Origin of the sequence: Novosphingobium sp. SG754 (genome assembly GCF_013149315.1) — a bacterium.
In the GTDB taxonomy this organism is placed as follows: domain Bacteria; phylum Pseudomonadota; class Alphaproteobacteria; order Sphingomonadales; family Sphingomonadaceae; genus Novosphingobium; species Novosphingobium capsulatum.
Genome location: NZ_JABGCC010000008.1, coordinates 55559 through 112528 on the forward strand (window position 1 = coordinate 55559; position 56970 = coordinate 112528).

Below are 56970 nucleotides of genomic sequence, written 5' to 3' on the forward strand. Positions count from 1 at the left end.
GCCGGAATTCCAGGCGGCGCTTTCCGCCTGCGCGGCCAAGGATGGTGACGCGGCCAGCGATGGCAAGTGGCTGATCGCGGTGCACTGGTTCCAGCAGGAAATGCAGCCGCTGGGCGTGGACATGACCAAGGCGATGCTCGATGCGCTGCCCACGCGGCGGCCCGTGGCGGTGTTCTCCTCGTTCGGGCATTCTGCCCTGGTCAACAGCAAGGCGCTGGCCCTGGCCGGTATCGATGCCAAGACGCCCGATCCGGTTGGCGGTGCGATCCACCACGATGACAAGGGCGCGCCCACCGGCCTGCTGGAAGACGCCGCGCAAGACCTCGTGCGCAAGCTGGTGCCCACGCCAACGCCGGCCGACGATGTGGTCGCCGCGCGCGCTGCCCTTGCCGCGATGGCAGCGCAGGGCGTGACCACGTTCCTCGATGCCGATGCGCCGCGCGAATCAATCCATGCCTTTTCCGTACTGTCCAAGGCCGGGGAATTGACCGCGCGCGGCCATTTCGCGCCACACATCGCGCCCGAGGAAGGCCCGTCTCCCGAACCGGCCCTGGCGCGCATCGTCGAATGGCGGCGCGCCTATGACCAGGGCGCGGCGCAAGTGCAGCCCACGATCATGGTGCGCACGATCAAGCTCTACATGGATGGGGTGATCACCGCCCCGGCCTTTACCGGGGTGATGCTGCAACCCTATCTGGAAAACCACGGCACGCCGGAAAAGCCCGATTGGCAGCCCGGCATGAACAAGGGGCCGGCGCCCTATTTCCCGCCTGCCGTGCTGGCGCCACTGCTGGAGCGCATCACCGCACTGGGCTTTGACCCGCACATGCACGCCGATGGCGATGGCGCGGTGCGCATCGCGCTCGACGCCGTGGCGGCCCTGCGCAAGAGCCAGCCGACGCGCGACGTGCGCCCGGCGATCGCCCATGACGAGATCGTCGATCCCACTGATTTCCCGCGCTACAAGGCACTGGGCGTCACCCCGGTGCTATCGTTGCAATGGGGCAAGCAGGCCGCTGATACCGTGGCCGGCGCCAAGGATTACCTCGGCCCCAAGCGCTATGCCTTCATGGAGCCTTCGGGCCTGCTGGCCAAGGCCGGCGCGCGCATCACCTTTGGCAGCGACTGGCCGGTCGATCCGCTGAACGAATGGTTTGCCCTGAAAGTGGGGGTAACCCGGCGCAACGATCCCTCGGCGGGGCCGGAATACAGCCAGCCGCTATCGGGCGGACCGCCGCTGTCGGTGATGCAGGCAGTGCGCGCGGCCACGATCAACGCGGCCTGGTCGCTACGCGCCGAGCATCAGGTGGGCAGCCTGGAACGCGGCAAGTTTGCCGATCTGATCTGGATCGATCGCGATATCTTTGCCGGCAACCCCGATGCCATTGCGCAAACCCGGGTGCTGCTGACCATGGTGGGCGGCAAAGTGGTCTATCGCGCCCCCTGACAACCTCGAACCGGCAACGCGGGGGCGTGAACCGCCCCCGCGTTGCCCCTCGTTCAATCTGCCGCGCGGTAGATCACCGGGGCGATGTCGGTGAAATTGGCCACATCGCCCAGCACTTGCGGCGTATCCGGGCTGGCCAGCGCGGCATCGATCGCCGCCTGGCTGGAAAAGCGCAGCAGGACCGACGCTTTCCACGGCTGGTCGCCCGCCGGAAACAGCACTTCGGCGCCGGTAAAGCCGTGCGGGGTCCACAGCCGCTCTACCAGCGGGATATGCGTGGCGGTATAGTAGGCGGCATCGAACCGCGCGCCTTCTTGCGCGGGATAGCTGACGATCAACGTGGCCATGGCATTTCTCCTGTCGGTGGTTCTGATTGTGGTTCTGGTTTCAACGCATCACTTGTCGGGCACCGGCACGGGGGTTGCCGGCACCAGGTTGCCGCCGGCATCGTGCCATCCCTCGATCCCTTCGGCCAGCCAGCGCACGCCCGCAACGCCGCCCAGCGCCAGGCGCCGCGCGGCGTTCCAGCTCATCCAGCAATCAGCGCGGCAGAACAGCACGATCGGCGCAGCCGGATGCTGCTGACGGAATTGCACCACGCGTGCGGCCATGGCCTGCCATAATACCGGATCGGGCGGCGCGCGGCCGGTTTCGGGATACCACAGGGCGCCGGGGATCGTGTCATGCGGGGTGGCCAGCGTCCAGGCGCCGCTGGCGCCATCGCGATGCGCGCCTTCGGCTGGCAAGACATCGATGAACAGCGCCGCGCCTGGCGCCAGGCGGCGCGCCTGCGTCAGGGAAATCGCCGTGGCCGGCGCGGGATCGCGATCGACCGGCGCCCGAAACGCCGCGTTGCGATAGCCCTGGACATCGAACGGCGCAGCCTGTTGCGCCCAGGCTGGCGAAAGGACCGGCGCGGCCGTCATGGCCAGCACCATCCCTGCCCACGGGATGCGACGCAGTGCTGCGATCATTCTCTCCCATCCCTTGCCCAAGCTGGCCGTCGATCTTGGCCTATGGTGCAATTGTAGAATGCTGTCCGATCAAGGCAAATGGTGCCTTGGTATGAAGCGCCCTGCCCTCCTCGTGCCGATCATGGCTTTGCTGGCAAGCGCTGCGCCGGTTGCCGCCGCCCCTGCGCCTGGATTAGTGGCCGATCCGCTCGCCTCGCCAATGTGGGCCAACCATGCTGCCTGGCTGCTGGGCAAGGCGCCGGTGCGGTTTGATCCGGCGGTAATCGTCACCATGCCCGATGTGACGGAAAACCAGCATGTTTTCCCCGTTACCGTCGATGCACGCGCACTGGGCAAGGTGCAGCGGATCGTCGTGCTGATGGATCTGAACCCCCTGCCTGTGGCGATCGACTACCAGCCCCAAGGCGCGCTTCCCTATGTCAGCCTGCGCATCAAGCTGGACCAGCGCACGCCGGTGCGGGCGCTGGTGCTGACCGCCGATGGCGTGTGGCACGTGGGCGGGCGCTGGATCGATGCGGCGGGCGGTGGCTGCTCGGCACCGCCGGTCAGCCGGGTCAAAGGCGATTGGGCGCAGCATCTGGGCGAAATGCGCGGGAAGCTGTGGCACGAGGCCGCCGATACCCGCCTGCGCGTGAGCGTGCGCCATCCGATGGACACCGGCTATGTCGACAATATCGCCGCCTACAACATCGAGTCGATGCAGGTGCGTGGCGCCGATGGCGCGGCGCTGGGCACGATGACGATCAACGGCTCGGTATCCGAAGACCCGGCATTCACCCTGCTCTTGCCGCCAACACAGGCCGGGCCGGTCAGCATCCATATGGCCGACAGCAACGGTCGCACGTTTGACGGCAGGCTGACACCATGACGCTATCGCGCCGCGCGACCCTGGGCCTGCTTGCCGCCGCACCCGTGGCATTGCCGGCGCGCATGGCCCGGGCGGAAACCTTTGCCGGTCGCTATGCCTATGATCCCCAGCCGATCGGGCCGGGCATCTGGCTGGTGCGCGGCGCGGACGAGGCCATCGTGTTTGGCAATGGCGGGGCTATCGCCAATGCAGTGATCATGGCCTGCCCGCAAGGCGGTGCCGTGCTGTTCGACTGCGGCCCGTCGCTGCGCTATGCCCAAGGGCTGGCGGCGGTGGCGGAAAAGCTGTGCCACGGCCCGGTGCGGCGTGTGTTTCTCAGCCATCTGCATCCCGATCATGCCCTGGGTACGGCGGCGTTCGATCCGGCGATCGTGGCCGCGCTGCCCGCCACCCGCACCGAACTGGAGCGGGACGGCAATGGCTTTGCCGATGCGATGTACCGCATCCTGGCCGACTGGATGCGCGGCACTGCCGTAGCCCTGCCCGGCGCGACGGTCGTTCCTGGGCCAATCGAGATTGCGGGCCGGCGGCTTCAGGCCATGGCGCTGAAGGGGCATTCCGATGGCGACCTGGTCCTGGTCGACGAGGCGAGCGGCACGATCCTGGCCGGTGACCTGGTGTTTTACGATCGCGCCCCGGCCACGCCCGATGCCAACCTCGCGGCCTGGCGCGAGAGCCTGGCGACGCTGGCCGCCCTGCCCCATCACCAACTCGTGCCCGGCCATGGCCCGCTCGATCCCAGCGGGACGGCGGCCATCGCCCAGACCCGCGACTGGCTCGATTGGCTGGAGCAGGCGCTGAACCAGGCGGTCGCGCAAGGCCTCGACATGACCGAGGCGGGATCGCTGCCAATTCCCGACCGCTTCGCCGCGGTGAAGCTGGCGCGCTATGAACTGCAGCGGTCCGTCGCGCATTTCTATGCGGGGATCGAGGCGCAACGCCTGCCGCGCATCGACGCCGGCAGTGGCAACGGAAACGGCTGACAATCGACGCTTTTGCAGGAATAGTGCGGCCCTGACCAATTCGGGTGGGGGCACCATCATGAAACGCATCGCACGTCATCGTCTTCTGGCGCAGGCACTGGGGCTGAGCTTGGGCATCGGGCTTGGCCTCGCCAGCGTGCCGGCCCAGGCCGAGGATTTCCGCGTCACGCTGCCGGCAACGGCCAAGAATGCGCCGGTCGATGGGCGGGTGCTGGTGATCCTGGCGGCCAAGCCCGATCCGCAGCCGCGCGAACAGGTCAAGGCCGACTATGATTCCGCGCAGGTCTTCGGCGTGACGGTCGATAGCCTCAAGCCCGGTGACAGCACCACGGTGGGCAGTGGGGTGCTGGGTTTTCCCACGCTCGATCTCAAAAGCGTGCCAGCCGGGCGCTATACCGTGCAGGCCGTGCTGCACCGCTATGACACCTATCACCTGGGCAATGGCAAGACGGTGAAGCTGCCCGCGCCGCGCGGCGCCGGGCAGAATTGGCGGGCAGAGCCGGGCAACCTGTTCAGCACGCCGCAGACGGTCGATTTCGACCCGGCCAGGCCGGGCACGATCGCCCTCACGCTCGACAACGTGAATCCGCCGATCACCCCACCGGCTGACACGCCCTTCGTGCGCCATTTCAAGATGCGCAGCGCACTGCTGTCAAAGTTCTGGGGCCGCGACATCTATCTGACCGCGCACGTCCTGGTGCCGCGCGATTTCGACAAGCATCCCGAGGCGCACTTTCCGCTGATGATTTTCCATGGCCACTTCCCGGCCGATTTCGGCGGCTTTCGCACCACCCCGCCCGATCCCAACCTGAAATGCGAACGCAGCGAGCGCTTCAACCTGCCCTGCTACAACCGCACCGAACAGGAAGAGGCCTATGCGTTCTACCAGCAGTGGATCGGTGATGCCTTCCCCCGCTTCCTGGCGGTGGAGATCGACCATTCCAATCCGTATTATGATGATTCCTATGCAGTTAATTCGGCCAACCTTGGGCCCTATGGCGATGCCATTACCCACGAACTGGTGCCGGCGATCGAGAAGAAGTTCCGCGGCCTTGGCCAGGGCTGGGCGCGGTTCCTTTATGGCGGGTCGACCGGCGGGTGGGAATCGCTGGGCGTGCAGATCAAGTACCCGGATGATTACAACGGCGCCTTCGCCGCCTGCCCCGATCCGATCGATTTCCGCCAGTTCATGCTGACCGACATCTATGCCGACAAGAACGCCTATGCCTATGAAGGGCCGTTCGGGCGGGTGGAGCACCCCGGCAAGCGCGACTGGCTGGACCACGTTCCCTACACCATGGAGATGGAAAACCGCCTGGAACTGGTGCTGGGCGACAAGAACCGCTCGGGCGGACAATGGGATATCTGGGAAGCGGTGTTCTCACCCATGGCCGCCGATGGCTATCCGCAGCGCTTGTGGGACAAGCGCACCGGCGTGATCGATCCCAAGGTGGCCGCCTATTGGCGCGACAACTATGACCTGCGCCATATCCTGGAGCGCGACTGGCCAACCCTGGCGCCCAAGCTGCAGGGGAAGCTGCATATCTATGTGGGCACGATGGACAATTACTTCCTCAACAACGCCGTCTATCTGATGGACGATTTCCTCAAGAAGAGCGATCCGCCCTATCGCGGCGTGGTCGATTATGGCGACCGGGCCGAGCATTGCTGGAGCGGTGACCATACCCAGCCCAACGCGATTTCGCGGCTGCGCTATCACACGTTCTACCTGCCCCAGATCCTCAAGCGGATCGCGGAGACCGCCCCCGCCGGGGCCGATCTCAAGAGCTGGCGCTATTGAACCAAACCGGACGGGCGCGACGCAAAAGCGCGGGCCCGTCCAGCTCGATCAGCCCGGCTCGATCAGTTGATAGTGATCACGCCGTTGACCGCGCGGTATTCCTGCGGACCGATCAGATGCCGATGGGCGATGCGGATGGAATGCAGCGCGGCATCGATTTCGCGCCGCCAGTGATCGAGAAAACCACCCAGGCGCGGGAAGCGCGGGGCAAGATCATATTGCTGAAACGCAAACATCTGGAGCAGCGCGGGGTGATCGGGCATGTAATAATGCACCTCGATCGTGGTCAGGCCATAGCCGGCAAGTTGCCCCAAGAAACCACTGTCAATTTGCCCAGTATTCGCTCCACCACGTGCCATGCCTTCCCTCCGCCAAAGCAAGGGGCCCGGCCAGCCGCAACGCGGTCAGGCCCCGTGACAGCCTGAAGATCCAAGGTGGTGAGCTTGTCATGTTGCGCGCCGCAGTCAAGACGCGGGCTTAACCGCTGCGGCGTTTACGGCTGGGTCAGGATTGCCTTCTCGCAGCGTTCCATCGCGGCGTTCTTGGCTCCGCCGCCGCCCAGCAAGGTTGCAGCTGCGAAGCCGGCCACGACCAGCACGACGAAGCCGGCCGTGACCAGGCCGAGGTACTTGTCGATGAAACGCTTGATCGGCGCCCCGAACAGGCGGAACAGCACGCCCACGATCATGAAGCTGATCGAGCGCGACACCACGCTGGCCAGGAAGAAGGGCAGCAGCGGCATGCCGATGAACCCGGCGGTGATCGTCAGGAGCTTGAACGGGATCGGGGTCGCGCCCTTGAGCACGATGATCTCCACGCCATACTCGCGTAGATAGCAGGCCGCCTTGGGGAAGCTTTGCGTCAGGTGAAGCAACGCAAGCAGTTGTGTGCCAACGCTATCGTAGAGGAAATGCCCGATGGCATAGCCGAGCAACCCTCCCATGACGGAGCCGGCCGTGGCAAACGCGGCATAGCGCACGGCCTTGCGCGGCTGCGCCAGGCACATCAGGCCCAGCAGCGGGTGTGGCGGGATCGGGAAGAAGCTGGCTTCCATGAACGCGAACAGGAACAGCCACCATGCCGCATGGCGATGGGCGGCCTTGGCCATGGTCCATTCGTAGAGGCGGCGCAGCATGGTCTTGTCGTTTCCCCGGTCCATGGCGCCACCGCGCCCTATGAGCCACACGTACCTAGTGCAGTGCACAAGATTGCGCCAGCCATGGCAGCAGGCCGCTGAAAGGCCAGCGGCAAGCCTGGGCAAGCCAGATTGGCACCCGGTTCGCCGTACTGGTTGCATCAATTTGCACCGGCCATCGCAATGAAAATTCGCCTCATCTCAAATTTTTTTGATGGTCGATCGGGAACCGGCTTCGGGCTTCCGCATTGGAGGGGGCACATGAGGGTGGTTTCAACCGGGAAATTGCTGCAAGGGCAACTGATACAGTGGCTTTTAGGCAACAGTTCACGCGTGTGTCCGCTTGCATGAACATAACAGAACCGGTAGACAACCGCCACGACGTGGCATGATCTCGCAAAAAAGGGGAAACGTAATGCGGAAACTGATCCTGGGCCTGGCCTTGGCATCAAGCGCAATGGCGACGCCCGCGCTTGCCAAGAGCAAGAGCTGGTATGTGGAAGGTGATGGCGGCGTCATGCTGCTGGAAGACGCCGACCACAATGTGAACGGTACGGCCAATGCCGCCACCGTCAGCTCCAAGACCGGCTACGACTTCGGTGGCGTGGTAGGTTACGATTTCGGCGGCTTCCGCCTCGAAACCGAAGCCAGCTACCGTCGTGCTCGCAACAGCAACGTGCGTAACAACGTCACCGGCGCTGTGTACTCGCGCGACAACGGCCAGATCGGCGGCAGCACCAGCGCGCTGAGCTTCATGGTCAACGGCCTGCTCGACTTCGGTCCCGACGATGGCCTGCAGGGCTTCATCGGCGGTGGTGCCGGCGTCGCCAAGGCGAAGTACTATGTCGCCACGCCCGAAGGTCTGCTCGACGACTCGAAGACCAAGTTCGCTTGGCAGGTTCTGGCCGGTGTTCGCGCGCCGCTCAGCAAGCACGTCGACGTGGGTCTGAAGTACCGCTTCTTCAACGTTCAGGACGTGAACCTGGTTGGCACCTCGGGTGCTTATGCCGGCGCCAACTTCTCGACGCGTCTGCGCTCGCACTCGATCCTGGGCACGCTGACCTACAACTTCGGTGGCGAAGAGCAGGCTCCCCCGCCGCCCCCGCCGCCCCCGCCGCCGCCCCCGCCGCCTCCGCCCCCCCCGCCTCCGCCGCCGCCGCCGCCGCCGCCGGTGTGCAACAAGGGCCCGTACATCGTGTTCTTCGACTGGAACAAGTCGGACATCACGCCTGAAGCGGCGACCATTCTCGACAACGCGATCACCCAGTATGGCAACTGCCAGACTGTTCCGATCATGCTGGCCGGCTACACCGACCGTTCGGGCTCGCCCAAGTACAACCTTGGCCTGTCCGCACGTCGTAACTCCTCGGTCCAGGCTTACCTGACGTCGCACGGCATCCCGGCCTCGACGATCACCAGCCAGGCCTTTGGTGAAGCCAACCCGCGCGTTCCGACCGCCGACGGCGTGCGTGAACTGCAGAACCGTCGCGTGGAAATCACGTACGGTCCGGGTTCGGGCAACTAAGTGGCACGGCCCCGGTCAAACGGGGCCGGTCATGAAGACCCAAAACGAACGAGGGGCCGGAGCAATCCGGCCCCTTTTTCGTTGTTGCGACATACGATGCGCCGCGTATCGGCCCCAGCCTTGATGGCGGCATAAGCCACGGAGATCCCACCATGCCTTCCCCGCTTCTGTCCTCTCGCCTGCGCCGTACCGTAACCACCTTCGCGCCGCGCGCGATCGTCGCGCTTGCCCTGCCGATTGCGCTGTCTGCCTGTGGCGATGGCAGCATGGCGGGCATGCACAGCGCCCCCACGCCCAAGGCACAAGTCGTGGCCAATGCCACGCTGATGCTGGCCAGCGGCGCCAGCGCGGGCACCGCCGAACTGCTCCAAGGCCCTGACGGGTTCCGTGTCCACGTCGATGCCAAGGGTCTGCCGCCCGGCGTCCACGGCATTCACCTGCACACCGTTGGCAAGTGTGATGCCCCCGGCTTCACCACTGCAGGTGGGCATCTCAATCCCGATGGCCACCAGCATGGCGCGGAAAACCCCGCCGGGGCGCACCTGGGTGACCTTACCAACCTGACCGTGGGAGCCGACGGAACCGGGGCACTGGACTTTGCCCTGCGCGGCGGCGCCGACATGACCGGCCCGGCGCTGTTCGATGCCGATGGCACGGCGCTGGTCATCCATGCCGCACCCGACGATTACAAGACCGATCCAAGCGGCAACAGCGGCGCGCGCCTCGCCTGCGGCGTGTTCGTTCGCCAGTAATACAGCACCTGAATGAACGAAGGGGACGAGCAGGGCCTGCCTGCTCGTCCCCTTGTCGTGTCGGTCCAACTAGGCCGGGCGCTCAGGCGCCGTAGCGCGTTCCATCGGTCAGGCCCGCTTCGGCGAAGCCCGCCTTGCGCAAACGGCAGCTATCGCATTCCCCACAAGCGCGGCCATCGGGCAGCGGATCATAGCACGACCAGCTTTCCCCGGCATCGAGGCCCAGCCGGGCCGCTTCCTGGGCAATTTCTGACTTCTTGAGGTGTTGCAGCGGCGCGTGCACGGTTACCGTGCCACCCTGGCTGCCGACCTTGGTGGCAACGCGGGCCAGCCCTTCGAACCCATGGATGAATTCCGGGCGGCAGTCGGGGTAGCCGGAATAATCCAGCGCGTTGACGCCGATAAACAGCGCGTTCGCCCCTGCCGCCTCTGCCCAGGCAAGTGCGAGGGAGAGGAACACCAGGTTGCGCGCCGGCACATAGGTGATCGGGATATCGTCGGTCAGCCCATCCTTGGGCACATCGATCGCGTCGGTCAGCGCCGATCCACCGAACTGGCGCAGATCGAGCGGCAGGATGACATGACGCTCAACCTGCAGGCGCGCCGCGATCACCCGCGCGGCATCCAGTTCCACGCGATGGCGCTGGTTGTAATCGATGGTGAGGGCCAGGACACGGAAGCCCTGCTCTTGCGCAAGCGCAGCGCAGACCATTGAATCGAGCCCGCCGGAAAGCAGCACAACCGCCAGCGGCGCCGATTCCGCGCCGGACGAAGAAGACAATTGGGTATCAGTCATGCTACGGGGCTAGCCCCCTCGCCCGGCACAGGCAACCCCCAGCCGGGCGTTCGCAGCGTGATCAGCGCGCGGTGCAGTCGCCCAGGCGCCGCGCTTCGGCGTTGAAGGAAAAAGGCAGTCCCTTGGCGATGCCCTGCGCCTCGATCTGCAGCAGCTGATCGTTTTCATAGCGGATACGTGTCAAGCCCGAGCCGGCCTGTCCGCAGACATAGCTGACGGAAATGGCGTTGGCTTCGTCCTGCACCACGAACTGGCGGCAAGCCTGCCCCGGATGGCGTAGCTGGATCAGCGGGCGCCCTTCAGCGAGGCACAGCCGGCCCTCAAATCCGCCAGCCTCGCGCGCGTGGACCTGCCATTGGCCCGGCGCGATGCGATCGAGCATCGCGAGAGTGGCCGGCGCCCTTTCGGCATCGGCGGGGGCGACCCAAGCCAATGCCGGCAGGACGATCACCGCAGCGAGGGCGCGGCGCAGCGCGTTACGATACGTCATCAACCACCCTCCAACCCTGCCGCACAGGCTGCGGCAGCCCTTGGCAATATAGCTGCGATGCTGGTGCGATTGAAGACCTCCGGTCGGCAACGGCCGTCAATCGAAACGAAGCGGAAACTCTTTCGAGCAGAACGCGCAGTCGACGACGATAAGACCATCGTCGTTGGCCATTTCCGCGCGCTGTTCCGCACCAAAGCGGGCCAGCAGATCGCGATAATGCTCGGCCGTGCAACGGCACCCCCGCGTGAGCGGATGGCCCTGGGCAACGCGTACTTCGCTTTCCTCGTGAAACAGGCGCCACACCAGGCTTTCCAGCCCAAGTTGCGGATCGGTAAGTTCTGCTTCGGTCAGCGAGCCGGCCAGTGCCGCGACATGTTCCCATTCCGGGTGATCGAGCCGCGCGTGCAGGCGCTCGCGCCCCTCCTCGCCATCGGGCAGATGCTGCACCAGCAAGGCGCCCGCCACGGTGCGGCCATTTTCCGCATGCACCCCCACCCGGATCAGCGTTGGCACCTGTTCCGATTGGAAGAAATAGCTTTCGCAGGCGCGCGCCAGACAATCACCCTCGAGCGGGACAATGCCCTGATAGCGCTGATCACTGCTGGCCAGATCAAACGTGATCGCCAGGTAACCATCGCCGAACAGCGCATGCAGCGAGGGATGCGGCCCCAGCTCGTCCAGCCGCGCACGATCGTGGCGGACATAGCCGCGCAATTCGCCGCCGCGATAATCGCATACCAGCAGATCGACCACCCCATCCTGGGTCTGCGCCTGCATGGTCAACTGGCCATCGTCGTCCTTGAGCAGCGCGCCGAGCAGCGCGGTCAGGGTCAGCGCTTCGGCCAGCAGGTTGCGGATCGGCGCCGGATAGGCGTGGGCCGACAGCACGGTGTCGAGCACCGGCCCCAGGCGCACCACCCGCCCCCGGGCATCGCGCCCGGGAACGGTGAACTGCAATACCTGGTCAAATCCGGTTTCGGCTTGGTCGGTCATGAAAGCTTTCGTCGTGTGAGAATAATGGTCAGATCTGGCCAAAGGCCCAGCGCAGAACGGATTTCTGGGCATGAATGCGGTTTTCCGCTTCGTCCCACACCACCGAACGCGGCCCATCGATCACGGCATCCGTGACCTCTTCGTTGCGGTGGGCCGGCAGGCAGTGCAGGAACAGCGCATCGCCCTTCGCGCGGGCCATCAGCGCTTCATCCACCTGGAACGGCGCCATGGCCGCCAGCTTGGCTTCGGCGTGAGCCTGGCCCATCGAAATCCACGTATCGGTGACCACCACATCGGCCCCGGCCACGGCCTCGGCCGCGTCGCGATGCACGGTGATGGCTGCGCCTTGTGCCTGGGCGCGGGTGATAAAGCCGGCGTCGCAATCATAGCCCTCGGGCACGCCGATGCACACGTTGAACTTCATCAGCCCGGCCGCCTCAACGATCGAGTTGAGCACGTTGTTGCCGTCGCCCAGCCAGGCCACGGTAAGGCCGGGCAGCGCCTTGCCATGTTCGATCACGGTCAACAGATCGGCCATGATCTGGCAGGGGTGGGAAAGATCGGTGAGCCCATTGATTACCGGAACGCTGGCATAGTGGGCCAGTTCCTCGACCTTGGCGTGATCGTCGGTGCGCAGCATGATGGCATCGGCCATGCGGCTGAGCACGCGCGCGGTATCGGCGATGGTTTCGCCCCGGCCCAGTTGGGTATTGCCGGCATCGAGAATCAGCGCCGAGCCGCCGAGTTGGCGCATCGCCACGTCGAACGACACGCGCGTGCGGGTGGAATTCTTTTCGAACACCATCGCCAGGATATGACCGGCCAGGGGAGCATCGGCATCGACGCGGCCCTTGGGCCAGACCGCGCGGGCAGCCTTGCGATCGAGCGCGTCGGCCAGCATCGCGGCGACCGCATCACCGCCGGCATCGGAAAGATTGAGGAAATGCCTGATCATTACCGCTGTCTCACGCCGCAGGAGCCGGAGGAACATAGCTGGCCGCGGCGGCCGAAAGCTTGTCCATGAATTCATCGATGTGGCTGTCGTCGATCACCAGCGGCGGCAGGACGCGGAACGTCATGTCGCCAGCGGCCACGGCCAGGAGCTGATGATTGTCGCGCATGTGGGCCACGAACGGGCGCGGCTCGACCTTGCACTTCACCCCCAGCATCAGCCCCTTGCCGCGGACCATTTCGAACAGGTCGGGATAGTTGCCGATGAACTGTTCGAGCCGCGCCTTGAGGCGATCGCCGGTGGCGCGCACCTGGGCAAGAAATTCGGGAGTGGCGACGACATCGAGCACGGCATTACCGGCCGCCATGGCCAGCGGATTGCCGCCATAGGTGCTGCCGTGGGTGCCAAACACCATGCCGCGTGCCGCCGTTTCGGTAGCGAGGCAGGCGCCAAGCGGGAAGCCGCCGCCAATGCCCTTGGCAATCGCCATGACATCGGGCGCTACGCCATACTGTTCATAGGCGAACATGGTGCCGCTGCGCGCCACGCCGCACTGCACCTCGTCAAAGATCAGCAGCAGGCCATGCTCGTCACACAGCGCGCGCAGGCCCTTGATGAACTCTTCGCTGCCTTCGCGAATCCCGCCTTCGCCCTGGATCGGCTCGACCAGGATGCCGGCGGTATGCGGGCCGATCAGCGCCTTGGTCGCTTCCAGATCGTTGAAATCGACATAATGGAAACCGGGCAGGATGGGCAGGAAGCCCTTGTGCATCTTTTCCTGATCGGACGCGCTGATCGTGCCCATCGTGCGGCCGTGAAAGGCATTGCGATAGGTGATGATCTCGAACCGTTCCGGGGCCTGGCCGTGATACTGGTGATAGGCGCGCGCGGTCTTGATCGCGCATTCCACCGCCTCGGCCCCGGAATTGGTGAAGAACACCGTAGCGGCAAAGGTCATGTCGACCAGGCGCTGCGCCAGCGCCTCGCCCTGGGGGCTGCCATAGAGATTGGACACGTGCATCAGCGTTTCGGCCTGGCGCTGGATCGCGCCGATCAGGTGCGGGTGCGAATGGCCCAGCAGATTGACCGCGATGCCGCTGGCGAAATCGAGATAGCGCGTGCCGTCCTCGGAAATCAGGTGGCAGTGTTCGCCGCGCACCGGACGCACGCCACACCGGGGATAGACGGGCATGAGCGGGGTGATGGACATGGGCAATGCTCCTGTAGTTTCCAAGGATAAAGGTGTTTGGAACGGGGATGGCTGCAAAACGACAAATGGCGGCCCAGCGGACCGCCATTTGCACGCGTATGTGGTGATGCAAGGCCCCTGGGTCTCACAGACCCGAGGGGCAATGCGGCCGGGATCAATCCTGGCGCGGCACCAGGTTGACCGCCGAGTACTTGCCTCGTCGATCAACTTCGAGGTCGAACTCCAGCTTGTCGCCTTCGTTGAGCTCGCGCATGCCGGAACGTTCAACGGCACTGATGTGCACGAACGCGTCGGGCTGGCCGTCATCACGGGTGATGAAGCCGAAGCCCTTCATGCCGTTGAAGAACTTGACCGTGCCAGTGGCCTTTTCACCGGTCAGCTGGCGCTGCGGGGCTGCGGGCTTGGCCGCCACGGGGATGACATCGCCAACAACCTGAAGGTCAGCGGCAGAAACCTTGCCACCACGATCAACCAGGTTGAATTCCAGCGTCTGGCCTTCGGCCAGGCCTTCGAGGCCGGCACGTTCCACGGCGCTGATGTGGACGAACACGTCTTCACCGCCGTCTTCGCGCTGAATGAAGCCGAAGCCCTTCTGGCCGTTGAAGAACTTGACGACGCCCTTGCCGGTGCCGACAACCTGTGCAGGCATGCCGCCGCCGCGCGGGCCGCCGAAGCCGCCACCACCGCCGCCGCCGCGATTGCCGCCGCCGAAGCCGCCGCGATCACCGCCGCCGAAGCCACCACGGTCGCCGCCGCCGAAGCCGCCGCCGCGATTGCCGCCGCCAAAGCCACCACGGTCACCGCCGCCGAAGCCGCCGCGATCGTAGCCACCGCCAAAACCGCCACCGCCGCCGTAGGGATCGAAACCGTCGTCGCCGAAACCGTCGCGCTTGTCGCGTCCGCGACCACGCCGCCCTCTGTCAAAACCCATAAAACCCAATAAACCTTACAATCCGCCCCAAATTTCCTGGCGCCACTGGCCGGACGCGGAGACCAGGGGCGCGACAAGGACAACGTGCCGGGCTTTAGGGCCGGCCCTCTCCATTGCGCCAAGGACTATAACGAAGAAAAAGCCGATGCGCGAACGGAATCGACGGGCGCAGGTGATTCCACCGCAAAATATCGTTCGCAGCCACAATTCGTGACAAAAGTGCCGCGCTTTGCTGCCCCCTGACGCCTTGCCGGGGGCTGAACGATACGGCACAAGCGCGCCATGGACCTTGTCGCTCTTCTTTCCGACCCGCAAGCCTGGGTTGCGTTTCTCACCCTGGTGCTGCTCGAAATCGTCTTGGGCATCGACAACCTGGTGTTCATCGCGATTCTCTCGAACAAGTTGCCCGCCCACCAGCAGGCGCGGGCGCGGCGCATCGGCCTGGCGCTGGCGCTGGTTCTGCGGCTGGCGCTGCTGTCGCTGATCGGCTGGATCGTGACCTTGCAGACCCCACTGTTCGACCTGGGCCTGCGCGGCGCACCCGGCGCCCATGGCGAGCCCACGTTCGAAACGGCATTTTCGGGCCGCGACCTGATTCTGGTAGCGGGCGGGCTGTTCCTGCTGTGGAAGGCAACCAAGGAAATCCACCACACGCTCGATCCCGAACCCAGTGGCGAAATGCTCGACCACAAGGGCCATGAAGCCAAAGGCGCCGGGCAAGCCGTGGTGGCGAATTTCGGGGCGACGATTGCGCAGATCATCGCGCTCGATCTGGTATTTTCGATCGATTCGATCCTCACCGCCGTGGGCATGACCGATCAGATCGCGATCATGATCGCCGCCGTGGTTACCACCGTATCGCTGATGATGCTGGCCGCCGATCCGCTGGCCCGCTTCATCGAGCGCAATCCCTCGCTCGTCATGCTGGCCCTGGCGTTCCTGGTGATGATCGGGCTCGTGCTGCTGGCCGATGGCTTTGGCGTGCACATTCCCAAGGGCTATATCTATGCCGCGATGGGCTTTTCGGTCTTTGTAGAACTGCTCAACATCGCCGGCCGGCGCAAGCGCAGCGTAGCGCTCGCCAAGGCCTGATCCGCGACATCTGCTCCTTCACTCTCGCCAATTCACTCCCGTCAACAAGGGTTTGTCATGTCCCAGTTTCGCCAGATCGACGGCCAGTTCCTGGCCAGCCCGCAGATTACCGTGGAAGACGTGGCCCTGGCCAAGGAACTGGGCGTGACACTGATCATCAACAACCGGCCCGAGGGCGAATCCGACGACCAGACGCCGGGCGCGGAAATCGCCGCCGCGGCGCAGGATGCCGGCATTGCCTACGTCGCCATTCCGGTAACCCATGCCGGCTTTTCGATGCCCCAGGTAGACGCCTTTCAGCAGGCACTGCGCCAGGCGGGCGATGCGCCGGTGCTGGCCTATTGCCGGTCGGGCACGCGATCGACGCTGCTGTGGGCGCTGGCCCAGGCCGCCAATGGCGCCAACCCGTTCGAGATCGCTGCCAAGGCAGCAGCGGGCGGGTATGACATCGGCCCGATCCGTGCCCAGGTCGATATCCTGAGCGCACGCGCATCGGGTTAACCGTGGATCCGCGCTGAAGGCGGGCGATCGCTCCGCCCGGGCGCCTCCAAGCCCGTTCGATCGTTAACGATTGTCAAATCATTGTGCCACAAGGGCACGATGGGCAAATCGCGGTTGCGTTACGGCGCAAAGCGGGCAGGAGGAACGCGCGCGTCTATGCCGGCGCGCATTCCACAGGAAATCGATTCGTCATGCCCGCCCGCCCCCGGATGACCGCTGCCCTTGCCACTCTGGCCGCGCTGGCCCTGCCTTGCAATGCCATGGCCGCGTCCACCCCGGTGGGGATCGACGCGCTCAAGGTCTACAACCTGATCGTGCTGGGCAACCTGACGTCCTCATCCGAAGTGGAAGGGCGCACGTTCGTTGGTGGCAACCTCACCGGCAATTCATCGAACTACCTGATCTCCACGCTGCCGGCATCGAGCTATACCGGGCCGGGCCTGGTCGTGGTGGGTGACGTGAACGGCGGGATCAAGAACCTCAACAACGGTTCGGGCGCAATCGTGGGCGGCAGCGTGTCGAGCGGGTTCAACCTCAATGGCGGCACGCAGACGGTGCAGGTGGGCGGATCGATCGACAACACCAACGTCAATTCCAACATCGTGCAATCCAACCTGGGCACGACCAATCCGGCATTTGTCAGCAATCTGCAGCAGGACGGCAGCCTGATGTCGACCAGCATGACCGGGCTGTCGTATCAGTTGTCGCAGCAGACCGCGAACAGCACCCTGGCGATCAGCGGCAACCGCGGCACGTTCAATGCCCAGCCCAATGCCAGCGGCGTGGCGGTGTTCTCGATCACCGCGGCCGATCTCAATTCTATCGGCGAAATCCAGTTCAACACCAATGGCGCCGATACGGTGATCGTCAACGTTTCGGGCAGCACGATCAACCTGAACGACAACTTCCTGGGCGGCACGGCAAACCTGGGCCAGCACGTGATCTGGAACTTTGCCGATGCCACGGACCTGACGCTGACCACCGCCTGGGGCGGATCGGTGCTGGCGCCCAAGGCCGCCGCCCACACCTACAACTATATCCAGGGTTCGGCGGTGTTCGGCAGCCTGACCCAGGATGGGGAAATGCACATCGGCACCTATAGCGGTGGCTATGTCGTGCCGAGCGATCCGCAGGTTCCCTCGTCGTCCACGTCGAGCAGCAGCAGCACGGGTGGCACCGATGTGCCCGAACCGGGCATGCTGGCCCTGCTCGCCCTGGGCCTGGGCGGCCTGATCCTGGGCCGCAAGCGCCGCGAGCCGAGCGAGCGCCCAGCCAAGGGCGAGTCCGCCGAAGCCGCCTGAACCCCACGATAGGGACACAAAAAAGGGGCCGCGCGGCAGATCCGCGCGGCCCCTTTATTACTGAGCTGGATCAGGTGCGCGCTCAGTCGCTGCCAACGCGCTCCACATCGGCGCCGAGCAGGGCGAGCTTTTCCTCAAGCCGCTCGTACCCGCGATCAAGGTGGTAGAGGCGGTGCACCTGGGTTTCGCCCTCGGCGGCGAGCCCGGCGATCACCAGGCTCATCGATGCGCGCAGGTCGGTGGCCATGACTTCGGCGCCCGACAGCTTGTCCACGCCATGGACCACGGCCGTGCGGCCCGAGGTTTCGATACGCGCACCCATGCGGTTCAACTCGGGCACGTGCATGTAGCGGTTTTCGAAGATGGTTTCGGTCAGCATGCTGGAGCCCTTGGCGAGGCAGAGCATGGCCATCAGCTGGGCCTGCATGTCGGTGGCAAAGCCGGGATAGGGCGCGGTGGAAATGGTCACGGGCCGCAGATCACCATCAGCGGCGATGTGCAGGCCGCCGCGCACCGGCTCCACCGATACACCAGCATCGCGCAGCGCCTGGACGGTGGTTTCCATGTCCTCGATCCGCGCGCCCTGCAGCGTCACTTCGCCGCCGGTGATCGCCGCCGCACAGGCATAGGAGCCGGCCTCGATACGATCGGGCATGACCATGTAGGTGGCGCCGTGCAGGCGCGCGACGCCGTGGATCGTCAGGTCTGACGTGCCGATGCCCTCGATCTCGGCGCCCATGGCGACCAGCAGGTTGCACAGGTCAACGATTTCAGGTTCGCGCGCAGCATTGTGCAGCGTCGATTTACCCTTGGCCAGAACCGCCGCCATCAGCGCGTTTTCCGTGGCGCCGACTGACACCACCGGGAAGCTGTAGCGCCCGCCCGGCAGCCCGCCATCGGGCGCGATCGCGCGGACATAGCCCGCGGCCAGTTCGATATGGGCACCAAACGCCTCGAGCGCCTTGAGATGCAGATCGATCGGCCGGTTGCCGATGGCGCAACCACCAGGCAGTGACACGGTGGCTTCGCCAGCGCGGGCCAGCAGCGGCCCCAGCACCAGGATCGAGGCGCGCATCTTGCGCACCAGGTCATAGGGCGCGACGGTCGACGTGAGGCGGGTGGCCTGCAGCGTCATCACCCGGCCGAAATCCTCGGGCCGGCCGCCGGCAATGGCGGTAGACGCACCGAACTGGTTCATCAGGTGCTGGAAGCCGTCGATATCCGCCAGGCGGGGCAGATTGCGCAGCGTTACCGCTTCATCGGTGAGCAGCGCGCAGGGCAGCAGCGTGAGCGCCGCATTCTTCGCCCCGGAAACAGGAACCGTGCCAGAAAGACGCTTGCCGCCGCGAATGATGATCTTGTCCATCGCGGCGGTTTAGCCGGTTTGCCGGACAGGGCAAGGGGCAAGGTTGCGGGCTGGCTGGAGGGCAGCAAAGAGACGGCACGGCGCCAATATTGCATTGCAGCATTTTTTGCACGTTCCGGCCTGCGGAGAACTTGTCATCACAAAAGGAGGCTGCTTAACTATCGTGTAACCGGACAATGGGACAAACACCGACATGAGCGAAACCACCGCAAGCCGCCACAAGCCGATCCGCAAGGCCGTCTTTCCCGTTGCCGGTCTCGGCACCCGCTTCCTGCCCGCCACCAAGGCCATTCCCAAGGAGATGCTGCCGATCGTCGATCGCCCGCTGATCCAGTATGCCGTGGACGAAGCGCGCGAAGCGGGCATCGAAGAGCTGATCTTCGTGACCGGGCGCGGTAAGACCGCAATTGTCGAGCATTTCGACACCGCATTCGAGCTGGAAACCACCATGACCAGCCGGGGCAAGGACCTGTCGGTGCTGGACGATACCCGCATCAAGCCGGGCAATCTGGTCACCGTGCGCCAGCAGGTGGCGATGGGCCTGGGCCACGCCGTGTGGTGCGCCCGCGAAGTGGTGGGCGATGAACCCTTTGCCATCTTCCTGCCCGACGAACTGATGGTGGGCGCACCCGGCTGCATGAAGCAGATGGTCGAAGCCTACAACGAAGTGGGCGGCAACCTGATTTCGGTGCTGGAAGTGCCGGAAGAGGAAGTATCGAGCTATGGCGTGATTGCGCCGGGCGCGCGCAAGTCTGACTCGCTGACCGAAGTGACCGGCCTGGTTGAAAAGCCAAAGCGTGAAGAAGCCCCGTCGAACCTCATCATCTCGGGCCGCTATATCCTGCAACCCGAAGTGATGCGCACGCTGGAAAACCAAGAAAAGGGCGCTGGCGGCGAAATCCAGCTGACCGATGCGATGGCCCGCATGATCGGCACGCAACCGTTCCACGCGGTGACCTTTGCCGGGCGCCGCTTCGACTGCGGCAGCAAGGCCGGGTTTGTCGAGGCGACGATCGCCCTGGCCCTGGAACGCCCCGATCTGGCCGACGATGTGCGCGCCGTGATCAAGAAGCTGGTGGGCTGACCGCCACACGACAGGCTTAAGCAAAAAGGGCCGCGCAGCATAGCCATGCTGCGCGGCCCTTTTTGCAGGCCCCAGCCGCGATCTGCCCGCCGGCGCCGATAGAAAAAGGCGGCCGTTGCGGGCCGCCTTTTTCCGCATCCTCTCCGATGCGTTATTCCAGAAACTGGCGCCTTATTCGTCGCCTTCACCCTCGGCGTCGGTGGCGTTGAAAGCGCGGATCTGCGAGGAATCAGCGGCGCTGGCCAGCTGGGCCAGGTTGGCATCGCGCTGCATGTAGGGCAGCGGATTGACCGCGTTACCAGCCACGCGCACTTCATAGTGCAGGTGCGGGCCAGTCGAATGGCCGGTGGAACCGACATAGCCGATCACGTCACCCTTGTGCACATGCTGCCCTTCGGCAACGGCGATGCGCGACATGTGGCCATAGCGGGTTTCGAGATTGCCGCCGTGCTCAAGCTGAACATAGAGGCCGTAGCCGCCGAAGCGTTCGGCCTTGCCCACCACGCCATCGGCGCTGGCGCGGATCGGCGTGCCGGTCGGCGCGGGCAGATCGACGCCCTTGTGCGCACGCAGGCCGCCGTAGATGGGGTGATTGCGCAGACCAAAGCCGCTGCTCATCGGGCGGCTGCTGGTGATCGGCATCAGAGTGGGGATGGAAACCGAAGCGGTGCGTACCAGCGGCGCCTGGGCCGAGCTACCCTTGCCGCCATCGAGTGCTTCCCAGCTGGCGAAAAGCTTGGAGAATTCTTCATCGCCGGCCGGCGCGGTCATCCCGGCCTTGGCGGCTTCGGCATTACGCAGCGGGGCGGTGATATCGGCAGAAGCGGCGCTGTTGGCGAGAACCGGCGTGGCGAGGCCCAAGGCGAGCATGGTGCCAATGGCAGCCAGACCGGTAGAAAAAGCTTTTTTCATTGCGACCCGTACAACCTCTTTTCGGCAGACACACACCGACGTTGGGCCAATCGGGCCCTGCGCCAGCGGCATCCGTTCCGTGCTGACCCCCAGCGAACGCGACTTTGTCAGACTGCGGCAGGAACCACATCGCTGGCCAAGCTTTGTTCAGAGATTGGTGGATACCCCCCGCCGATCTCGTGCCGGAGGGGTAGCGGCGGCTGCCCCCATCACGCAAGAGCCGCCATCATTTCGCACGACAGACCGGCTGAACGACGCGCCGAGTCGTTGAACGGTGGCTTAACGCTGCCACGGAAGTGCTGCGCGACCAGGGTTTTCCAAAGTTGCGGTGCCGGTTTACCACGCTCTTCGCACAGTTTGGCGAAATGGCTTGTGCCGAAGCGAACGTGGCGCACTTCGTCGTCAACGATTCGCTGCAGGATGCGCGCGGTGGTGTGGTCATCTGCCGCCACGAACCGCGCAATGGTTTGCGGCGTGACATCGAGACCGCGCGCCTCCAGCACCATGGGCACCACGGCGAGGCGGGCGGCAACATCGTGCGCGGTTTCGCGCGCGGCATCCCACAGCCCGTCGTGCGCCGGCATCGCGCCGTAATGGCTACCCAGGGCGCGCAGGCGCCGGGCCAGCAGGCTGAAATGCATCGCCTCGTCCGCCGCCACGCCCAGCCAGTCGCTGACGAAATCCGGCCCGCGCTCGGCACCGAACCGCCCCGCAGCGTCGAGCGCCAAGTCGATCGCGACAAATTCGATGTGGCACAGCGCATGGATCAGCGCGAGGCGCCCGCGCTCGGAACCGCCGCGCCCGCGCTTGGGCATGCGGTTGGGCGGCAGCAGTTCCGGCTCGGCCGGACGCGCCGGGCTATCGGGCATGGCCACGTCGAAGGCGAAAGCAAGGCGGCCGGCCGCCCAATCGCGCGCCACGGCGCGGGTGGCCATGGCCTTGTCACGCGGATCGGCCGTCAACATGGCGGCGCGAATCGCGGCCGCCACGGTGGGAAGCGATGCAGTCATGCCGCGCGCGTTACAGCGCCTGGGCGGCGGCGAGAACCTGCGCTGCGTGATCCTTGACCTTTACCTTGTTCCACACCTGGGCGATGCGGCCATCGGCACCGACTAGATAGGTCGTGCGCTCCATGCCCATGTAGGTGCGGCCATACATCGACTTTTCCGTCCAGATGCCGAGTGCATCGGACAGGCCACCTTCTTCGGCATCGCTGGCGAGCGGGGCTGCCAGGCCATGCTTGGCAATGAACTTCTCGTGCTTCTTGGGCGGGTCCTTGCTCACGCCCAGCAGCGCGGTGCCGGCGGCGGCAAATTCCTCGGCCAGCGCGGAAAAGTCCTTGTTCTCGGTGGTGCAGCCGGGCGTATCGTCCTTGGGATAGAAGAACACAACCAGCTTGCGACCGGCAAAATCGGATGGCTTCACCACGCTGCCATCAGGGGCAGTTAGCGGCAGATCGGGCAGCGGATCGCCCACGCCGGGGAAAGTACTCATGCGTCATGTCTCCAATGCTTGCCCGAAGACCTGGCCCCAGGCAGCGGCAATGCGGTGTCTTGCCCCGGCCACCGCGTCAAGCAGGGCGTCCCAGCTTTCCTGGCCACAGGCAGCGGCCACGATGGCACGGCTGGCCGGTGGCGGGAACATGCCATCAGGGGCAACCAGGCGCACCACCACCAGCAGGCCGGCAAGAAGATCATGCGCCGCGCGCAGGCCCGCCGGCAGCAGGCCGGCATCCTCCAGCGCGGAAACCGCCGCGCCCAGATCGGGTTCGAGCGCAACATGATCGCGCAGTTGCAGGTAGTGTGCGAGGAATTCGAGATCGACGAGGCCACCACGCGCCAGTTTCACATCAAGCGGGCCCTTGGCCGGCTTGTGCCGCGCCATTTCGGCGCGCATCGCCAGAACGTCTTCGCGCAGGGCAACCGGATCGCGCGCATGGCGCAGCACGCGCCCCACGATATCGGCAAGCGCGGCGCGATCGGCAGCCTGCCCGAACAGAGGCCGGGCCCGGCACAGCGCCATGTGCTCCCAGGTCCACGCGTCTTCGCGCTGATAGCGTTCGAAACTGTCGAGGCTGACCGCGATCGGTCCCTGCGCGCCAGACGGGCGCAGCCGGGTATCCACTTCGTACAGCGCGCCCGCAGCGGTGGGCACCGATAGCGCCGCGATCATGCGCTGGGCCAGGCGGTTGAAGTAGAGCGTGCCGCCGATCGGCCGGCCGCCGTCGGATTCGCGGGCATAGGCATCACCTGGCCCGCCAAACAGGAACACCAGATCGAGATCGGAGGCATGGGTGAGCGCGCCGCCGCCTAGCCGCCCCAGGCCGAGCACGACCATGCGCGCATCGGGCACCTGGCCATGGACACGGATGAACTCTGCCTCAGTCGCTGTGCCGAGCACGCTGATGGCGGCTTCGGCGACACGGCTGAGCGCAGCGGCCACGGCCAGCGGCGGGTGCAGCCCTTCCACCAGTTGCACGCCCAAGGCAAAGCGCAGCTCGCCCACCTTGCGGCGCACGGCATCAAGCAGGCGCTGGTAATCATCCCCCACCTCGCCCCGCGCCAGAGTGGCGACGATCTCATCGACGCTGCCCGGCAGAGCGAAGGCGGAATGATCGATCAGCGTATCGAGCAGGTCTGCCCGCCGCGCCAGATCTTCGGCCAGCGTCGGAGCATGGGCGAGCACGCGCATGACCACCGCCATCAGGCCGGGGCGCGCCTCGAGCAGGCGGAACACGTTGATCGCCGAGGGCAGCGCCGCCAGCAGCCGTTCCCACCGGGCCAGCGCATGATCGGGATCGGGCGCCTCGGCCAGGGCCTGCAGCAATTGCGGCCGCACGCGTGCAAAGGCGGCGCGGGCCTCGTCGCTGCGCAGCGCGCGAAATGCGCCGCTGTCCCAGGCTTCCACCCGCCCGGCCAGCCCTTCGGCATCGGCAAAACCCATCTCCGCCAGGTCTTGCGCCAGGCTGCGGTTGTCCACCGCCACCGCGCCGGTGGGCGAAATGATCGCCAGCAGGGCATCGAACCGCTGCGCCACTGCCTGCGAGATATCCTGCACCTCGGCAATCAGCGCGGCGCCATCGTCGTGGCCGGCCAGCTGGGCCACGCTGTCGAGCGCGGCCTGCTGCGGCGGCAGGGCATGGGTCTGCTGATCGGCGACCATCTGCAAGCGATGTTCGAGCACGCGCAGCCGGTCATAGCTTTCGCCCATGACTATCGCGTCATCCGCAGAGATGATACCGGCTTCTGCCAGGGCATCGAGCGCCGGGCGCGTGCCGCGCAGGCGCAGGGCGGGATTGCGCCCGCCATGGATCAGCTGGTGGGTCTGAGCGAAGAATTCCACTTCGCGGATACCCCCGCGCCCGCGCTTGAGATCATAGCCCGGCCCCACCACCTGTCCGGCGGCATAGTGATCGCGGATGCGGGCGGTGAGCCGGCCGATTTCGGCGATCGCACCGAAATCGAGGCTGCGCCGCCACACAAAGGGGCGGATCGTATCGAGGAAAGCCTGGCCGCGCGTGACATCGCCAGCGGCGGCACGGGCGCGGATATAGGCCGCGCGTTCCCAGGCGAGCGCGCTCGATTCGTAATGGGTGATCGCCCCTTCGAACGGGATGGCCAGCGGGCTGACTTCCGAGGCTGGGCGCAGCCGCAAATCGATGCGGAAGACATAGCCTTCCTCGGTAATCGTGGAGAGCAGTTCGACTACCCCACGCGCCACGCGCTGCGCCGCCTCGCCCGGCTCGTCGCGCGGGCGGCGCGGCAGCATGTCGGGATCGTAGAGCAGGATGGGATCGATATCCGACGAGTAGTTCAACTCTTGCGCGCCGTGCTTGCCCAGGCCGATGGCGGAAAAGCCCACTGGCGCAGCATCGGGCGCGCGCCGGGCAATGGCGGCGGCGATGGCGGCATCGAGCGCGCGATCGGCAAAGTCTGACAGCGCCTGCACCACACGCATGAGCGGCAGCGCGCCGGCGATATCGCCCACCGCCAGGGCCAGCGCCAGGGCCAAGCGTTCGCGCCGCAAGGCAATCCCGACATCGTCCACGCCCTGCCCAGCCAGGCGCGCATGCGCCAGTGCCGCTTCGATCTCACCCTGCGCGAGCAGCGTGGCCACCTCGGGCTGGCGATCGAGCGCGCGGGCCAGGAACGTGGTGTGCCGGCGGGCAAGGACAAACGCATGGTCCCAATCGATTCCTTGCCGCACGCAGGCTCCCTCTCTCGTTGCCGCACCGTGGGTCGTCTTGCCCCAGCCGGCCGGCTCTGCCAAGTAGCCGGCATGAGCTGCGCCTTCCCCCTTGGCGCGGCGTTATCCCATAGCAAGGATCTGACCATGCATGTTTCCCTTGGCCGCCGCATGGCCACCGCGTTGCTGGCCTCTGCCCTGGCTGTTCCCGCGTTTGCCGCCCCGGCCGCCCGCGTGCCGGCCGTGCCGGTGCCGATGATGCGTGAGGCGATCAAGACGCTGGCGTCAGACGAACTGGAAGGCCGCGCGCCCAGCGGGCCCAAGGAACAGGCCGTGCTCGACGCGATCATCACCCGCTTCAAGGCCGCCGGCCTCAAGCCCGGCAACAAGGGTGAGTGGTTGCAGCCCGTGCCGATGGTGACGATCGCGGCCAAGAACATCAGCCCGCTGACCGTGGGCAGCCTGTCGTTCAAGCCGGGCGCCGATTTCGTGGTGGGTTCCTATCGCGAGGCAGACCACACCGCGATCGATGCCAGCGAACTGGTCTTCGTCGGCTACGGCATCACCGCGCCCGAACTGGGCTGGGACGATTATGCCGGCGTGGACATGAAGGGCAAGATCGCGGTGATCCTGGTCAACGACCCGGATTATGAAAACGCCGACGAACAGGGCTTGTTCAAGGGCCGCCGCATGACCTGGTATGGCCGCTGGCCCTACAAGTATGCCGAAGCCGCGCGCCATGGCGCCAAGGCCGCGCTGATCGTGCACGATACCTTCCCCGCCGCCTATGGCTGGAACGTGCTGGAATCGAGCGGCGGCACCGGCAATTTCGTGGCCAGCGCCAACAAGGGCATGGACCAGACCGAGGCCAACGGCTGGATCCGCCGCCCCGTGGCTGAAGCGATCTTCCAGACCGCTGGCAAGGACTTTGCCGCGCTTTCGGCCGCAGCCAAGCAGAAGGGCTTTCACGCGGTGTCGCTGGGGGCCAAGGCCAGCCTGTCGTTCGACAACACCGTCACGCACAGCACTTCGCACAACGTGATCGGCGTGATCCCGGGCACCACCCGCGCCAACGAATACGTGCTCTATTCCGGCCACTGGGACCATCTGGGCCACTGCAAGCCCGACGCCAAGGGCGATGACATCTGCAACGGCGCGATCGACAACGCCAGCGGCGTGGGCGCGCTGGTCGCGCTGGCCGACATGAACCGCCGCGCCGGCCCCACCCTGCGCACCCAGGTCTTTGCCGCCTGGACGCTGGAGGAATCGGGCCTGCTCGGCTCGGAATACTATGCCCAGCATCCGGTCTATCCGCTGGCCCGCACCGTGGGCGGCGTGAACATGGATGCGCTGTCGCTAATCGGCCCGACGCGCGACGTGCAGGTGACCGGGGGCGACAAGTCTGACCTCACCGCGATCCTGCGCCAGGTGGAAGCGCAGATGCACCTGACCGAAACGCCCGAGGATCATCCCGAGCGTGGCCACTATTACCGGTCGGATCACTTCAGCCTGGCCAAGCGCGGCGTGCCGATGTTTGCCGTCGGCCGGGGCACCGACCTGATCAACGGCGGCAAAAAGGCCGGTGAGGCTGCCACCGAAGACTATGTCGAGCATCGCTATCACCAGCCGTCGGACGAATATTCCGACAGCTGGGACATGACCGGCATGGCGCAGGAGGTGGAGCTCTATTACCGCCTCGGCCGTGCGCTGGCCACTGGCACGACCTGGCCCAACTGGCACCAGGGCGACGAATTCCGCGCTATCCGCGATGCCAGCCGCGCAACCGTAACCGGCGCCAAGTAAGCCGTGGCCATGAACGACGAGAACCCGACGGGCGGCATGATGCCCCCCGAATTCGCCCCGCAGGACTGGCTCTGGGTGGGTTTCCCCCACCTGGCCGAAGAATGGTCGGGCGTGATCGACCGCGCGCAGGAGCAGATCGCCGCGTTTGCCAGCGCCGTGGCCGAAAGCGGCCAGGAAGTGCGCCTGGTAGTGCGCGATGCAGCCAACCGCATGCGCGCCGAGCGGCTGGCCAGCGCCTGCGTCAAGATCGAACAGCGCGTCTATGGCGACGTATGGCTGCGCGATACCGGGCCGCTGGTGGTGGCCGATGGTGCCGGTGGGCGCCGCGCGCAGCTATTTGGCTTCAACGGCTGGGGCGGCAAGTACCTGATGCCTGGAGACCAGGAGATCGGTGCCACCCTGGCCGCCGATGCCGGGCTGCCGGCCAGCAAGGCCGACTGGGTGCTCGAAGGCGGCGCGCTCGATGGCGATGGCACTGGCCTGGTTGCCACGACCGAGCAGTGCCTGCTCAACCCCAATCGCAACCCGCACCTGTCGCGCGCCGACCTGGAAATGCGCCTCAAGCGCGACCTGGGCTATGATCGCGTGCTGTGGCTGGGCGATGGGCTGATCAACGACCACACCGACGGGCACGTCGACAACCTGGCCCGCTTTGTCGGCGCCAATCGCCTGGCCCTGCCCCGTGCCACCGGCCCGGACGATCCCAATGCCGCGATCTATGCCGATGCCGCCGCGCGCGCCCGCGATGCTGGGGTGGAGGTGATCGAGGTGCCCTCACCGGGCCGCATCGAATGGGGCGGCATGATCCAGCCGGCCAGCTACATGAACTTCGTGATCACCAGCCATGCGGTGATCGTGCCGATCTTCGGCTCGGTCCACGACGAAGCTGGCGTGGAGGCCATCGGCGCGCTGTTTCCCGGCCGCGCCACGCTGGGCGTGATGGGCGATGCCGTGCTGGTGGGTGGCGGTGGCTTCCACTGCGCCAGCCAGCAGATGCCCTCGGCCTGACGAAGCATCGCCCTGTCCCGCCCGTGACATAATCGGGCGGGACAGGGGGTTGCCGGCATATTGGGCCGGGTTACTGCGTCTCGCGTGCCAGGCGTTCGGCCAACTCGGCGATTTCCGGTGGATCGAGCAGCCAGGTGCGGGTCTTGCGGCCTTCGCGGTGGATCGGCACGGTCAGCAGCACACGGGCGTTGTCACGGGCGTGCGGCTTGTAGAGCGAGAAGTGCAGCGCACATTCGCGGATCGTGCCGATGATCGGCGTGCGGCCTTCCAGATCGATCATCGTGGCGGCCTGGTCCCAGGGGATGGTTGCAGTGCTCATGCCGATCAAACGTCCAGATTGGCCACGTTGAGGGCGTTTTCCTGAATGAAATCGCGGCGCGGCTCGACCACGTCGCCCATCAGGCGGGTAAAGATCTCGTCGGTCACGTCGGCGTCTTCCACCTTGACCTGGAGCAGCGAACGGACTTCCGGATCGAGCGTGGTTTCCCACAGCTGTTCGGCGTTCATTTCACCCAGGCCCTTGTAGCGCTGGATCGACAGGCCCTTGCGGCCATTGGCCATGACCGCTTCGAGCAGTTGCGAAGGCCGGGTAATGCCGGCGTCCTTGCTGTCGGCCCGGGCCGCGGCGGCGGGGACTTCCTCGCCATCGGTGGCGCCCGTGCTTTCCGGCTCGGCCGGCGCGGCGCCAGCGCGCACCAGGCGGGCAACACCGGCATAGACATCGGCGTGTTCGGCCGCGAGGCGGGCCAGCTTGCGCGCTTCGGCGCTGGTCAGGAAGCCGGCCTCGATCATGTGATGGTCGGTCACCCCGCGCCAGGCGCGCTGGATGTGATAGCCGCCGTCTTCGCTCATCTGCGCCGCCCACTGCGCCTCGGGATCGCCACGATCCAGCCAGCTTGCGGCATTGGCAAGCGCGGCGATGCGGGCATCGGCCGAGAGATCGGGATCGAGCGCACCGGCCAGCGCCAGCGCTTCCACGATATCCGGGTTGTAGCGGCGCGGCACGAAGGCCATCAGGTTGCGCAGGCGCAGCGCATGGTCGACCAGTTCGGCCAGTTCCTGGCTGCCGCGCGCGCCACCCTGGGTTTCCAGGATGCGGCCCGTCGTGCCGGCCTCGACCAGGTAGCGATCGAGCGCGGCGTTGTCCTTGAGATAGACTTCGCTGCGCCCCTTGGCGACCTTGTAGAGCGGCGGCTGGGCGATGAAGAGGTGCCCGGCCCGGATGATGTCGGGCATCTGGCGGTGGAAGAAGGTGAGCAGCAGCGTGCGGATGTGCGCGCCGTCGACGTCGGCGTCGGTCATGATCACGATCTTGTGATAGCGCAGCTTTTCCAGGTTGAATTCATCGCGGATGCCGGTGCCCATCGCCTGGATCAGCGTGCCCACTTCGCGCGAGGAAATGATGCGGTCGAACCGCGCGCGCTCCACGTTGAGGATCTTGCCGCGCAAGGGCAGGATCGCCTGCGTCTTGCGGTCACGGCCCTGCTTGGCGCTGCCACCGGCCGAGTCCCCTTCGACCAGGAACAGTTCGCACTTGCTGGCGTCGCGCTCCTGGCAATCGGCAAGCTTGCCGGGCAGGCTGGCGATGTCCATCGCGCCCTTGCGGCGGGTCAGTTCGCGGGCACGGCGCGCGGCCTCACGCGCGGCGGCCGCATCGATTACCTTGAGGATCACGGCCTTGGCGTGGGCCGGGTTTTCCTCCAGCCATTCGCTCATCTTGTCGGCCATCAGGCTTTCAAGCGGCTGGCGCACTTCGGAGGAGACCAGCTTGTCCTTGGTCTGGCTGGAAAACTTCGGATCGGGCAGCTTGACCGAGACGATCGCGGTCAGCCCTTCGCGCATGTCGTCACCCGACAGCGAAACCTTTTCCTTCTTGAGCAGGCCCGAGCGATCGGCATAGCCGTTGAGCGTGCGGGTCAGCGCGGCGCGGAACGCGGCCAGGTGGGTACCGCCATCGCGCTGCGGGATGTTGTTGGTGAAGCACAGCACGTTTTCGTAATAGCTGTCGTTCCATTCCAGCGACACGTCGATGCCGATGCCGTCGCGCATCGCCGAAATCGCGATCGGTTCGGGGATCAGCGCCTGCTTGTTGCGATCGAGGTATTTCACGAAGGCCGCAATGCCGCCCTCGTAATAGAGATCGTGTTCCTTGACCTCTTCATGGCGCTTGTCACGCAGCAGGATGCGCACGCCCGAATTGAGGAAGGCAAGCTCGCGATAGCGGTGCTCGAGCTTGTCGAAATCGAACTCGGTCACGTTCTTGAACGTGTCGTGGCTGGCCGAAAAGGTCACGCGCGTGCCCTTCTTGGGCTTGCCGTTGTCCGCCATCGGCGCCGGGCCGGTAACCTTGAGCGGCGCCACGGCATCGCCATGGGCAAACTTCATCCAGTGTTCCTGGCCTTCGCGCCAGATCGTCAGCTCCAGCCATTCCGACAGGGCATTGACCACCGAGACGCCCACGCCGTGCAGGCCGCCCGAAACCTTGTAGGCGTTGTCGTCAGACGTGTTCTCGAACTTCCCGCCCGCATGGAGCTGGGTCATGATCACTTCGGCGGCGGAAACGCCTTCCTCGGCATGGATGCCGGTGGGAATGCCGCGTCCGTTATCCTCGACCGAGACCGAACCATCGGGGTTCAGCTCGATCAGGACAAGATCGCAATGACCGGCCAATGCCTCGTCGATGGCGTTGTCCGACACTTCGAAGACCATGTGATGCAGGCCCGAGCCATCGTCGGTATCGCCGATGTACATGCCGGGACGCTTGCGAACCGCATCCAGGCCCTTGAGGACCTTGATCGAGTCGGCGCCGTAGGAGTTGGTGTTCGGGGTATTTTCGTTGGTGCTGGCCATAGTTTTGCACATAGGCACTTTACCCGCAAAACCCAAGCGAATTGGCCCTGTTTTACACAGGCCCAAGGCGGGCTGCGCCAAGTCTCTTGCATGCGCGGCGCCATGCGGCATGGTGCGCGCAACGAACAGGAAAAGGGGGCAATCCTTTGATCACGCGCAGCGCCATCTCGACCATCGCCCTGGCAGCGATGGCCACCGCCACTGCGGCCCAGGCCGCGCCCACCGCGCCAGACGCCGGGGAGGCGCAATTTCGTGGCATCTACAAGGAACTGGTCGAAACCAATACCACGGTCAGCAGCGGATCATGCACCCTGGCGGCCGAGCGCATGGCCGCGCACCTGAAAGCGGCTGGTTATGCCGACAGCCAGCTCACGCTGTTTTCCACGCCCGAACATCCCAAGGATGGCGGGCTGGTTGCTGTGCTGCCGGGCACGTTGAAAACCGCCAAACCGATCCTGCTGCTCGCCCATCTCGACGTGGTGGAGGCCAAGCGCGCCGATTGGGAGCGTGATCCTTTCACCCTGATCGAGGAAGGTGGCTATTTCTATGGCCGCGGCACCGCCGACGACAAATCGATGGCGGCGATCTGGGTCGATACGATGGTGCGCCTCAAGGCGGGCAAACCGCTCAAGCGCACGGTCAAGATGGCGCTGACCTGCGGCGAGGAAACCACCTGGGCGTTCAACGGTGCGCAGTGGCTGGCGCAGAACAAGCGCGACCTGATCGATGCCGAGTTTGCCCTTAACGAGGGCGGCGGCGGCGATACCGATGGCAAGGGCCTGTCGGAAGGCGGCAAGCTGGTCAACCAATCGATCCAGGTGGGCGAAAAGGCGGTGCAGAACTATCGCCTGGAAACCCGCAATCCTGGCGGCCACAGCTCTATCCCTGTGCGCGAGAACGCCATTTACGAGCTGGCCGATGCGCTCGCCCGGCTGCGCGACCATGAATTTCCCACCGAGATGAGCGACACCACCCGCGCCTTCTTTGCCAAGGCCGGGGCGGCGCGCGGCGATGCCATGGGCAAGGCGATGCAGGTCTTGGCCAGCAACCCGATCGGCAGCCCAGCCTTTGCCGAGGCGGAAAAGCTGGTGAACACCGACCGCACCTATCATTCCAAGCTGCGCACCACCTGTGTGGCCACGCTGCTCGATGGCGGCCACGCCAACAATGCCCTGCCCCAGCGCGCCGGGGCCAACGTGAACTGCCGCATCTTCCCCGGCCATTCGGTAGAAGAAATCCAGACCGCGCTGCAAAAGGTCGTAGCCGATCTTGGCGTGACGGTGAGCCTGGTGCCGCCCCAGCGTCCGCTGGCCAAGGCGCCCGCGCTAGATCCCAAGATCATCGGCCCGATGGAAAAGCTTTCCGCGCAGTATTTCCCCGCCGTGCCGGTGGTGCCCGACATGTCCACCGGGGCCACCGACGGCATCTTCCTGGAGGCCGTGGGCATCCCGACCTATGGCGTGCCTGGCCCCTGGGGCAACCCCGATGGCAATGGCGTGCATGGCCTGAACGAGCGGATCGAGGTCAAGTCGCTGCTGACCGGACGCGCCTATCTCTATGACCTTGTGAACGCCTACGCACGGTGATCGGCGGGGTGTTGACAAGCTGTGGATAAAGTCCGGCTGCCCTTTTGGTGCGGCAGCCGGGCCTTGACCGGAACAGCACAAAGGTGTTCGTTATGCCCATGCGTCATGAAGCGGTCATGCCTGTCCTTCATGCCTCGCCCCGAGCGAGGCGGAAGCCGATTTGGCACAGGAGCGCGAGCGGAGCATGCTTCACCAGGCGCTGATCGAGCGGGCGGCTGCGGCCAGGCCCCATAGCGGCGATAGCGCCGCGACGCCGCGTTTGCTGGCATCCAACCGTCATCTCGACAATTGCCCGGCGCTGGTGCTCAACGCAGATTACACGCCGCTCAGCTATTACCCGCTCAGCCTGTGGCCGTGGCAAACCGCGATCAAGGCGGTGTTCCTGGAACGGGTGGATATCATCGCCACCTATGACCGCGCGGTGCACAGCCCGTCGCTGGACATGAAGATTCCCTCGGTGATCGCGCTGCGGCAATATGTGAAGCCCAGCGAGTTTCCCGCCTTCACCCGCTTCAACCTGTTCCTGCGCGATCGCTTCGTGTGCCAGTATTGCGGTAGCGGGGAAAATCTCACGTTCGACCACGTGATCCCGCGCCGGCTGGGCGGGCGCACCACCTGGGAAAACGTCACCACCGCCTGCGCACCCTGCAACATGACCAAGGGCGGCCGCACCCCGGCCCAGGCGCACATGCGCTTGATGGAAGAACCGATCCGGCCCACGACATGGCAATTGCAGGAAAAGGGCCGCGCCTTTCCGCCTGGGCATTTGCACGAAAGCTGGCGGGATTGGCTCTACTGGGACGTCGAGCTGGAAAGCTGACGCTTAGACCGCCCGTCGCAACGGCCCTTAGGCGGTACGCCGGGCGCCTTTCAGGAACAGCACCAACGCCGCCAGCGCGATGACCGAGGCGACCAGCATCGGCATGGTGGGCAGATCGATCAGCGCGCCCGGGCCGCTGAACCGTGCCAGGGTCTGCGCATAGAGCGGCGGGCCGATGATCTGGGCGATCGAGCCGATCGACTGCACCGCGCCTTGCAGTTCGCCCTGGCTGCGCGCATCGACCGCGCGGCTGTTCATGGCCGAGATCGAAGGCTGCACCGCGCCTTGGAACGCGCCGACCGCAATGGCGAGATAAACCTGCCAGACCTGGTGCGCGAGGCAATAGAGCACTGCAGAAGTGGCGAGCGAGGCCACGCCCATGATCACCGCGCGCCGCTCCCCCAGCCGGGGCAAGAGATAGCGCATGCCCAGCCCCTGGAACAGCGCGGCGCTCAATCCGACGACGGCGAGAGCGAGGCCAACCGCCTTTGTCGAAAACCCATAGGCAGCAATCGCCATGTAGGTCCAGATCGCAGGATAGACCACGTTTGCCAGTTGCCATGCGCCCAGCGCCGCCACGAACCACAGCACTTGCGCGCTTTGCCCTTTCAGCGCGCGCAGGCTGGAAAGGGCATTGGCACGGCGCCAGTCGAATGGCCGGCGATGATCGGCGTCGAGCGATTCCCGCAAGGTGAACAGCCCGAACAGGAAATTGGCAAAGCTGAGCCCGGCCGCCGCCATGAACGGCACGCGTGGCCCCAGCGTGCCGAGCAACCCGCCCAGCGCCGGCCCGGCAACGAAGCCGATGCCAAAGGCCATGCCCATCAGGCCAAAGCTGGCCGCGCGCTTTTCCGGCGGGGTGACATCGGCGATATAGGCATAGGCGGCCGAGAAGCTGGCACCGGTGATGCCGGCAATGATGCGCCCGGCCACCAGCCAGCTCATCGCCGGAGCAAAGGCCTGGAGCAGATAGTCGAGGCCCAGGGCAAAGACCGCCGCCAGCAGCACCGGCCGCCGGCCAAAGCGATCGGACAGGTTGCCGATCACCGGGGCGAACACGAACTGCATTACCGCATAGCCCGCGCCCAGCCAGCCAGCATATTCGGCCGCCTGGGTTATCGACACGCGGGCCAAGTGCATGATCAGCCCGGGAAACACCGGAATGACGATGCCAAAGCCAAGCATATCGATCAGCACGATGGCAAAGACAAAGCTCAGCGAAGCGCGATGCGTCATGAAATCCCCCCGGCCCCAGCCATCTGCCCTCAGCCGCGACGCATCAGCGCAGCTTCGCTTTCTTCCAGCAGCTGGGCCATGATCGTGGCCACCGGCTCTTCCTTGGTGACCATGCCCACCGACTGGCCGGCCATGACCGAGCCGCGTTCCACATCGCCATCGATTACCGCGCGGCGCAGCGCGCCGGCCCAGAAATGTTCGATTTCAAGCTGCGCGGCGGCCATGTCGAGTTCGCCGGCGTCCAGCTTGTGCGCCACTTCGATCTGCTTGGCGGTGAATTCCTCGGTGCCCTTGTTCTTGAGCGCGCGCACCGGAATGACCGGCAGGCGCGGATCGACCTGGACCGAGGCCACCGCATCGCGCGCGTTGCCGCGGAAGAACGCCGCCTTGAACGCGGGATGAGCGATCGATTCGCTGGCACAGGCAAAGCGGGTGCCCAATTGCACGCCGGCCGCACCCATTTCGAGGTAGGAGGCAATCGCCTCGCCACGGCCGATGCCGCCCGCCACGAAGACGAGGTGATCGGCAGCCAGGGCGGGCAGGAATTCCTGCGCCAGCACCGAGGTGGACACCGGGCCGATATGGCCGCCTGCTTCGCTGCCCTCGATCACCAGCGCATCGGCGCCCGAACGGAACAGCTTCTTGGCGAGCGCAATCGTGGGGGCAAAGACGATGACCTTGGCGCCGAACGCCTTGATCGCCTCGACACTGCCCTTGGGCGGGATGCCGCCGGCCAGCACGACATGGCCCACGCCGTGCTTTGCACACACCGCGATCAGATCGAATAGCAGGGGGTGCATGGTGATCAGGTTCACGCCGAACGGCTTGGCCGTAAGCGCCTTGGTGCCGGTGATTTCGGCATCGAGCAGATCAGGCGTCATCGCGCCGCAGGCTATCACGCCAAAACCGCCGGCATTGCTGATCGCGGCCACCAGGTTCCGTTCCGAAACCCAGCTCATCGCACCGCACAGGATCGCGTGCTCGGTGCCCAGAAAGGCAGCGCCGCGCGCCATTAGCGCGGAAGTCTTGGGAGTGGCCGTCATGTGTGAAAAATCGCCCCGTCTGCGATGAAGAAAGTGCCCGCGCTTTACGGTGCCGGAACCGGCCGGGCAAGGGGGAAGCGGAACCATAAATCGTCATTTCAACTTACTCTGGGCGCTTTAATCCATTTAGACGATCAAAACATGCTCGTTATGGCTGCGGACAACGAATTTCCCCCTGACGGAGAGCCAAGCCATGTCCGCCCCCTCGAAGTGCCCGTTCCATGAAGGCGCCAGCGCCGCAGCGATCGCGCAGAGCCAGACCAACCAGACCTGGTGGCCCAACCGGCTGGACCTGGGCATCTTGCGCCAGCACTCGCGCCTGAGCGATCCGATGCCCCATGGGCATGACTATCGCGCGGCGTTTGGCCGGCTCGACCTCGATGCGGTAAAGGCCGATATCGCCGCGCTGATGACCACGTCGCAAGAGTGGTGGCCGGCCGATTATGGCCACTATGGCCCGCTGTTCATCCGCATGGCTTGGCACAGTGCGGGCACCTATCGCACGTTTGACGGGCGCGGTGGCGCGTCTTCGGGCACGCAGCGCTTTGCCCCGCTCAATTCCTGGCCCGACAACGTCAATCTCGACAAGGCGCGCCTGCTGCTGTGGCCGGTGAAGCAGAAGTATGGCGCCAGCCTGAGCTGGGCCGACCTGATGGTGCTGGCCGGCAATTGCGCGCTCGAAGCGATGGGCCTGCCCACGGTCGGCTTTGGCGGTGGCCGTGAAGACGTGTGGGAAAGCGAGGCCGATATCTATTGGGGTTCGGAAAGCCAGTGGCTGGCCGATGCCCGCTATAGCGGCGATCGCGAACTGGAAGAGCCGCTGGCCGCCGTCCAGATGGGCCTGATCTATGTGAACCCGGAAGGCCCCGATGGCGAACCCGATCCGCTCGGTTCGGCGCGCGACATTCGCGAAACCTTTGCCCGCATGGCGATGAACGACGAGGAAACCGTGGCGCTGATCGCCGGCGGCCACACCTTTGGCAAGGCCCATGGCGCAGGTGACGCGGCCGCGATCGGCGCCGCCCCGGAAGGCGCGGATATTCTGGCCCAGGGGCTGGGCTGGATCAGCACGCACGGCAGCGGCGCGGGCGTGGATGCGATCACCAGCGGCCTTGAAGGCGCCTGGACGACCAATCCGATCGCCTGGGACAACGGCTATTTCGATGCGCTGTTCGGCTATGACTGGGAATTGACCGTCAGCCCGGCGGGCGCACACCAGTGGAAGCCCAAGGGCGACGCTGGCGCGGGCACGGTGCCGGATGCGCATGATGCCACGCGCCGGCACCAGCCGATGATGTTCACCAGCGATATCGCGTTGATCACCGATCCGGCCTACCTCGCCATTTCCAGGGACTTCCACGCCAACCCGGACAAGTTTGCCCGCGCCTTTACCGAGGCGTGGTTCAAGCTGACCCATCGCGACATGGGGCCACAGGCGCGCTATCTGGGCAAGGACGTGCCGGAAGCACCGCGCATCTGGATGGACCCGGTGCCGGCGGTGGATCATCCCCTGGTGACGGCAGCCGATATCGACACGCTCAAGGCACGGGTGCTCAACAGCGGTCTCTCGGTGACGGACCTGGTCAAGACGGCGTGGGCCAGCGCCTCCACCTTCCGCCAGTCCGACAAGCGCGGCGGCGCCAATGGCGCGCGCATCGCCCTGGCACCGCAAAAGGATTGGGCAGCGAACGAGCCGGCTGACCTCGCCCGCGTGCTCGACGTGCTGCGCACGATCAAGGCATCGTTCGATGGCGAAGCCCGCGATGGCCGCAAGGTGAGCCTGTCAGATCTGATCGTGCTGGCCGGCAATGCCGGCGTGGAAGCGGCGGCGCGGGCGGCGGGGCACTATGTCGTGGTGCCGTTCACCCCGGGCCGCACCGATGCCAGCGATGCCCAGACCGATGCGGCCAGCTTTGCCGTGCTGGAACCCCGGCATGACGGCTTTCGCAACTATGCCGCAGGCAAGCATCGTCGCAGCCAGGAAGAACTGCTGGTAGATCGCGCGCAACTGCTGGGCCTGACCGCGCCCGAGATGACCGTCCTGGTCGGCGGGCTGCGCGTGCTGGGCGCCAACCATGGCGGCAGCAAGCTGGGCCAGTTCACCGATCGCGTGGGGCTGCTGACCAATGACTTCTTCCGCAACCTGCTGGCGGCCACCACGGCCATGCGCTGGCAGGAAACCGGGGATGGCGTGTTCACTGCGTTCGACCGCAAGACCGGCGAACCCCGGCATAGCGCCACGCGGGTGGACCTGATCTTTGGGGCCAACTCAGAACTGCGCGCCCTGGCCGAAGCCTATGCCACGGATGATGCGGAAAAGCCGTTCGTTGACGCGTTTGTGGCGGCCTGGGCCAAGGTGATGGACGCCGATCGTTTCGACCTGATGGCCTGACAAGGTTGGCAAGAAAGCGGCACCATCCCCTTTACCTGCCGCTTTCAAGCTTACCGCCCCGCCTTTTTCCGGTATCCCCAGCCGGAAGGAGGCGGGGTTTTTGATGTTCGCGTGGCAGTTTCAGGTTTGTTGGGCACAGTCTGCGCCCTTCCCCCGTTGCCACGGGATGCAGCATCGCTTGCCCCGCCCATGTTGAAAGCCACACTGGAAATCGTGCTGTTCCTACTTTCGGGAATTGCCCTGGCCGCCGCCAAGGTTGCCGCGCTGGCCGCTGCCGCCCTGGCCGTGCCGGCGGCCGGCGTGCTGCTGTGGCGCAAGCGGCGGAAATAGGGGTAGATATTAAACATCACAGCCCGCGAGCGTTGCGACCAACACTATATCTTTGGCGGCCCCGACCCCGCCAGCAACGCCGTAATGCGCACGGCGGCGTGGCCGTCGCCAAAGGGGCTGTGGGCGCGGGCCATCGCGGCGTAGGCGGCGGGATCGTCGAGTAGGGCGCTGGCCTCGGCCACGATGCGCGCAGCATCGATGCCCACCAGGCGGGCAGTGCCAGCAGCGACGCCTTCGGGCCGCTCGGTGGTTTCGCGCATCACCAGCACGGGCTTGCCCAGCGCCGGGGCTTCTTCCTGCACGCCGCCGCTGTCGGTCAGCATGATCTCGCTGATCGCCAGGAGGCGGGCGAAATGGGGATAATCGAGCGGCTCGATAAGGGCGACATTGGGCAAGCCGGCGAGCGCTGCATCCATCACCGCGCGCACGTTGGGGTTGGGGTGCACGGGAAAAATCAGGGCAACGTCGGGCCGGGCCGCCAGGGTGCGGATCGCCTGGGCAATTGCCTCGAGCCCGCCGCCGAAGTTTTCGCGGCGGTGGCTGGTCACGCCGATCAGGCGCTTGCCGGCAAAGCGGCTTTCGAGGGCAGCGAGGCCGCCGGCCAGTTCCGGCTCTGCCGCGATCCTGGCGGTGACCCAGTGCAGCGCATCGATCACGGTGTTGCCGGTGACGTGGATCGTGGCGGAGTCGACATTTTCGGCGCGCAGCGCGTCGGCGGCCGTGGGCGTGGGCGCAAAATGCAGCGCGGCGATGGTGCCGATGATCTTGCGGTTCACCTCTTCGGGCCAGGGGTGATAGATATTGTGACTGCGCAGGCCAGCCTCGACATGGGCCACCGCGATCTTGCGATAATAGGCCGCCAGGGCCCCCGCCATAGCCGTGGCCGTATCGCCCTGAACCACGACCCAATCGGGCTTTTCCGCGTCCATTACCTTGCCGATTTCGGTCAATAGCGCGGCGGTGAGCCCGTCGAGCGTCTGGTTGGGGCGCATCAGATCGAGATCGTGATCGGGGGTGATGCCGGCAATCGCCAGCACCTGGTCCAGCATGCCGCGATGCTGCGCGGTGACGCAGGTGACCACGCGAAAGCGCGGATCGGCGCGCAGGGCGTGCACCACGGGAAACATCTTGATGGCCTCGGGCCGGGTGCCGAACACGAGGAGGATGGTTTTGAGCGCGCGCTGGGTCATGACGGAGCGCTTTATAGGGCGAATCTTAAGCGCCGGATAAGGGGCCGCGCTTAAGGAATATATCAGAATTGGAGCCGCTTGGACCGAACCGCGCACCGATGATAGGGCAAGCCCGCCCCGACGCGCAGCCAGGGCGGGCTGAACAGGCCGCTGTGGCTCAGGCCTTGAGCAGGTCTGGCAGCTTGCCACTCATGCCGCGCGCCTCATCCATGAACCAGCGCTTGAGCGTGGGCAGGCGCTGCACGCCGGCCATACCGAAGCGGCGTACCATGCTGGGCAGGCGCCCGCGCAGGCCGAACAGGCGGGTGAGCACGTCCGTGGCAGCCGCAACCATGAAGGTATCGGCGGCGCGCCAGCGTTCATAGCGTGCGAGCAACTGCGCGTCGCCCGGCTCCAGACCCAGCCGCGCACCGTCGGCCAAGACCTCTACCAGCGCGGCAACATCGCGCAGCCCCACGTTGAGGCCCTGGCCGGCGATCGGATGCATGCCGTGCGCGGCATCGCCCACCAGCGCGAGGCGATGATCGACGATTTTGGCGGTGTGGTGGAAATTGAGCGGATAGGACGAGCGCGGGCCGTTGAGCGCGATCTTGCCGAACACGCCGCCCATGCGCTTGTCCACCTCGGCCAGGAAGGCAGCTTCGCCCAGGGCGAGAACCCCGGCCGCGTCCTTTTCCGCCACGGTCCACACCAGCGCGCTGCGGTGCGTGCCATCGGCTTCGTCCAACAGCGGCAGCAGGGCAAAGGGGCCGGCGGGATAGAAGATTTCCCAGGCAGTGTTCTCGTGGCTGCGTTCGTGGGTCAGCCCGGCGATGATGGCGCGATGGCCATAGTCCCAGCGTGCCGGGGTAAAGCCTGCTTCATCGCGCGTGGGGCTGCGGCGCCCTTCGGCGGCGACCAGCAGGCTGCCCTTGAGCAGGCGGCCATCGGCGAGGGTAACGGCCACGCCATGATCGCCGCGTTCGCGCGTGGCAACCTGGGCATTGGGCAGGAACGTGATCAGGCTTTCCCGCGCGGCAGCATCGTACATCGCCATGCGCAGATCGCGGTTGGCATACATGCGGCCCAGCGAGCCCTCTTCCGCGCCGGGGCGGAAATCGATGCGGCCGGGCTTCATGCTGTCGGTCACGGCGATGGCATCGATCGGGCAGCCCTTGGGAGCCAGCGCGTCGGCCATGCCGAGGTTGGTATAGAGGTTCCAGCTGGCGGTAGAGATGGCCGAGGCGCGCCCGTCGAACCCGGCGGCGGTTTGCGCCGCCGGATCGGAGGAATCGACCACCAGGCTGGACAGGCCCTGCTTGGCGAGGCCGATCGCCAGCGTCATGCCGACAAGGCCGCCGCCCAGGATCACCACGTCGCCCGAAAGGGCCTGCTCTGCCGCCACGTCGTTCATCACTTCACTCCACAGGTACTGCCCGGCCCCGGATCGAGATCAAGGCAGCGACCGTCATAGGCGCCTTGCGGCGCCGGCAAATTGATCCATGCCGAAAGGGTGGGGGCAATGTCCACTGTTTCAACGGGCGAAGGCTGTTCAAAGCCAGTCATGCCCTTGCGCCAGAACAGGATCGGCACGCGGCGGTCATAATCCCACGGCGAACCATGGGTGGCGACATAGCCCGGCCCCGGTTGCGGCAGCGCCATGACACCGCGCTTGAGCATCACCACGAAATCGCCCGAGCGCGGGCCATAGAACGAGGCGCGGGCGCGCTGAATCAGGCTCCAGGTTTCGGGCGAGCCCGATGGCATCGGCGTGGCGGCGATTTCGGGGGCGGTGAACACGGCGGCGACCTGCGGGTGGGCCAGCAGGATGGCACGGGCAGTTTCCACCACGGTGGTCTTTTCCGCATCGGGCAGCGCGGCATCGACCCAGAAATCGCCGGCGGTGCCATCGCCCAGGATCAGGCCCTTGGCCGGCAGGCCGAGCTTGGCCGCCACCTTTTCGCTCAAGGCCTTGGGCGAAAGCGCCATTTCTTCGCGGGCCACTTGGGGCATCGCCTCGCGGTTCTGCCGCTCGGGCAGGTCAAAGCCGCCATGGTCGGCCGAGAGCACCACGCCATAATCGATGCCGCGTGCATCGAGTGCGGCAAAGAACGCGCCCAGCGCCTGGTCGACAGTGGCCAGTTGGATGCACATTTCCGGCCCTTGCGTGCCGGTGCCGTGGCCCACGTAATCGGTTGCCGAGAGGCTGACGGCGAGCATGTCGGGCGCCGGGCCCTTGCCCAGCTTCATCGCGTCCACCAGCTTGAGCGCGAGATCGAGCGTCGCCTGATCGAGGCGGGGCGAGGCGCGGAAGGCCATGGTATCACCCGCCGCCAGGGCGAAATGCCCAGTGCCGACCGTTGCGCTGCCAGCCTGCACCGCGCCTTCGCGCGCCGCGCAGAACGCCGGCAGCGGCAGCGCCGGGGCGCCCTTGGCGAGGAGCTTGGCCACGGTGGCATTTTCCTGCGCGGCGGCAGGAATGCCGGCCCGGCCATCGAGCGTGACGAAGCCGTTGTTCTTCCACCACCACACCTGGTCAATCACATGGCCGCCCATCATCAGGGCGGCACGGTCCTTGCCCGAAACCGCCACGTTGCGCGCGGCCGGCCACTGCTGCTTCATCCGCTCGCCCAGGGTGGGCACCAGAAGATGGCCGACGCTGGCGACATAATCCTTGGAATCGGCGGCAGCGCGGGTTTCATCCTCGGCGCAATAGACCTCTTTCTTGGCCCGCGCGGCGGATTGATCGATCCAGGTGTTGGCGATGATGCCGGTGTGGGCCGGGCGATTGCCGGTGAGCAGGGTGGAATGGCCCGGGCAGGTTTCGGTGGCGGCATGGCTTTGATAGCCGGCCGGGAACACCGCCCCGCTGGCCAGCCGCGCCAGGCCGCCGGTGAAGTGGCTACGATATTCGGCAAACAGATCGGCCGAGAACTGGTCCATCGCCAGCGCGATCACCAGGCGCGGCGGCGTGGTGACGGCGGAACTGGGTGCCGGCGCAGCGGCAACAGGCTGCGGCGCGGCTGGCGCGGCGATGGACGTGGCGGGCGCCATCGCCAGGGTTGCCGCAAGGGTGATCAGGGCGGAAGTCAGGACCGGTTTGTTTCGCATGAAGTTACCTCAACGGAATGCCGCCTGCCTTGTCCATCCCGCCCTTGGGGTATTCACCAAGAGGCGTTCTGGACGACGCCGACCATGTGCCTTACATCGCGCGGGCGTTAGACTGATCTTTCGCGCCGGAAACGGAGAGCGTGTGCCCCTGTTGCAGCGATTCTGGAAGAGCATGACGGGCGCCCTGGCGCAACTGACCCCGCTCTCGCGCGCATTTGTTGCAGTCTTGTGGCTCTTGCCGATGGCCCTGCTCGTCGCCCAGCCGCTCCAGGCCCAGGACCAGAGCGGCGGCGCCCCGCATATCCGCGCCACGCTCCTGGCGGAGGGGCCCGCCCAGCCGGGCCAGACCGTGACCATGGCCGTTCTGATGCAGCCAGAGGCGGGTTGGCACGGCTATTGGACCAATCCGGGCGACGCTGGCCTGCCGCTGTCGCTCGACTGGAGCCTGCCGACCGGGACCAAGGCCGGCGACCTGCAGTTTCCCGTGCCGCAGACCCTGATCCTGCAGGGGCTGATGAACCACGTCTATGAACAGGCCTATGCCGTGCTGGTGCCGGTGACGGTGCCGGCCGATGCGCGGCCGGGCAGCACCCTGCCGATCAGCGCCAAGGCGCAATGGCTCGCTTGCACCAACCAGATCTGCGTGCCCGAACGCGCCAGCCTGATGGGCACGATCGCCGTGGGCGATGGCCCCAAGGACGCCCGCTTTGCCGCGTGGCGCGCCGCCCTGCCGGCGCGGCTCGACCAGCAGGGAAAGTTCGAGGCAACGCCCACTGGCCTCGCGCTCGCCATCCCCTTCCCCGCCACCGCGCGCATTGCCGATCCGCACTACTTCATCGCTGGCCAGGGCGTGATCGATTATGCCGCGCCTCAGGCCTTTGCCCGGCAAGGCGATTGGCTGATCGTCACCCTGGCGCGGGCCAAGGGCGCCATGGCCGAGCATCCGCAAAGCATTTCTGGCGTGCTGGCGCTGGGCCCCGGCGCTGGCGGGCTGGCGATCACGGCCGTGCCCGGCGCGGTGCCCAAGGGCGGCACGCCGATCGGGGGCAGCGCGCAGACACCGTTTTCCTGGCGCACGCTGGTGCTGGCCATGCTGGGCGCGCTGGCCGGCGGCCTGATCCTCAACATCATGCCCTGCGTATTCCCGATCCTCAGCCTCAAGGCCATGGCGCTGGCCCGTGGCAACAGCCGGCATGCCCAGGCCGAAGGGCTGGCCTATAGCGCCGGGGTGATCCTGGCATGCCTCGCGCTGGGCGCCGCCCTACTGGCCTTGCGCGCCGGCGGGGCACAGGTGGGCTGGGCATTCCAGTTGCAGAATCCTGGCGTTGTGGCCTTGCTGGTCTTGCTGGCGACGGCGATCACGGCAAACTTTGCCGGGCTCTATGAACTGCCAGGTCTGTCCGTTTCGCGCAGCGGCGCCAGTGCCGGCACGGTGGGCGGCGCCTTTGGCACCGGGCTGCTGGCGGCCTTCGTGGCGACGCCGTGCACGGGCCCGTTCATGGCCGCCGCCATGGGCGTGGCGCTGGTTCTGCCGCCAGTGGCGGGGCTGGCCGTGTTTGCCGCGCTGGGCCTGGGCCTGGCGCTGCCGTTCCTGCTGATCGGCTTCGTGCCGCCGCTGCGCCGCATCCTGCCACGCCCCGGCCCGTGGATGGACCGTTTCCGCCGCGCCATGGCCGTGCCCATGGGGCTGACGGTGGCGGCATTGCTGTGGTTGGCCTGGCGCCAGGGCGGCCTTGGCCTCATGGGCGCGGCGCTGGCGCTGGCCGTGGCGCTGCTTATCGTGCTGGTCATGGCCGAACGGCAGCGCCGCCAGGGCCGCACCGTCCTCGCCTGGCTGGCCCCGATGGCGATCGCGCTTGTCGCCGCGGCCCTGCTCGGCGCCCCGCGGCTTGCCGCAAAGCCTGCGGCACAAAGCGAAGGCCTGCCCGGCACGCAACCGTTCAGCCAGGCCGCGCTCGATCGCGCGCGCGCCAGCGGCAAGCCGGTGTTCCTCTATTTCACCGCAGACTGGTGCCTGTCGTGCAAGGTCAACGAAAGCGTCGCGATCAATCGCGACACCACCGCCAAGGCCTTTGCCAAGGCCGGCGTGCAAGTGATCGTGGGCGATTGGACGCGGGCCGACCCGGCGATCACCACGTTCCTGACGGCACAGGGCGCGGCGGGTGTGCCGCTCTATCTGTGGTACGCGCCAGGTGCCGCAACCCCCACCAAACTGCCCCAGGTGCTCACCCCGCAAACCCTGCCCGACCTTGCCGCAGGCGCCAAACAAGACGGTTGACCGCCCCGCCCCCCTGTGGCAATCGCGCCGCACCCGAGCGGGTGTAGCTCAATGGTAGAGCAGCAGCTTCCCAAGCTGAATACGAGGGTTCGATTCCCTTCACCCGCTCCAGAGCCTCCTCTCAGGGGGTGCCAAAACGCCTCATAAGTGGCTGTTTTCTGCGGTTTTTCAGTGGTATAATTTCCGGGCAGTTCCGGACATGTTCCACTCAATCTCAGTCGAATGATGGATCACTTGATGGACCTGCGGCCAATTTGCGCTGTCGGAGGTCCATCAACATGGCCGAAAAAGCAGGAAAATCAGGACTTACGGCGGCATCTGTCGCGCGCGCCAAGCCCAAGGACAAGCCGTACAAGCTGTGTGACCGGGACGGACTGTACCTCCTCGTGAAGCCGAGTGGAACCCGCTACTGGCGGATGAACTATCGCTTCCACGACTTCCAGCGAACGATCACCTTCGGCCGCTATCCCGAGGTGCTGCTGGCAGATGCGCGGGAGCGTTTGCTTCAAGCTCGCCGCCTGCTAGCCGACGGCATCGACCCGGTCGATCAGGCCAAGCTCAACAAGATTGCAGATTCGGTAGCGGCGTCGAACACCTTCAAGGCGGTGTCCGACGAATGGCTGGAGAAGGTCCGGCTCGAGGAGCGCGCCGCTGCTTCGATCAAGAAGTACGAATGGCAGCTAGGGTTGGTCATGCCGGTGATCGGCAGGCGGCCGATTTCCAAGATCTCAGCGCACGAGGTGTTGCTGGCGCTCAAGAAGATCGAACGCACCAAAAAGTTCTACACCGCCACCAGCGTGCGCACGACGTGCAGCCAGGTGTTCCGCTTTGCCATCGCGACCGCGCGCGCCGAGCGCGACGTCTGCGCGGACCTGCGCGGCGCGCTGGTGACGCCCAAGGTTGTTCACCGTGCTGCCATTACGACGCCGAAGGAAGTCGGCGAGCTCTTGCGCTCCATTGAGGACTATGAAGGCGACATGCAGACGCGCATCGCGATGCGCCTGTTGCCGCATGTCTTTGTTCGCCCCGGCGAGCTTCGTCATGCCGAATGGAAGGAGTTCGATTTCGACCGCAAGGTTTGGATGATACCCGAGCACAAGATGAAAATGCGCCGGCCGCACGCCGTGCCGCTTTCCAGACAGGCCATCGCGATTATTCGCGAGATCGAACACGACGCCGCTTACAGCCCCTACCTCTTCCCCTCATTGCGCTCAGCCAATCGGCCGATGTCGGACAACACTATCAATGCCGCACTACGGCGCATGGGATACGGCAAGGACGAGATGACCGCCCATGGCTTTCGCGCCATGGCCGCGACACTGCTCAATGAGATGGGGCTTTGGATTGCTGATGCCATTGAGCGTCAGCTTGCCCACGTCGAAGCCAATGCTGTGCGCCGCGCCTACACGCGCGGGCAATATTGGGAAGAGCGCGTGCGCATGATGCAGCACTGGTCGGATTATCTCGATGGTTTGCGCGACGGCGCCAAGGTGCTGCGGCCGAACTTTGGGCAAACAGCGCTCGGCTGACAGCAATCAGTCGAGCCACGGTGGTATTCGAACCCGCTCTGCGGGAGGGTGGCTTGGGGTGATGTAGCGTAGCATTTGCGAGGCTTTCTGCGAGGTGGCTTTGCCCCAGAGGTGGAGTTTCTTCAACGGAGGGGAACTTTCCATGGATGCTATCACGACCGCTGCCCCGGCCCATTCGCTGGGTGAGCGGATGTTTCAGGACATCACGATGCGTGGCTTCGGGGCCGCGACGCAGAAGGACTATATGGGCGATGCAAACCGTCATTTTCCTAACCGGGGTCGCCGCGATAGGGCGCCACCACTCTCAAGTGCGCAACTGCCCACGGGCCACGTTTTTTTACGGGGTATCATGCTACCAATAAGCTATCGGCCGCGACCCTCCGTCCGCCACATACCACGACCCGTTTCTACCGCGCACAGGCAGGCCAAACGCGCGACCGTTTTTTAGTATGTCGCGCTCCTCGGTCACCCGGGCCAGTTCGCGCTTCAACTGGCGGATATCGGCATCCTTGCTGGCGTCGCCCGACACTTGCCGGCCCAGCTGTCGCTTCCACGCATACAACGAGTGCTGACTGACACCGAGCCGCTGCGAGACTTCGGCTACCGGATATCCGCGCTCGGTGATCTGGGCCACCGCATCACGCTTGAACTCATCACTGAAATTGGGCTTTCCCATCATCGCCTTCTGTCCGCAAAATTAGGATCGAAGGCGTCCAGAAATCTAGGGGCTACTCACTGCGCCATTTCCGCATCGAGCGGAGCGCATGCGATAATTCTCTCAATGCGCTACGCCGATTTGGCACTACCCCTACTCCCGAAGGTATCGCCGGACGTGAGTTCACTGATGCTCGCGTCGTGAATGTTCGCATGAACGATGTTCAACATGTGCAACAGGTCTGCGCTTTCCGCCGCTGAAAGCCCAGCGAGGAGCCGTAGCTGTCGTTGCTGTGCGTAGGCGCGCGTGTCGCGGTAGAGTTGCCGTCCCGCCGGGGTAAGGTTGATCAGCCGCAAGCGTTTCCGGTTGGGCGCCAGAGCGGTCACAACCAGGCCCTTGGCCTCCATTGAGTTTATGCTTCGGCTGACAACAGCCTTGTCGAAACCGCCGACCTCGCAGATGCGTGTTGCAGGAATGTCGGATTCAAGACCTAGGAGCGTGAGGCAGCTCCATTCGTTCAAGCCGATGCCGAAATGCTCGCTGAGGAAACTTGAATCCAACTGGCCCAAGCGGTTAGCGATCGATCTGAACAGATAAGGAGCATAGCGGCCAAGGTCGATTTCGTTCAGATTCATTGACTTTCCATTCATGCGTTTAGCCCGAATCCCGCCATCGCCTGCGCTATCGAGATCGCGCACCGCGCCTTTTGCTCTCGTCGCCACCGGCCCGGATAATTCAACCATCGACGGTTGGAAAGAGGCGGCAAGGGCCATGCAGACATGGGTTCGCCAGACATTCTCAAGCCAGCCCCGCCACCAGATCGCAGCTGCTTTGGCCGCACCTCATACTTGTAAAATTTAGGTTGCTCAATCAACCTATATGAGTCAGTCTATAGAAAATAGGAATCGAGAGGCATGCATGGAATACGTGCGCAACGCTTGGTACGTGGCGAGTTGGACCGCGGACCTGCAAGAAGCAAAGCCCCTGGCCCTCACCATCCTGGATGAGCCGATCGTGCTCTACCGCAGCGCGGGTACGTTGGTTGCGTTGGAAGACCGCTGCGTCCACCGGCTTGCCCCGCTGTCCCTCGGCCGGTGCGAGGCGGCGAACCTACGGTGCATGTATCATGGCCTGCTGTTCGACCCGACCGGGCGTGTGATCGAAATTCCGGGCCAGGATACCATCCCGCCGCAGGCACGGGTCCGGGCCTACCCGGTTGTCGACCGGCACAGTTGGGCCTGGGTCTGGATGGGTGATCCCGCCAAGGCCGATGTCGCCCTGATCCCCGCCGCAGTCGGCCTGGATCATCCGGATTACACACTGGGCCACGGCCAGCTCGACTATGCCGCCGAAGCCAGGCTCATCAACGACAACCTGCTGGATTTCAGCCATCTGACGTTCGTGCATGCCAACAGTTTCGGGTCCGACCCGGATTTCGCCCGCGTCCTCCCCGACATCAAGCCGATCCCGCGCGGCATCCGCTATCTGCGCTGGATCGAAAACTCTCTGGGCTCATCTTCGCGGAAGACGGAAACGCCCATGGACAACTTCATGGCCTACGACTTCCTGTTGCCGGGCATTCTGCTGATGCAGACGGGCGTCTTTCCGCCCGGCACCGCCCGAGCCAGCGAATATGGCTATCCCGATCCGTCGGCGGCTGCAGGCAACGTGTCGTTCACGAGCCAGGCCGTCACGCCCATGCAGGAAAAAACGGCGCGCTATTTCTTCTCGTGGGGGCCGCACCGCGCCCATGGCGACGAGGCAACCCGCGATGCGATGATGCGCGTGGCGGCCCAGGCTTTCGCCGAAGACAAGACGATGATCGAGGCGCAGCAACGCGTGATCGACCGGACCCCAAATCCACGGGTGATGCCCACGGCGCACGACAAGGCCGTGACGCTTTTCAATCGCCTTGTCGCGACGATAGTCCGCGACGAGCAGGACGCGCAAACCGCTTCGGCCGCCTGACCGCAAAAGCACCACCAAAAATCGCCCGATCAGAAGGATGGATAGCCAATGACCTTCACTTCCCTGCAGCACAAGATCGACGTCCTGGGTAATCCCGCCCGCTTCCTGCGCGACGTACCGGTGGGGGCATACCAGTATCCCGTCCAGAGCCAGTTTTCGAACTGGCGGGACGAACAAAGGTCGTGGCGTGAGACAGTCGGCCTGCTCGACCAGTCGCTCCACATGACCGACCTTTACATCGAAGGGCCGGATACCATCCGCCTGCTGTCCGAAGTTGGGGTCAACTCTTTCAAGAATTATGGGCGCAACAAGGGCAAGCAGCTGATCTGCTGCAACCATGACGGCTTCCTGATTGGCGACATGGTGCTATTCGGCCTGGAGGACGACAAGGTGAACGTCGTCGGGCGGCCGCCGGTGGCGAACTGGATCCGCTATGTCGCGCAAAGCGGCGACTATGACGTCCAGCTCGAACTCGACCAGCGCGCCGTCGCCAATCCGCAGCCGCGCAAGACATTCCGCTACGAACTGCAGGGCCCCAATGCCTGGGCCCTGCTCGACAGGCTCAATGGCGGCAACCTCGAAAAGCCGAAGTTCTTCCAGATGGGGGAAATCACCATCGCGGGACACCGGCTTCGCGCATTGGCCCATGCTTTTGCCGGGGCACCGGGACTGGAATTCTGGGGCCCAGCTGAACTCGGTCCGGAAGTGAAGGCAACCATCGTCGAAGCCGGCGATGAATATGGGCTCAAGCTGGTCGGTGGCCGAGCCTATGGGACCTGTGCCGCCGAGGCTGGGTGGATCCCCTCACCGCTCCCGGCGATCTATTCCGGCGACGCCATGCGCGGCTACCGCGAGTGGCTGGCAGGCGACGGCTTCGAAGCCAATGGCTCGATCGGCGGCAGTTTCGTGTCCGACGATATCACGGACTATTACCTTACGCCCTGGGACGTCGATTACGGCCGCCTGATCAAGTTCGACCACGACTTCATCGGACGCGAGGCACTCGAACGAATGGCGACGCGTCCACACCGGCGCAAGGTTACGCTCGAGTGGAACGCCGACGACGTTCTCGCCGTCGAGCGCAGCATTCTGACCGGAGAGGCACCTGGCAAGTACATGGAAACGCCCTGCGCCCATTATGCAGCGCATCCCTATGACTGCGTCATGATCTCCGACAGGATGGTCGGCCTGTCGACTTATCCCACCTACTTATCGGTGGATCACCAATGGATCTCGCTCGCCATGATCGACGAGGCGGACGCCCAGATCGGCGACATGGTGACGGTGATCTGGGGCGAACCGGATGGCGCCTCGCGCAAGCCCGGAGTCGAACCCCATGTGCAGAAGGAAATCCGCGCACGGATCGTGCCTTGGCCCTATCTCGAGGCGGCCCGGACGATGCGACCGCACACCGCCAGCGCCTGACCCGCCACCCACGCCGCATGCCGCCATGGAGGGCGGCAGCGGCTCCGGCGCGTCAGACCGGACGAAGGTGCTTTCCAGCGCAACGGGTGAGGCGTAAACACGGCAAAGGAAATGCGGGCACACGCTATCTTCCAACAAGAAGCGTGACGCCTGAAAAAACATGAACGGGTCAATCCGTCGAGATCTTCAGGAGAGAGATCAATGGCATCCTTGATGGCCAGCAATGGCACAGACCGCGACATGCAATGGTCCAGCAGCAATCTCGTGGGCAATCCCGCCCTTTCTGCTTGGAATACGGTCATGTCGGATCACGTCGCCGAGATGACGATCGACTCCGGCGAACGATCGACATTCGAGGCGCGCTGGAAACGCTATGGCCTGGGACCGATCGATATCCACAACTTCAGGACCGCAGAGCAGACCATTTCCCGTACCGCCGCGATGGTGCGCCGCCACCCCGATGAAGTCTATGCGCTGTCCTACATGCAGCAGGGATCGGCTGCGGTGGTTCACGCCGGGATCAACGTGCACGTGCCGCAGGGCAGCTTCATTCTGGTCAACCACGCGTCGCCCTACAGCTTCTCTTTTCCGAACGGCGCGGTCGCGTTGACGGCCCACATGCCGGCCTCATGGCTGCGCCGCTGGGTTCCCCAGCCCGAGACCATGCTGGTCAAGACATTCGACGCCGATGCATGGGGCGGTGCGCTCGCGGCCATGCTGAGCACGATTGATCGCAATGGACTGGACGATGCCGCCCTGCCGCGATCGTGCATTGCCGACCAGCTTGGCGCATTCCTGGCGCTGATGAACGGCAACGTGACAGCCGGCGAGAGCCTGCACCAGGGAAAGCTGTTCAAGCGCGCCGTGACATTCATGAAAGACCGCTTCGACGATCCCGACCTCAGCCCCAACATGCTGGCGGCCGAACTGAAGATTTCCAAGCGCTACGTGCACAAGATCTTTGCCGGGCACAACACCACGTTCGGCGTCGAGTTGCTTGGCCTGCGCCTCAACCACGCCAGGGACATGCTCCACGACGCCCGCTTTGCCGCCTACCGCATTTCGGACGTGGCCTACGCCTGCGGCTTTACCGACCCCAGCCACTTCGCCCGCAAATTTCGGGACAAGTTCGGCCTTGCGCCGCTGGCGCTGCGCCACGACACCTGACCCATGCCCTGGAGGCTGGCCCTGCAGCACCGACATGCTGGTCGGTGCCGCAGGGCCAGCATGGTCATCCTTCGATGCCGCGCACGGAAACGCCCCCGTCCATCACGACTTCGCTGCCGGTCATGTAGTTCGAAGCGTCGGACGCGAGAAACAGCGCGAGAGGCTTGAACTGTGCGGACTCGCCCATGCGGCCCAACGGCACGCCCTTGTCCCACACCGCGCGCACGGCAGGATCCTTGAGCACACCGCCGCCGATATTGGTGACGACCGAACCTGGCGCGATCGCGTTGACGCGAATGCCGAAGGGCGCCAACTCGCGCGCAAGCTGGCGCACGAGATGCCGGACGCCGGCCTTTGCCGGCATGTAGGGCGTCGCCACGATCGGGCAGGTGATTTCCGAGGCATTGGACGTGGTCGCGATGATTGAGCCGCGCCGACCATGCTTCTTCATCAACCTGACCGCGTGCCGGATGGTGAAGAACACGCCGTCGAGATCGATGGCCAGCGTCGTGCGCCAGTGCTCGACCGGATAGGTATCGATTTGCCCTGCTTCGGCACGCTGCCCGTCAAAGCCCATGTACCCATCGCCCATCGCCAATCCAGCATTGGCAAAGACAACATCGAGGGCACCGAATGCGGCTTCGTGATCATCGAATGCTCGGCGCAGGTCCTCGTCGCTGGAAACGTCAACCCGGCAGGCCCGCACAGAATGGCCGAGCCCGGTCAGCCGCGCTGCCTCGCGCTCGGCCGCAGCCTCATCAAGGTCTGCGATGGTCACCGATCCGCCGCCCTCGGCAACGGCCTCGACATAGGCAAGGCCAAGGCCCGATGCGCCACCGGTAACAAGAGCCGACTTTCCTGCCATCGAAAAAAGGTCGAGTAGCGTCATTGATTTCTCCTGCTTGTTCCCATGGCGGCATCGGTCACGATGCCGAACCCCGCGCTGCTTCAAGGACGGCACTGGTTTTGCGGAAGCTGACTTGGGCGGTGGTTTCCAGATCCCAGTACCGGCAGTATTCATTCATGACTTCGACGCCGACGGGTCCATCGAAGCCGGTCTGCCAGACGGCCTGCATGAACCCGTTGATGTCGAGTTCGCCGTCACCGGGAAGCAGGCGCCGATGGATGACGGAGTCGAGGAAATCGACCGGCTGCGCCCACGTCCCGTCGTTGATTTCCACGCCGATGAGGTCGCTGGGCGTCAGCTTCGTGGCGATATCCGACAAAGGCGTCCCGGTCCGATGGATGTGCAGGTTGTCCAGCATGATCCCGCCGTTCGCCGCGCCCGCGCCCCTGGTAAGGGAAAGCACCTGGTCGAGCGAGGGCAGGCTGGAGAACGCGGCGGGCAGCATTTCGAAGAGGATGCTGGTTCCGCGCTCGGCCGCCTGCGCACACAGGGTGGCGAACTCCTCAGTCATCTGGTCGAGGCCGATGCCCTCGCTGGCAAGATCGGAAACCTTGATGTGCCCGGCGCCCAGCGCCTCGGCCGCATCGAGCAGCAGGGCGCGGTTAGCGTCTGAAGCGGCACGCGCCGCTCCCGCGCCATACCAGTCGTTAAGCCACTCCACCTCGATATGGACGATACCATTGCTTGCGAGAACAGACTTCAATTCGGCAAAGCCGATGGTCTCCCTCAGATGGGCGAGGTCTGCGTGCCAGAACCCCATTCCGGTGTAGCCGGCACGACCGGCGCATTCCACGCGCCGGTGTATGTCGTGCGCGCAAACCTCCTGCCCGAGCGGAGCAGTGCCGGCGGCCAGGGTCCAATACGATCCAAGGATATTCACGTTGCTGCGCACGACTGTCTCCCCTCAATACCGGACATTGAAACCGACCCCCACGATGCGCGGGGCATCATAGGTAACGTTGATAGTGCCGTCCGAAAGGGTCGAGCTGTAGACTGCGGTGGCAGCGTTGGTGATGTTGTTGGCAAAAACTCGCAGCGTGTACTTCTTGTTATCAAGGTTCCACGCGATCGAGGCATTGAGCTTGGCAAATTCGTTCTGCCTCGCGATGTTGTTCGCCTCAAAAAAGTAGCTGGACGAATAGATTCCTGTCAGGTTGAAGTCCATCGACGAGCCATTCTCCAGCTCTGCAGTATATGTCGCCGAGACGTTGCCCTGCAGGCGGGGAGACTTGGGGATGCTGTTGCCGCTGGCGTCGCCCGGGAACTGCGCAACCCCGCCATCCGGCGCCGTGAACGGTGCATTCTTGAAATCGCGGAACTTGGCGTTGGTATAGGCGACACTGCCCGCGAGGCGTAATGCCGAGGAAAGCCGCGCATCGAGCTCGGCCTCGAGCCCATAGATCCGCGCCGACGCGCCGTTTATAATGCCCGTTGCCGCAATACCGACCTTCTGGACCTGGATGTTCTTGTAGTCATAATAGAAACCGGCGAAATTCAGACGCACGGTGTTGCCGAACAGATCCGTTTTCAAGCCGGCTTCATAAGCGCTGATGGTTTCAGGCAGAAAGGCCGGGTCGGTCGAGAACTGAGTGTTGAAGCCACCGCTCTTGAAGCCCGTGTTGAACGACACGTAACCCAGCACCTGAGGCGAAAAGCGATGGTCGAGCGCCACGCGGAAAGTCGGCTTCTTGAACGATATCTCGTCGTGGGGTGTCGTGCTGAGCAGGATTGGCGGCGTGGTCTGGCCAAACGCAATCGCTTCGGTACGGCCATCGATCGTGCGGCGCTCGTAAGTATAGCGAGCCCCCAGCGTAATGTTCGTCGTCGGGGTTACGGCCAGCGTGCCCTGCGCATATCCCGAGATGGACTCGGTCAGCTGGTTGCCGAAGAGCAGTACCGACTGGAACGGGCCAAACAGGTTGTTCGGGATGTCACTCGAGAACACCTGCGACGGATCATAGATGCCCCGCGCCCGGAAATAGAAGGCACCGGCAGTCCATGTCAGCGGGCCACCACTGCGCGAAGAAAGCTGGAATTCCTGGCTGAACTGGCGCTCCAGATCACGCAGATCTCCCGCAAAATGTGGGACAGGGGTAAAGTCGATATCCCATTGCAACCGTGAATTGGAATCCCGGTATGCCGTAATGCTGGTCAAAGCGACCGTGCCGAGCTGCTGTTCGAGCTTCAGGCTGACGCCCCAGTTCCGGTTGTGCAGCCGGGGCATGACATCACCATTGAGATCCCATGGGCCACCAGTGTCGGTATTCGCGCCAAGGAATGTCGGCAGCTTCGTTCCGGGGAACACTTTCTGCCCGTTGAACGAATTGCGCATGTCCGTGTAATCGCCGATCAACGTCGCGCGAGTGCTGTCGCTAAAATCAAAAATCCATTTCGAGCGAACGCTGATGTTGTGCAGGTTCTTGTTTACGTCGGCGCCCGTGGGCAGGTTCTTGCCCCAGCCGCGGCCTTGGGTACTGGCTGAAATCGAGATGTCGGCCGCAACGTTTTCGGCAACGCCGCCCGCCGCATAGAGATCGCCACGCACCGTGGCATAGTTGTCAATACTGGCGCCGAAGTTCATCTCGGTTTTCTGCGTGGGATCCTTGGTGATCACCTGGATCAGACCGCCAGTCGCGTTGCGACCGAACAAGGTGCCTTGCGGCCCCTTGAGCACTTCGATGCGGCTGATGTTGTTGAAGTCGAACAGCGCCGAAGTGGACGACGCATGATATACGCCGTCGACATAGATCGACACCGGGGTCTCGATGCCGGGTCCGATCGCGGTGCTGCCAACACCGCGCAAGTAGGTGATGGCAAAGCCCACGGCGCTCGATACACTCAGGCTTGGCACGGCTTCACCCAGGGCCTGCACGTTGGCGATACCGCGCGTTTGCAGCTGGCTTGCTGTCTGCGCTGTGACCGACAGGGGCACGTCTTGCAGCTTCTGCTCGCGCCGCTGGGCTGTGACGATGATCGCCCCGTCGTCGACGCTAGAGGTCGCTGGGGCCGGCGCCGGCACTTGCCCTGCGGCCGCCTGGGCCATGGCGGCACTCGACACGCCGAGCGACGCTGCACATGCCACGCTGACAAGCTTGTATGCCATTTTTATCCCCTCCGAGATGGAAGCTTTGTGAAGCTTCTTGTTTGTTGGTTCTTGTTCTAGCTGCTTCCCTGCCGGACCGCGCGACCACAAGGGAACGAAATTCCGGCCCTGAATGTACGCGACCGGCAACTGCGTGCTCGGCCGCACCCAAGCTGGCCGCCGTTGCTCAGGCTGGACTGGCGTGCCCGGATTGAACCCGCCCGAGCAGGACCAGCCCGCACGTAAGGAATGCGATCCCAGCACACAGCCCGGCGCGCTGGCTTGCAAACAGCTGGGTGAGGACTGCGATCGACAGCGGACCAAGGAACGATGTCGCGGTTCCAGACAGGGCATAGATGCCGAACAACTCGTTCATCGCATCGCGCGGCGCGAGCTTGGCCAGCATGACGCGGCTGGAGACGAGCCCTGCCGTCACAAAGAACGCTGCCAGACCTTCGGCCACGAAGAACGCCTTGTCCGCCGCCCGTGGGAAAAGGCCGCCGCTGGCATGAGGGTCGGTCGCGACAAACAGGACTGTGTCCGGCCCGATGGTCACCAACAGAAGATTGGCGAAGATGCACCCGACGATGCCGATCTGCAGCGACATTTTGGAGCCAAGCCGTTCGTCAAGGAACCCGCCCAGCACCGAGCCGCCCACCGCCACGACGCTGAGGACCAAGCCCATCGCGGACAACTGGACGCCAGTCCACCCCAATACGCCCGCGCCCACCACACCCATGAACATCATGAGCACGATGAAGCCTTCGTTGAAGACCATCCGCGCGATCAGATAGCGCCCGACGTCGGGCATCGCGCGCAGGCGCCCGATCGCGGTGCGCAGCCGCCGCAAACCCTGGCGAACGATCGTGGCCAACGGAGCACCGGTGGAGGCTGCGTCGGGAACCAACACCAGAATCGGCAGCGAAAAAACCTGCCACCAGCCGGCGACAACCAGCGGCGTTGCCCGCTCGACCAGAAAGTTGCCGGTGGCAGGGGCGATCATGAAGTCGGCGAGCATGTAGGTGCCAAACAGCAGGATGCCGGCGCCATTGGCCAAGGCATAGGCGAGCCCGCTGGCCGAGCCGTAACGCCGCGGGGACGAAACCTGCGCCAGCAGCGCATTGTAGAAGATCGACGACAGTTCGTAGCAGATATTGGCAACAACCAGGCACGCCGCGATCAGGAGAATACCCGACCCCATCCCGGGCCTTGCCAACGCCAGTAGCCCGCAGGCCGGAACCGCGATCAGGATGCTAGCCGCAAGGAACGGCTTGCGCCGCCCGCCGGCATCCGCAATTGTGCCCAGCACCGGC

48 protein-coding genes, 1 tRNA gene and 1 pseudogene (2 of these 50 only partly in view) are annotated in these 56970 nt (G+C 65.0%); 22 read left to right on the forward strand and 28 right to left on the reverse strand.

Annotation, left to right across the window (positions count from 1 at the left end):
* Window positions 1-1447, forward strand: the 3' portion of a protein-coding gene (locus FHW97_RS17980; protein WP_168353214.1) for an amidohydrolase. It extends 341 nt beyond the left edge of the window; the window shows 1447 of its 1788 coding nt (coding positions 342-1788); the start codon falls outside the window, past its left edge; the stop codon is at window positions 1445-1447.
* Between the two features lie 53 nt (window positions 1448-1500).
* Here the strand turns inward: FHW97_RS17980 and FHW97_RS17985 are convergent, their stop codons facing one another.
* Both FHW97_RS17985 and FHW97_RS17990 read right to left on the reverse strand, forming a co-directional pair.
* On the reverse strand, window positions 1501-1794 hold the full coding sequence (locus tag FHW97_RS17985; protein ID WP_022674827.1) for an EthD family reductase: 294 nt from the start codon (window positions 1792-1794) through the stop codon (window positions 1501-1503).
* 48 nt (window positions 1795-1842) lie between these two features.
* A complete protein-coding gene (locus FHW97_RS17990; protein WP_022674828.1) occupies window positions 1843-2421 on the reverse strand; it encodes a rhodanese-like domain-containing protein in 579 nt (192 codons plus the stop codon).
* A gap of 91 nt (window positions 2422-2512) precedes the next feature.
* On the opposite strand from FHW97_RS17990, the gene FHW97_RS17995 reads away from it, so the two are divergent.
* Genes FHW97_RS17995 through FHW97_RS18005 form a run of 3 tightly spaced genes read left to right on the forward strand, consistent with a single transcriptional unit; the run spans window position 2513 to window position 6073 of the window.
* Window positions 2513-3289 carry a quinoprotein dehydrogenase-associated SoxYZ-like carrier gene (locus FHW97_RS17995; protein ID WP_171799389.1) on the forward strand — a complete coding sequence of 259 codons (777 nt, stop codon included), beginning with the start codon at window positions 2513-2515 and terminating at the stop codon, window positions 3287-3289.
* Window positions 3286-4272 (forward strand): quinoprotein relay system zinc metallohydrolase 1, encoded by a 987-nt coding sequence (locus FHW97_RS18000; protein ID WP_171799390.1) that lies wholly within the window; start codon window positions 3286-3288, stop codon window positions 4270-4272. Before FHW97_RS17995 ends, FHW97_RS18000 begins: the two co-directional genes overlap by 4 nt.
* Before the next feature lie 58 nt (window positions 4273-4330).
* Window positions 4331-6073, forward strand: coding sequence for an alpha/beta hydrolase-fold protein (locus tag FHW97_RS18005; RefSeq protein ID WP_171799391.1), 1743 nt, complete (start codon window positions 4331-4333; stop codon window positions 6071-6073).
* A gap of 62 nt (window positions 6074-6135) precedes the next feature.
* Here the strand turns inward: FHW97_RS18005 and FHW97_RS18010 are convergent, their stop codons facing one another.
* Window positions 6136-6432: an usg protein gene (locus FHW97_RS18010; protein ID WP_022674832.1), complete on the reverse strand. Its 297-nt coding sequence runs from the start codon at window positions 6430-6432 to the stop codon at window positions 6136-6138.
* 134 nt (window positions 6433-6566) lie between these two features.
* Complete coding sequence (locus FHW97_RS18015) at window positions 6567-7208, reverse strand: YqaA family protein (protein WP_171799413.1); 642 nt, start codon at window positions 7206-7208, stop codon at window positions 6567-6569.
* Between the two features lie 415 nt (window positions 7209-7623).
* Between FHW97_RS18015 and FHW97_RS18020 the strand changes: the two genes are divergently transcribed.
* Both FHW97_RS18020 and FHW97_RS18025 read left to right on the forward strand, forming a co-directional pair.
* A complete protein-coding gene (locus FHW97_RS18020) occupies window positions 7624-8733 on the forward strand; it encodes an OmpA family protein (protein ID WP_171799392.1) in 1110 nt (369 codons plus the stop codon).
* Window positions 8734-8885: 152 nt separating this feature from the next.
* Window positions 8886-9485, forward strand: a complete 600-nt coding sequence (locus FHW97_RS18025) for a superoxide dismutase family protein (protein ID WP_022675938.1) — start codon at window positions 8886-8888, stop codon at window positions 9483-9485.
* A gap of 82 nt (window positions 9486-9567) precedes the next feature.
* On the opposite strand, the gene queC is transcribed toward FHW97_RS18025, so the two are convergent.
* The 6 genes from queC to FHW97_RS22275 form a co-directional block, all read right to left on the reverse strand.
* Window positions 9568-10281, reverse strand: a complete 714-nt coding sequence (gene queC, locus FHW97_RS18030; RefSeq protein ID WP_022675937.1) for a 7-cyano-7-deazaguanine synthase QueC — start codon at window positions 10279-10281, stop codon at window positions 9568-9570.
* A gap of 61 nt (window positions 10282-10342) precedes the next feature.
* On the reverse strand, window positions 10343-10771 hold the full coding sequence (locus tag FHW97_RS18035) for a DUF3617 family protein (protein WP_022675936.1): 429 nt from the start codon (window positions 10769-10771) through the stop codon (window positions 10343-10345).
* 96 nt (window positions 10772-10867) lie between these two features.
* Window positions 10868-11764, reverse strand: a complete 897-nt coding sequence (locus tag FHW97_RS18040; RefSeq protein WP_022675935.1) for an Hsp33 family molecular chaperone HslO — start codon at window positions 11762-11764, stop codon at window positions 10868-10870.
* 28 nt (window positions 11765-11792) lie between these two features.
* Window positions 11793-12719: an ornithine carbamoyltransferase gene (gene argF, locus FHW97_RS18045; RefSeq protein WP_022675934.1), complete on the reverse strand. Its 927-nt coding sequence runs from the start codon at window positions 12717-12719 to the stop codon at window positions 11793-11795.
* Window positions 12720-12729: 10 nt separating this feature from the next.
* Window positions 12730-13926, reverse strand: coding sequence for an aspartate aminotransferase family protein (locus FHW97_RS18050; protein WP_022675933.1), 1197 nt, complete (start codon window positions 13924-13926; stop codon window positions 12730-12732).
* 154 nt (window positions 13927-14080) lie between these two features.
* Window positions 14081-14857 carry a cold-shock protein gene (locus FHW97_RS22275; protein WP_054132337.1) on the reverse strand — a complete coding sequence of 259 codons (777 nt, stop codon included), beginning with the start codon at window positions 14855-14857 and terminating at the stop codon, window positions 14081-14083.
* A 282-nt stretch (window positions 14858-15139) separates the two neighbouring features.
* Here FHW97_RS22275 and FHW97_RS18060 point away from each other — a divergent pair, with 282 nt between their 5' ends.
* The 3 genes from FHW97_RS18060 (at window position 15140) to FHW97_RS18070 (ending at window position 17751) form a co-directional block, all read left to right on the forward strand.
* The gene (locus FHW97_RS18060) at window positions 15140-15949 is read left to right on the forward strand and encodes a TerC family protein (protein ID WP_022676147.1); all 810 of its coding nucleotides are present in this window, start codon (window positions 15140-15142) and stop codon (window positions 15947-15949) included.
* Window positions 15950-16006: 57 nt separating this feature from the next.
* A complete protein-coding gene (locus FHW97_RS18065; RefSeq protein WP_022676146.1) occupies window positions 16007-16450 on the forward strand; it encodes a TIGR01244 family sulfur transferase in 444 nt (147 codons plus the stop codon).
* Between the two features lie 191 nt (window positions 16451-16641).
* On the forward strand, window positions 16642-17751 hold the full coding sequence (locus tag FHW97_RS18070; RefSeq protein ID WP_082209096.1) for a choice-of-anchor A family protein: 1110 nt from the start codon (window positions 16642-16644) through the stop codon (window positions 17749-17751).
* Between the two features lie 82 nt (window positions 17752-17833).
* Here FHW97_RS18070 and murA read toward each other — a convergent pair whose 3' ends face one another.
* On the reverse strand, window positions 17834-19117 hold the full coding sequence (murA, locus tag FHW97_RS18075) for a UDP-N-acetylglucosamine 1-carboxyvinyltransferase (RefSeq protein ID WP_022676144.1): 1284 nt from the start codon (window positions 19115-19117) through the stop codon (window positions 17834-17836).
* Between the two features lie 193 nt (window positions 19118-19310).
* On the opposite strand from murA, the gene galU reads away from it, so the two are divergent.
* Entirely contained in the window at window positions 19311-20201 is an 891-nt protein-coding gene (galU, locus tag FHW97_RS18080; protein WP_054132336.1) for a UTP--glucose-1-phosphate uridylyltransferase GalU, read from the forward strand.
* Between the two features lie 171 nt (window positions 20202-20372).
* Here the strand turns inward: galU and FHW97_RS18085 are convergent, their stop codons facing one another.
* From FHW97_RS18085 to glnE, 4 genes are all read right to left on the reverse strand, one after another.
* Window positions 20373-21113 carry a M23 family metallopeptidase gene (locus FHW97_RS18085; protein ID WP_022676142.1) on the reverse strand — a complete coding sequence of 247 codons (741 nt, stop codon included), beginning with the start codon at window positions 21111-21113 and terminating at the stop codon, window positions 20373-20375.
* A gap of 209 nt (window positions 21114-21322) precedes the next feature.
* The gene (locus FHW97_RS18090) at window positions 21323-22123 is read right to left on the reverse strand and encodes a ferritin-like domain-containing protein (protein ID WP_054132335.1); all 801 of its coding nucleotides are present in this window, start codon (window positions 22121-22123) and stop codon (window positions 21323-21325) included.
* Between the two features lie 10 nt (window positions 22124-22133).
* Entirely contained in the window at window positions 22134-22607 is a 474-nt protein-coding gene (locus FHW97_RS18095; protein WP_054132334.1) for a peroxiredoxin, read from the reverse strand.
* Window positions 22608-22610: 3 nt separating this feature from the next.
* Entirely contained in the window at window positions 22611-25319 is a 2709-nt protein-coding gene (gene glnE, locus FHW97_RS18100) for a bifunctional [glutamate--ammonia ligase]-adenylyl-L-tyrosine phosphorylase/[glutamate--ammonia-ligase] adenylyltransferase (protein ID WP_370525464.1), read from the reverse strand.
* 126 nt (window positions 25320-25445) lie between these two features.
* Between glnE and FHW97_RS18105 the strand changes: the two genes are divergently transcribed.
* Together FHW97_RS18105 and FHW97_RS18110 are read left to right on the forward strand one after the other, a co-directional pair.
* Window positions 25446-27101 (forward strand): M28 family metallopeptidase, encoded by a 1656-nt coding sequence (locus tag FHW97_RS18105; protein ID WP_253941864.1) that lies wholly within the window; start codon window positions 25446-25448, stop codon window positions 27099-27101.
* A 9-nt stretch (window positions 27102-27110) separates the two neighbouring features.
* Window positions 27111-28109, forward strand: coding sequence for an agmatine deiminase family protein (locus FHW97_RS18110; protein WP_054132351.1), 999 nt, complete (start codon window positions 27111-27113; stop codon window positions 28107-28109).
* 70 nt (window positions 28110-28179) lie between these two features.
* On the opposite strand, the gene FHW97_RS18115 is transcribed toward FHW97_RS18110, so the two are convergent.
* Window positions 28180-28428, reverse strand: coding sequence for a hypothetical protein (locus FHW97_RS18115; protein WP_054132350.1), 249 nt, complete (start codon window positions 28426-28428; stop codon window positions 28180-28182).
* A gap of 5 nt (window positions 28429-28433) precedes the next feature.
* On the reverse strand, window positions 28434-30959 hold the full coding sequence (gyrB, locus tag FHW97_RS18120; protein ID WP_054132332.1) for a DNA topoisomerase (ATP-hydrolyzing) subunit B: 2526 nt from the start codon (window positions 30957-30959) through the stop codon (window positions 28434-28436).
* 149 nt (window positions 30960-31108) lie between these two features.
* Here gyrB and FHW97_RS18125 point away from each other — a divergent pair, with 149 nt between their 5' ends.
* Window positions 31109-32545, forward strand: coding sequence for a M20/M25/M40 family metallo-hydrolase (locus tag FHW97_RS18125; protein WP_168353225.1), 1437 nt, complete (start codon window positions 31109-31111; stop codon window positions 32543-32545).
* 184 nt (window positions 32546-32729) lie between these two features.
* A complete protein-coding gene (locus FHW97_RS18130; protein WP_022677941.1) occupies window positions 32730-33365 on the forward strand; it encodes an HNH endonuclease in 636 nt (211 codons plus the stop codon).
* A gap of 27 nt (window positions 33366-33392) precedes the next feature.
* On the opposite strand, the gene FHW97_RS18135 is transcribed toward FHW97_RS18130, so the two are convergent.
* Window positions 33393-34601 carry an MFS transporter gene (locus FHW97_RS18135; protein WP_168353208.1) on the reverse strand — a complete coding sequence of 403 codons (1209 nt, stop codon included), beginning with the start codon at window positions 34599-34601 and terminating at the stop codon, window positions 33393-33395.
* Between the two features lie 29 nt (window positions 34602-34630).
* Window positions 34631-35644, reverse strand: a complete 1014-nt coding sequence (locus tag FHW97_RS18140; protein ID WP_168353207.1) for a nitronate monooxygenase family protein — start codon at window positions 35642-35644, stop codon at window positions 34631-34633.
* A 193-nt stretch (window positions 35645-35837) separates the two neighbouring features.
* On the opposite strand from FHW97_RS18140, the gene katG reads away from it, so the two are divergent.
* Together katG and FHW97_RS18150 are read left to right on the forward strand one after the other, a co-directional pair.
* Window positions 35838-38036, forward strand: a complete 2199-nt coding sequence (gene katG / locus FHW97_RS18145; RefSeq protein WP_171799393.1) for a catalase/peroxidase HPI — start codon at window positions 35838-35840, stop codon at window positions 38034-38036.
* A gap of 189 nt (window positions 38037-38225) precedes the next feature.
* Window positions 38226-38366 carry a hypothetical protein gene (locus FHW97_RS18150; protein ID WP_156306658.1) on the forward strand — a complete coding sequence of 47 codons (141 nt, stop codon included), beginning with the start codon at window positions 38226-38228 and terminating at the stop codon, window positions 38364-38366.
* Between the two features lie 44 nt (window positions 38367-38410).
* Here the strand turns inward: FHW97_RS18150 and wecB are convergent, their stop codons facing one another.
* The 3 genes from wecB to FHW97_RS18165 all read right to left on the reverse strand — a co-directional run bounded on the left by wecB (window position 38411) and on the right by FHW97_RS18165 (window position 42646).
* The gene (gene wecB / locus FHW97_RS18155; protein ID WP_054132328.1) at window positions 38411-39556 is read right to left on the reverse strand and encodes a non-hydrolyzing UDP-N-acetylglucosamine 2-epimerase; all 1146 of its coding nucleotides are present in this window, start codon (window positions 39554-39556) and stop codon (window positions 38411-38413) included.
* A gap of 157 nt (window positions 39557-39713) precedes the next feature.
* A complete protein-coding gene (locus FHW97_RS18160) occupies window positions 39714-40949 on the reverse strand; it encodes a UbiH/UbiF/VisC/COQ6 family ubiquinone biosynthesis hydroxylase (protein WP_054132327.1) in 1236 nt (411 codons plus the stop codon).
* Window positions 40949-42646, reverse strand: coding sequence for an alkaline phosphatase family protein (locus FHW97_RS18165; RefSeq protein WP_253941865.1), 1698 nt, complete (start codon window positions 42644-42646; stop codon window positions 40949-40951). The genes FHW97_RS18160 and FHW97_RS18165 overlap by 1 nt, the downstream gene beginning before the upstream one ends.
* Before the next feature lie 172 nt (window positions 42647-42818).
* Here FHW97_RS18165 and FHW97_RS18170 point away from each other — a divergent pair, with 172 nt between their 5' ends.
* The 3 genes from FHW97_RS18170 (at window position 42819) to FHW97_RS18180 (ending at window position 46453) form a co-directional block, all read left to right on the forward strand.
* Window positions 42819-44924, forward strand: coding sequence for a protein-disulfide reductase DsbD domain-containing protein (locus FHW97_RS18170; protein WP_171799394.1), 2106 nt, complete (start codon window positions 42819-42821; stop codon window positions 44922-44924).
* A 37-nt stretch (window positions 44925-44961) separates the two neighbouring features.
* Window positions 44962-45035 (forward strand) — tRNA-Gly (locus FHW97_RS18175).
* A 167-nt stretch (window positions 45036-45202) separates the two neighbouring features.
* Window positions 45203-46453: a tyrosine-type recombinase/integrase gene (locus FHW97_RS18180; protein ID WP_171799395.1), complete on the forward strand. Its 1251-nt coding sequence runs from the start codon at window positions 45203-45205 to the stop codon at window positions 46451-46453.
* A gap of 442 nt (window positions 46454-46895) precedes the next feature.
* On the opposite strand, the pseudogene FHW97_RS18185 reads toward FHW97_RS18180, so the two are convergent.
* Both FHW97_RS18185 and FHW97_RS18190 read right to left on the reverse strand, forming a co-directional pair.
* Window positions 46896-47129, reverse strand: a pseudogene (locus FHW97_RS18185) (transposase); the annotation flags it as partial.
* Window positions 47130-47239: 110 nt separating this feature from the next.
* Entirely contained in the window at window positions 47240-47881 is a 642-nt protein-coding gene (locus tag FHW97_RS18190) for a MarR family winged helix-turn-helix transcriptional regulator (RefSeq protein WP_171799396.1), read from the reverse strand.
* 145 nt (window positions 47882-48026) lie between these two features.
* Here FHW97_RS18190 and FHW97_RS18195 point away from each other — a divergent pair, with 145 nt between their 5' ends.
* From FHW97_RS18195 to FHW97_RS18205, 3 genes are all read left to right on the forward strand, one after another.
* Complete coding sequence (locus FHW97_RS18195) at window positions 48027-49076, forward strand: aromatic ring-hydroxylating dioxygenase subunit alpha (RefSeq protein WP_171799397.1); 1050 nt, start codon at window positions 48027-48029, stop codon at window positions 49074-49076.
* A gap of 48 nt (window positions 49077-49124) precedes the next feature.
* A complete protein-coding gene (locus FHW97_RS18200) occupies window positions 49125-50501 on the forward strand; it encodes an aminomethyl transferase family protein (RefSeq protein WP_171799398.1) in 1377 nt (458 codons plus the stop codon).
* Window positions 50502-50702: 201 nt separating this feature from the next.
* Complete coding sequence (locus FHW97_RS18205; protein WP_171799399.1) at window positions 50703-51668, forward strand: helix-turn-helix domain-containing protein; 966 nt, start codon at window positions 50703-50705, stop codon at window positions 51666-51668.
* Between the two features lie 64 nt (window positions 51669-51732).
* On the opposite strand, the gene FHW97_RS18210 is transcribed toward FHW97_RS18205, so the two are convergent.
* The 4 genes from FHW97_RS18210 to FHW97_RS18225 form a co-directional block, all read right to left on the reverse strand.
* Window positions 51733-52620, reverse strand: coding sequence for an SDR family NAD(P)-dependent oxidoreductase (locus FHW97_RS18210; RefSeq protein ID WP_253941866.1), 888 nt, complete (start codon window positions 52618-52620; stop codon window positions 51733-51735).
* Complete coding sequence (locus tag FHW97_RS18215; protein WP_171799400.1) at window positions 52592-53467, reverse strand: sugar phosphate isomerase/epimerase; 876 nt, start codon at window positions 53465-53467, stop codon at window positions 52592-52594. The genes FHW97_RS18210 and FHW97_RS18215 overlap by 29 nt, the downstream gene beginning before the upstream one ends.
* A gap of 12 nt (window positions 53468-53479) precedes the next feature.
* Window positions 53480-55678 carry a TonB-dependent receptor gene (locus tag FHW97_RS18220; protein WP_171799401.1) on the reverse strand — a complete coding sequence of 733 codons (2199 nt, stop codon included), beginning with the start codon at window positions 55676-55678 and terminating at the stop codon, window positions 53480-53482.
* A 166-nt stretch (window positions 55679-55844) separates the two neighbouring features.
* Window positions 55845-56970, reverse strand: partial view of an MFS transporter gene (locus FHW97_RS18225; protein WP_171799402.1) — the 3' portion only. Its footprint extends 242 nt past the window's final position; 1126 of the gene's 1368 nt are visible here — the last part of the coding sequence; the start codon falls outside the window, past its right edge — the gene reads right to left on this strand; its stop codon occupies window positions 55845-55847.

Excerpts from the sequence above, each read along its gene's own strand:
- FHW97_RS17985 (WP_022674827.1), bottom strand. The coding sequence starts at position 1,794 with ATGGCCACGTTGATCGTCAGCTATCCCGCGCAAGAAGGCGCGCGGTTC.
- FHW97_RS17990 (WP_022674828.1), bottom strand. The coding sequence starts at position 2,421 with ATGATCGCAGCACTGCGTCGCATCCCGTGGGCAGGGATGGTGCTGGCC.
- FHW97_RS17995 (WP_171799389.1), top strand. The coding sequence starts at position 2,513 with ATGAAGCGCCCTGCCCTCCTCGTGCCGATCATGGCTTTGCTGGCAAGC.
- FHW97_RS18000 (WP_171799390.1), top strand. The coding sequence starts at position 3,286 with ATGACGCTATCGCGCCGCGCGACCCTGGGCCTGCTTGCCGCCGCACCC.
- FHW97_RS18005 (WP_171799391.1), top strand. The coding sequence starts at position 4,331 with ATGAAACGCATCGCACGTCATCGTCTTCTGGCGCAGGCACTGGGGCTG.
- FHW97_RS18010 (WP_022674832.1), bottom strand. The coding sequence starts at position 6,432 with ATGGCACGTGGTGGAGCGAATACTGGGCAAATTGACAGTGGTTTCTTG.
- FHW97_RS18015 (WP_171799413.1), bottom strand. The coding sequence starts at position 7,208 with ATGCTGCGCCGCCTCTACGAATGGACCATGGCCAAGGCCGCCCATCGC.
- FHW97_RS18020 (WP_171799392.1), top strand. The coding sequence starts at position 7,624 with ATGCGGAAACTGATCCTGGGCCTGGCCTTGGCATCAAGCGCAATGGCG.
- FHW97_RS18025 (WP_022675938.1), top strand. The coding sequence starts at position 8,886 with ATGCCTTCCCCGCTTCTGTCCTCTCGCCTGCGCCGTACCGTAACCACC.
- queC (WP_022675937.1), bottom strand. The coding sequence starts at position 10,281 with ATGACTGATACCCAATTGTCTTCTTCGTCCGGCGCGGAATCGGCGCCG.
- FHW97_RS18035 (WP_022675936.1), bottom strand. The coding sequence starts at position 10,771 with ATGACGTATCGTAACGCGCTGCGCCGCGCCCTCGCTGCGGTGATCGTC.
- FHW97_RS18040 (WP_022675935.1), bottom strand. The coding sequence starts at position 11,764 with ATGACCGACCAAGCCGAAACCGGATTTGACCAGGTATTGCAGTTCACC.
- argF (WP_022675934.1), bottom strand. The coding sequence starts at position 12,719 with ATGATCAGGCATTTCCTCAATCTTTCCGATGCCGGCGGTGATGCGGTC.
- FHW97_RS18050 (WP_022675933.1), bottom strand. The coding sequence starts at position 13,926 with ATGTCCATCACCCCGCTCATGCCCGTCTATCCCCGGTGTGGCGTGCGT.
- FHW97_RS22275 (WP_054132337.1), bottom strand. The coding sequence starts at position 14,857 with ATGGGTTTTGACAGAGGGCGGCGTGGTCGCGGACGCGACAAGCGCGAC.
- FHW97_RS18060 (WP_022676147.1), top strand. The coding sequence starts at position 15,140 with ATGGACCTTGTCGCTCTTCTTTCCGACCCGCAAGCCTGGGTTGCGTTT.
- FHW97_RS18065 (WP_022676146.1), top strand. The coding sequence starts at position 16,007 with ATGTCCCAGTTTCGCCAGATCGACGGCCAGTTCCTGGCCAGCCCGCAG.
- FHW97_RS18070 (WP_082209096.1), top strand. The coding sequence starts at position 16,642 with ATGCCCGCCCGCCCCCGGATGACCGCTGCCCTTGCCACTCTGGCCGCG.
- murA (WP_022676144.1), bottom strand. The coding sequence starts at position 19,117 with ATGGACAAGATCATCATTCGCGGCGGCAAGCGTCTTTCTGGCACGGTT.
- galU (WP_054132336.1), top strand. The coding sequence starts at position 19,311 with ATGAGCGAAACCACCGCAAGCCGCCACAAGCCGATCCGCAAGGCCGTC.
- FHW97_RS18085 (WP_022676142.1), bottom strand. The coding sequence starts at position 21,113 with ATGAAAAAAGCTTTTTCTACCGGTCTGGCTGCCATTGGCACCATGCTC.
- FHW97_RS18090 (WP_054132335.1), bottom strand. The coding sequence starts at position 22,123 with ATGACTGCATCGCTTCCCACCGTGGCGGCCGCGATTCGCGCCGCCATG.
- FHW97_RS18095 (WP_054132334.1), bottom strand. The coding sequence starts at position 22,607 with ATGAGTACTTTCCCCGGCGTGGGCGATCCGCTGCCCGATCTGCCGCTA.
- FHW97_RS18105 (WP_253941864.1), top strand. The coding sequence starts at position 25,446 with ATGCATGTTTCCCTTGGCCGCCGCATGGCCACCGCGTTGCTGGCCTCT.
- FHW97_RS18110 (WP_054132351.1), top strand. The coding sequence starts at position 27,111 with ATGAACGACGAGAACCCGACGGGCGGCATGATGCCCCCCGAATTCGCC.
- FHW97_RS18115 (WP_054132350.1), bottom strand. The coding sequence starts at position 28,428 with ATGAGCACTGCAACCATCCCCTGGGACCAGGCCGCCACGATGATCGAT.
- gyrB (WP_054132332.1), bottom strand. The coding sequence starts at position 30,959 with ATGGCCAGCACCAACGAAAATACCCCGAACACCAACTCCTACGGCGCC.
- FHW97_RS18130 (WP_022677941.1), top strand. The coding sequence starts at position 32,730 with ATGCTTCACCAGGCGCTGATCGAGCGGGCGGCTGCGGCCAGGCCCCAT.
- FHW97_RS18135 (WP_168353208.1), bottom strand. The coding sequence starts at position 34,601 with ATGACGCATCGCGCTTCGCTGAGCTTTGTCTTTGCCATCGTGCTGATC.
- FHW97_RS18140 (WP_168353207.1), bottom strand. The coding sequence starts at position 35,644 with ATGACGGCCACTCCCAAGACTTCCGCGCTAATGGCGCGCGGCGCTGCC.
- katG (WP_171799393.1), top strand. The coding sequence starts at position 35,838 with ATGTCCGCCCCCTCGAAGTGCCCGTTCCATGAAGGCGCCAGCGCCGCA.
- FHW97_RS18150 (WP_156306658.1), top strand. The coding sequence starts at position 38,226 with ATGTTGAAAGCCACACTGGAAATCGTGCTGTTCCTACTTTCGGGAATT.
- wecB (WP_054132328.1), bottom strand. The coding sequence starts at position 39,556 with ATGACCCAGCGCGCGCTCAAAACCATCCTCCTCGTGTTCGGCACCCGG.
- FHW97_RS18160 (WP_054132327.1), bottom strand. The coding sequence starts at position 40,949 with ATGAACGACGTGGCGGCAGAGCAGGCCCTTTCGGGCGACGTGGTGATC.
- FHW97_RS18165 (WP_253941865.1), bottom strand. The coding sequence starts at position 42,646 with ATGCGAAACAAACCGGTCCTGACTTCCGCCCTGATCACCCTTGCGGCA.
- FHW97_RS18170 (WP_171799394.1), top strand. The coding sequence starts at position 42,819 with ATGACGGGCGCCCTGGCGCAACTGACCCCGCTCTCGCGCGCATTTGTT.
- FHW97_RS18180 (WP_171799395.1), top strand. The coding sequence starts at position 45,203 with ATGGCCGAAAAAGCAGGAAAATCAGGACTTACGGCGGCATCTGTCGCG.
- FHW97_RS18190 (WP_171799396.1), bottom strand. The coding sequence starts at position 47,881 with ATGGCCCTTGCCGCCTCTTTCCAACCGTCGATGGTTGAATTATCCGGG.
- FHW97_RS18195 (WP_171799397.1), top strand. The coding sequence starts at position 48,027 with ATGGAATACGTGCGCAACGCTTGGTACGTGGCGAGTTGGACCGCGGAC.
- FHW97_RS18200 (WP_171799398.1), top strand. The coding sequence starts at position 49,125 with ATGACCTTCACTTCCCTGCAGCACAAGATCGACGTCCTGGGTAATCCC.
- FHW97_RS18205 (WP_171799399.1), top strand. The coding sequence starts at position 50,703 with ATGGCATCCTTGATGGCCAGCAATGGCACAGACCGCGACATGCAATGG.
- FHW97_RS18220 (WP_171799401.1), bottom strand. The coding sequence starts at position 55,678 with ATGGCATACAAGCTTGTCAGCGTGGCATGTGCAGCGTCGCTCGGCGTG.